At 43.6% G+C, this 57,671-nt stretch carries 48 protein-coding genes (1 of these 48 running past the window's edge); 23 read left to right on the top strand and 25 right to left on the bottom strand.

All coding sequences use genetic code 11. The features are described 5' to 3' along the window. A protein-coding gene (locus IJJ71_RS10440; RefSeq protein WP_296846857.1) for a glycoside hydrolase family 27 protein crosses the window boundary here: on the bottom strand, positions 1 to 1,061 show its 5' portion. Its footprint begins 262 nt before the window's first position; 1,061 of the gene's 1,323 nt are visible here — the first part of the coding sequence; it begins with the start codon at positions 1,059 to 1,061; its stop codon lies off the left edge, out of view. 159 nt (positions 1,062 to 1,220) lie between these two features. Between IJJ71_RS10440 and IJJ71_RS10435 the strand changes: the two genes are divergently transcribed. The 5 genes from IJJ71_RS10435 to araD are packed head-to-tail and all read left to right on the top strand — an operon-like array spanning position 1,221 to position 8,192. Then, positions 1,221 to 2,777: an alpha-N-arabinofuranosidase gene (locus IJJ71_RS10435; RefSeq protein WP_296846855.1), complete on the top strand. Its 1,557-nt coding sequence runs from the start codon at positions 1,221 to 1,223 to the stop codon at positions 2,775 to 2,777. A 9-nt stretch (positions 2,778 to 2,786) separates the two neighbouring features. Continuing rightward, entirely contained in the window at positions 2,787 to 4,280 is a 1,494-nt protein-coding gene (arfA, locus tag IJJ71_RS10430) for an arabinosylfuranosidase ArfA (protein ID WP_296846854.1), read from the top strand. 19 nt (positions 4,281 to 4,299) lie between these two features. Then, positions 4,300 to 5,901 carry a xylulokinase gene (locus tag IJJ71_RS10425; RefSeq protein ID WP_296846853.1) on the top strand — a complete coding sequence of 534 codons (1,602 nt, stop codon included), beginning with the start codon at positions 4,300 to 4,302 and terminating at the stop codon, positions 5,899 to 5,901. A 27-nt stretch (positions 5,902 to 5,928) separates the two neighbouring features. Continuing rightward, positions 5,929 to 7,461, top strand: a complete 1,533-nt coding sequence (gene araA / locus IJJ71_RS10420; protein WP_296846852.1) for an L-arabinose isomerase — start codon at positions 5,929 to 5,931, stop codon at positions 7,459 to 7,461. An 11-nt stretch (positions 7,462 to 7,472) separates the two neighbouring features. Further along, positions 7,473 to 8,192, top strand: a complete 720-nt coding sequence (gene araD, locus IJJ71_RS10415; RefSeq protein ID WP_296846851.1) for an L-ribulose-5-phosphate 4-epimerase AraD — start codon at positions 7,473 to 7,475, stop codon at positions 8,190 to 8,192. Positions 8,193 to 8,468: 276 nt separating this feature from the next. On the opposite strand, the gene IJJ71_RS10410 is transcribed toward araD, so the two are convergent. Beyond that, positions 8,469 to 9,668: a glycoside hydrolase family 5 protein gene (locus tag IJJ71_RS10410; protein WP_296846850.1), complete on the bottom strand. Its 1,200-nt coding sequence runs from the start codon at positions 9,666 to 9,668 to the stop codon at positions 8,469 to 8,471. 209 nt (positions 9,669 to 9,877) lie between these two features. Between IJJ71_RS10410 and IJJ71_RS10405 the strand changes: the two genes are divergently transcribed. After that, on the top strand, positions 9,878 to 13,219 hold the full coding sequence (locus IJJ71_RS10405) for a hypothetical protein (protein ID WP_296846849.1): 3,342 nt from the start codon (positions 9,878 to 9,880) through the stop codon (positions 13,217 to 13,219). 11 nt (positions 13,220 to 13,230) lie between these two features. Here the strand turns inward: IJJ71_RS10405 and IJJ71_RS10400 are convergent, their stop codons facing one another. Beyond that, complete coding sequence (locus IJJ71_RS10400; RefSeq protein ID WP_296846847.1) at positions 13,231 to 13,989, bottom strand: helix-turn-helix transcriptional regulator; 759 nt, start codon at positions 13,987 to 13,989, stop codon at positions 13,231 to 13,233. Between the two features lie 220 nt (positions 13,990 to 14,209). Between IJJ71_RS10400 and IJJ71_RS10395 the strand changes: the two genes are divergently transcribed. From IJJ71_RS10395 to IJJ71_RS10380, 4 genes are read left to right on the top strand one after another with little or no spacing between them, the layout of a single operon-like run. After that, positions 14,210 to 15,544 carry a carbohydrate ABC transporter substrate-binding protein gene (locus IJJ71_RS10395; RefSeq protein ID WP_296846846.1) on the top strand — a complete coding sequence of 445 codons (1,335 nt, stop codon included), beginning with the start codon at positions 14,210 to 14,212 and terminating at the stop codon, positions 15,542 to 15,544. A 35-nt stretch (positions 15,545 to 15,579) separates the two neighbouring features. After that, complete coding sequence (locus tag IJJ71_RS10390) at positions 15,580 to 16,527, top strand: carbohydrate ABC transporter permease (protein WP_296846845.1); 948 nt, start codon at positions 15,580 to 15,582, stop codon at positions 16,525 to 16,527. A gap of 1 nt (position 16,528) precedes the next feature. Then, on the top strand, positions 16,529 to 17,374 hold the full coding sequence (locus IJJ71_RS10385) for a carbohydrate ABC transporter permease (protein WP_296846844.1): 846 nt from the start codon (positions 16,529 to 16,531) through the stop codon (positions 17,372 to 17,374). Between the two features lie 21 nt (positions 17,375 to 17,395). After that, positions 17,396 to 18,649 carry a hexokinase family protein gene (locus IJJ71_RS10380; RefSeq protein WP_296846842.1) on the top strand — a complete coding sequence of 418 codons (1,254 nt, stop codon included), beginning with the start codon at positions 17,396 to 17,398 and terminating at the stop codon, positions 18,647 to 18,649. A gap of 49 nt (positions 18,650 to 18,698) precedes the next feature. Here IJJ71_RS10380 and IJJ71_RS10375 read toward each other — a convergent pair whose 3' ends face one another. Further along, positions 18,699 to 19,886 carry a glycoside hydrolase family 5 protein gene (locus tag IJJ71_RS10375; RefSeq protein ID WP_296846840.1) on the bottom strand — a complete coding sequence of 396 codons (1,188 nt, stop codon included), beginning with the start codon at positions 19,884 to 19,886 and terminating at the stop codon, positions 18,699 to 18,701. Between the two features lie 167 nt (positions 19,887 to 20,053). Then, a complete protein-coding gene (locus IJJ71_RS10370) occupies positions 20,054 to 22,333 on the bottom strand; it encodes a carbohydrate binding domain-containing protein (RefSeq protein ID WP_296846838.1) in 2,280 nt (759 codons plus the stop codon). Positions 22,334 to 22,674: 341 nt separating this feature from the next. On the opposite strand from IJJ71_RS10370, the gene IJJ71_RS10365 reads away from it, so the two are divergent. Continuing rightward, positions 22,675 to 23,529: a PD-(D/E)XK nuclease family transposase gene (locus tag IJJ71_RS10365; protein ID WP_296846835.1), complete on the top strand. Its 855-nt coding sequence runs from the start codon at positions 22,675 to 22,677 to the stop codon at positions 23,527 to 23,529. 292 nt (positions 23,530 to 23,821) lie between these two features. Here the strand turns inward: IJJ71_RS10365 and IJJ71_RS10360 are convergent, their stop codons facing one another. From IJJ71_RS10360 to IJJ71_RS10320, 9 genes are all read right to left on the bottom strand, one after another. After that, positions 23,822 to 25,498, bottom strand: coding sequence for a hypothetical protein (locus IJJ71_RS10360; protein WP_296846833.1), 1,677 nt, complete (start codon positions 25,496 to 25,498; stop codon positions 23,822 to 23,824). Positions 25,499 to 25,609: 111 nt separating this feature from the next. Next, positions 25,610 to 26,923, bottom strand: a complete 1,314-nt coding sequence (locus tag IJJ71_RS10355; protein ID WP_296846832.1) for a hypothetical protein — start codon at positions 26,921 to 26,923, stop codon at positions 25,610 to 25,612. A gap of 291 nt (positions 26,924 to 27,214) precedes the next feature. Beyond that, positions 27,215 to 27,994, bottom strand: coding sequence for a MetQ/NlpA family ABC transporter substrate-binding protein (locus tag IJJ71_RS10350; protein WP_296846830.1), 780 nt, complete (start codon positions 27,992 to 27,994; stop codon positions 27,215 to 27,217). A gap of 177 nt (positions 27,995 to 28,171) precedes the next feature. After that, a complete protein-coding gene (locus tag IJJ71_RS10345; RefSeq protein WP_296846827.1) occupies positions 28,172 to 28,825 on the bottom strand; it encodes a methionine ABC transporter permease in 654 nt (217 codons plus the stop codon). A gap of 99 nt (positions 28,826 to 28,924) precedes the next feature. Continuing rightward, positions 28,925 to 29,983 (bottom strand): methionine ABC transporter ATP-binding protein, encoded by a 1,059-nt coding sequence (locus IJJ71_RS10340; protein ID WP_296846826.1) that lies wholly within the window; start codon positions 29,981 to 29,983, stop codon positions 28,925 to 28,927. A gap of 117 nt (positions 29,984 to 30,100) precedes the next feature. Continuing rightward, positions 30,101 to 31,375, bottom strand: a complete 1,275-nt coding sequence (locus IJJ71_RS10335; protein WP_296846825.1) for a pectate lyase family protein — start codon at positions 31,373 to 31,375, stop codon at positions 30,101 to 30,103. Between the two features lie 96 nt (positions 31,376 to 31,471). Beyond that, the gene (locus tag IJJ71_RS10330; protein ID WP_296846823.1) at positions 31,472 to 33,217 is read right to left on the bottom strand and encodes a carbon starvation CstA family protein; all 1,746 of its coding nucleotides are present in this window, start codon (positions 33,215 to 33,217) and stop codon (positions 31,472 to 31,474) included. Positions 33,218 to 33,249: 32 nt separating this feature from the next. Beyond that, positions 33,250 to 33,768 carry a DUF8052 family protein gene (locus IJJ71_RS10325; protein WP_296846821.1) on the bottom strand — a complete coding sequence of 173 codons (519 nt, stop codon included), beginning with the start codon at positions 33,766 to 33,768 and terminating at the stop codon, positions 33,250 to 33,252. A 108-nt stretch (positions 33,769 to 33,876) separates the two neighbouring features. Then, positions 33,877 to 35,316 carry a P83/100 family protein gene (locus IJJ71_RS10320; RefSeq protein ID WP_296846819.1) on the bottom strand — a complete coding sequence of 480 codons (1,440 nt, stop codon included), beginning with the start codon at positions 35,314 to 35,316 and terminating at the stop codon, positions 33,877 to 33,879. Between the two features lie 181 nt (positions 35,317 to 35,497). Between IJJ71_RS10320 and IJJ71_RS10315 the strand changes: the two genes are divergently transcribed. Beyond that, positions 35,498 to 38,455 (top strand): HD domain-containing phosphohydrolase, encoded by a 2,958-nt coding sequence (locus IJJ71_RS10315; RefSeq protein ID WP_296846818.1) that lies wholly within the window; start codon positions 35,498 to 35,500, stop codon positions 38,453 to 38,455. Positions 38,456 to 38,511: 56 nt separating this feature from the next. On the opposite strand, the gene IJJ71_RS10310 is transcribed toward IJJ71_RS10315, so the two are convergent. Next, on the bottom strand, positions 38,512 to 39,396 hold the full coding sequence (locus IJJ71_RS10310; RefSeq protein WP_486389624.1) for an SPFH domain-containing protein: 885 nt from the start codon (positions 39,394 to 39,396) through the stop codon (positions 38,512 to 38,514). 18 nt (positions 39,397 to 39,414) lie between these two features. Beyond that, the gene (locus IJJ71_RS10305) at positions 39,415 to 39,876 is read right to left on the bottom strand and encodes an NfeD family protein (RefSeq protein WP_296846817.1); all 462 of its coding nucleotides are present in this window, start codon (positions 39,874 to 39,876) and stop codon (positions 39,415 to 39,417) included. Positions 39,877 to 40,323: 447 nt separating this feature from the next. Here IJJ71_RS10305 and IJJ71_RS10300 point away from each other — a divergent pair, with 447 nt between their 5' ends. The 11 genes from IJJ71_RS10300 (at position 40,324) to feoB (ending at position 50,251) form a co-directional block, all read left to right on the top strand. Continuing rightward, positions 40,324 to 41,076 (top strand): ParA family protein, encoded by a 753-nt coding sequence (locus IJJ71_RS10300; protein ID WP_296846816.1) that lies wholly within the window; start codon positions 40,324 to 40,326, stop codon positions 41,074 to 41,076. Then, complete coding sequence (locus IJJ71_RS10295) at positions 41,076 to 41,561, top strand: hypothetical protein (protein ID WP_296846815.1); 486 nt, start codon at positions 41,076 to 41,078, stop codon at positions 41,559 to 41,561. Before IJJ71_RS10300 ends, IJJ71_RS10295 begins: the two co-directional genes overlap by 1 nt. A gap of 1 nt (position 41,562) precedes the next feature. Continuing rightward, a complete protein-coding gene (locus tag IJJ71_RS10290) occupies positions 41,563 to 42,531 on the top strand; it encodes a replication initiation protein (RefSeq protein WP_296846814.1) in 969 nt (322 codons plus the stop codon). Positions 42,532 to 43,426: 895 nt separating this feature from the next. Further along, on the top strand, positions 43,427 to 43,729 hold the full coding sequence (locus IJJ71_RS10285) for an STAS domain-containing protein (RefSeq protein WP_296846813.1): 303 nt from the start codon (positions 43,427 to 43,429) through the stop codon (positions 43,727 to 43,729). A gap of 38 nt (positions 43,730 to 43,767) precedes the next feature. Continuing rightward, on the top strand, positions 43,768 to 44,061 hold the full coding sequence (locus IJJ71_RS10280; RefSeq protein ID WP_296846812.1) for an STAS domain-containing protein: 294 nt from the start codon (positions 43,768 to 43,770) through the stop codon (positions 44,059 to 44,061). A gap of 10 nt (positions 44,062 to 44,071) precedes the next feature. After that, positions 44,072 to 44,677 (top strand): hypothetical protein, encoded by a 606-nt coding sequence (locus IJJ71_RS10275; RefSeq protein WP_296846811.1) that lies wholly within the window; start codon positions 44,072 to 44,074, stop codon positions 44,675 to 44,677. Between the two features lie 3 nt (positions 44,678 to 44,680). Then, positions 44,681 to 46,075, top strand: coding sequence for a carbon-nitrogen hydrolase family protein (locus IJJ71_RS10270; RefSeq protein ID WP_296846810.1), 1,395 nt, complete (start codon positions 44,681 to 44,683; stop codon positions 46,073 to 46,075). Positions 46,076 to 46,078: 3 nt separating this feature from the next. Then, complete coding sequence (locus IJJ71_RS10265; RefSeq protein ID WP_296846809.1) at positions 46,079 to 46,645, top strand: NUDIX hydrolase; 567 nt, start codon at positions 46,079 to 46,081, stop codon at positions 46,643 to 46,645. Further along, on the top strand, positions 46,645 to 47,022 hold the full coding sequence (locus IJJ71_RS10260; RefSeq protein ID WP_296846808.1) for a biotin/lipoyl-binding protein: 378 nt from the start codon (positions 46,645 to 46,647) through the stop codon (positions 47,020 to 47,022). Before IJJ71_RS10265 ends, IJJ71_RS10260 begins: the two co-directional genes overlap by 1 nt. A 106-nt stretch (positions 47,023 to 47,128) precedes the next feature. Continuing rightward, positions 47,129 to 47,728, top strand: coding sequence for an NHLP bacteriocin system secretion protein (locus IJJ71_RS10255; protein ID WP_296846806.1), 600 nt, complete (start codon positions 47,129 to 47,131; stop codon positions 47,726 to 47,728). Positions 47,729 to 47,818: 90 nt separating this feature from the next. Continuing rightward, on the top strand, positions 47,819 to 50,251 hold the full coding sequence (gene feoB, locus IJJ71_RS10250) for a ferrous iron transport protein B (RefSeq protein ID WP_296846804.1): 2,433 nt from the start codon (positions 47,819 to 47,821) through the stop codon (positions 50,249 to 50,251). 13 nt (positions 50,252 to 50,264) lie between these two features. On the opposite strand, the gene IJJ71_RS10245 is transcribed toward feoB, so the two are convergent. The 9 genes from IJJ71_RS10245 to IJJ71_RS10205 form a co-directional block, all read right to left on the bottom strand. Continuing rightward, positions 50,265 to 51,197 (bottom strand): SH3 domain-containing protein, encoded by a 933-nt coding sequence (locus IJJ71_RS10245; RefSeq protein ID WP_296846802.1) that lies wholly within the window; start codon positions 51,195 to 51,197, stop codon positions 50,265 to 50,267. Between the two features lie 14 nt (positions 51,198 to 51,211). Beyond that, positions 51,212 to 51,568 carry a hypothetical protein gene (locus tag IJJ71_RS10240; RefSeq protein ID WP_296846800.1) on the bottom strand — a complete coding sequence of 119 codons (357 nt, stop codon included), beginning with the start codon at positions 51,566 to 51,568 and terminating at the stop codon, positions 51,212 to 51,214. A 48-nt stretch (positions 51,569 to 51,616) separates the two neighbouring features. Then, on the bottom strand, positions 51,617 to 52,522 hold the full coding sequence (locus IJJ71_RS10235) for an SH3 domain-containing protein (protein ID WP_296846798.1): 906 nt from the start codon (positions 52,520 to 52,522) through the stop codon (positions 51,617 to 51,619). Positions 52,523 to 52,573: 51 nt separating this feature from the next. Further along, entirely contained in the window at positions 52,574 to 52,702 is a 129-nt protein-coding gene (locus IJJ71_RS10230; RefSeq protein ID WP_296846796.1) for a hypothetical protein, read from the bottom strand. A 24-nt stretch (positions 52,703 to 52,726) separates the two neighbouring features. Beyond that, complete coding sequence (locus IJJ71_RS10225; RefSeq protein WP_296846794.1) at positions 52,727 to 53,503, bottom strand: hypothetical protein; 777 nt, start codon at positions 53,501 to 53,503, stop codon at positions 52,727 to 52,729. Between the two features lie 101 nt (positions 53,504 to 53,604). Next, complete coding sequence (locus tag IJJ71_RS10220; RefSeq protein ID WP_296846792.1) at positions 53,605 to 54,816, bottom strand: SH3 domain-containing protein; 1,212 nt, start codon at positions 54,814 to 54,816, stop codon at positions 53,605 to 53,607. Positions 54,817 to 54,937: 121 nt separating this feature from the next. Next, positions 54,938 to 56,293, bottom strand: a complete 1,356-nt coding sequence (locus IJJ71_RS10215) for an ankyrin repeat domain-containing protein (RefSeq protein ID WP_296846790.1) — start codon at positions 56,291 to 56,293, stop codon at positions 54,938 to 54,940. 149 nt (positions 56,294 to 56,442) lie between these two features. Then, on the bottom strand, positions 56,443 to 56,766 hold the full coding sequence (locus IJJ71_RS10210) for a type II toxin-antitoxin system RelE family toxin (protein ID WP_296846788.1): 324 nt from the start codon (positions 56,764 to 56,766) through the stop codon (positions 56,443 to 56,445). A gap of 2 nt (positions 56,767 to 56,768) precedes the next feature. Next, positions 56,769 to 57,041 (bottom strand): type II toxin-antitoxin system Phd/YefM family antitoxin, encoded by a 273-nt coding sequence (locus IJJ71_RS10205; RefSeq protein WP_002706714.1) that lies wholly within the window; start codon positions 57,039 to 57,041, stop codon positions 56,769 to 56,771. Positions 57,042 to 57,671: the final 630 nt, after the last annotated feature.

The following is a 57,671-nucleotide window of genomic DNA, read 5'->3' as shown; positions in this document are numbered from 1 at the left end:
CGGATTTGCTCCGCTTTTCTGCCCCCTTTTAAAACTGACAGCACTTCCTCATTTGTAAGAAGAGATTTCGTCCAATCATCAAGAAGAGTCAGTTCCGCGCCAATCATCAGCGGGCTTTTAAAGATGCACCAGAGCGTCATCATCGTCTTCTGCTCATCTTCAGTGAATCGGGTTTTTCGCTCACAGGCAAAGCCCTTTCCGAGCATACCAACAGGAAGCATGTCGCAGTCAGGCCAGCACCCTTCGCTCACCTGTCGCTGCCACATTTCGCACCGCTCGAACATCGCCTTTAAAAGCCGCCACTCATCCCAAAAATCATCGGTAATCCGCCACATATTCGCGAATTTTCGTAAGTGCCAGGCTTTTTCGATTACGGCAGGCCCCGGACTTAGGCTCAAAACAATGTCTCGCCCGCTTCTCTCAATCGCCTTTGCAATCGCCTCGATTTCTTTTTCGGCTGAATACGGATTTTGCGGATACATGTTCGTGTTGCAGATGTCATCGACCTTCACAAAATCAACGCCCCATTCGGCATAAAGGGCAAAAATGCTGTCATAATATTCCTGCGCACCTTCTTTTGTCATATCCACGCCGTACATATCGCCGTTCCATTTGCTCACGCTGAACGGATTTGCGATTTTGTCTGCGGTGACATTCGTTCCCAAGATTTTCGTGTGGTTGTGAGCGCAAAACCGAGGGATTCCACGCATAATGTGAATTCCGAATTTGAGTCCGAGCGAGTGTACATAATCCGCAAGAGGCTTGAATCCCCTGCCGCCGGAACTTGAAGGAAAGCGGACAGAATCTGGAATCTGCCTTGAATAGCCGTCCAGACAAAGATGTGTGAAAGGCACATACTGCACTTCTGGAACCATGGCAAGCGCATTCGGGTCTGACCACTGGATGTCAACGACAATGTATTCCCAACCATAGGATTTCAAATTTTTCGCCATGTAATCCGCGTTTTTGCGGATTTCTTCCTCAGTCACGCCGGTATTGTAATAATCGTAACTGTTCCAACCCATGGGGGGCGTGCGTGCAAAATCGTTCTTGTTTTTCATGACTCAATTCTAGCACGGGCAAAGTTGATTCGCAATCTTTTTCTATCGGGAATTTCTGATTTTTTTCAACTTTTTTTGATATATTCTCTTGCAAAATCCACAAACCACTTGTATTATGGATTTAGAGAGACAAAAAACGGAGTTTTTAAAAGGAAAATTATGAAAGAATCAATAATTGTTGATACAAAAAACAAAAAATCTGTAATCAGCCGCGACATTTACGGTCATTTTTCGGAACACCTCGGCCGCTGCATTTACGGCGGATTCTGGGTCGGAAAAGATTCTGACATTCCGAACATCCACGGATACAACAAGGCTGTAGTTGAAGCTTTCAAGGAGCTGGACATTCCGAACCTCCGCTGGCCGGGCGGTCTTTTTGCGGACGAATATCACTGGAAAGACGGAATCGGCCCCAAGGAAAACCGAAAGCGCATGGTAAACACAAACTGGGGCGGAGTCACCGAAGACAATTCTTTCGGAACCCACGAATTTTTCGGCCTCTGCGACGAACTCGGCTGCAAGCCTTACATCTGCGGCAATGTCGGAAGCGGAACAGTTCAGGAAATGGATGAATGGATTGAATACATGACTTTCAGCGGTGAAAGCCCGATGTCAAAATTGCGCGAAGCAAACGGCCGAAAAGAGCCGTGGAAACTGGATTACTTCGGTGTCGGAAACGAAAACTGGGGCGGCGGCGGAAACATGAGGCCCGAATTTTATGCAGACCAATATCGCCGCTATCAAACTTTTGTCCGTCAGTACGGCGAAAATAAAATCTTCAAGATTGCGGGCGGTGCAAATGTCGATGATTACAACTGGACGAAAGTTCTCATGGAAAATGCCCATTGGCTCATGGACGGTCTTTCCCTCCACTATTACACTTATGAATATCGCTGGGAAGAAAAGAAGTCTGCCACAGGTTTCACAAAAGAAGGCTGGTACCGCATCATGCGCAATGCTTTCCGAATGGATGAACTTATCCGTCGTCACAGCGAAATCATGGACAAATATGATCCTGCAAAACGGGTCGCCATGGTCGTTGATGAATGGGGCAACTGGTTCGCTCCCAAAGAAGGCACAAATCCCGGATTTTTGGAACAGGACAATTCTGTTTGTGATGCTCTTGTGGCCGGAATCACGCTCAATATCTTCAATAATCACTCTGACCGCGTGCGCGTGGCAAATCTTGCTCAGGCCGTCAATGTCCTGCAGTCACCGGTTCTTACTCAGGGAGACAAAATCGTCCTCACACCGACATGGCATGTCCTTCATCAGTACAAAGGTCATCAGGGCGCGACATTGCTCGGAACAAGCGCAGCATATTCTTACTGCGGTGTAAATGATGTTCCTGACTACAACGCAAGTCTTCGCGGAGTCAGTGCAAAAGAAGATGTAATTGTCCCAGGTCTTAGCGTTTCGGCCTCAGAAAAGGATGCTGATTCAAAATCTGGAGCCAAAAAGCAATATCTCGTTACAGTTGCAAATGTTGACGCAGAAACCTCAAAAGAAATCGAAATCAGTTTTGCTCATCTTGAAGGTGCAATCAAATCGGCAACGGCAACAGTCGTCACTGGCGAAAAAATGGACACAATCAACAGCTTTGAAAACGGAGATGCTGTAACAGAAAAATCACTTTCCGTAAAAATAATTGACAAACAAACCGTTTCAATCAATCTTGGGGCATATTCAGTTGCAGCAATCACGGTGCTTGCATAGGGGTATTTTATGAACACAAAAGTTACAATCGTAAAGGAATTTACAAATGGTCAGGTCGATGACAAACTTTTCAGCTCGTTCATTGAGCATTTGGGTCGTGCCGTTTACACAGGAATTTATGAACCAGGGCACAAAACTGCTGATGAGCAGGGATTCCGAAAAGATGTAATCGAGCTTGTCAAAGATTTGCGCGTAGGCTTGGTTCGCTATCCGGGCGGCAACTTTCTTTCGGGCTACAACTGGAAGGACGGAATCGGGCCACGAGAAAGCCGGCCAGTCCGACTTGACCGGGCATGGCACACAATCGAAACAAATCAGATTGGAATCGATGAATTCGCTGACTGGGCAAAAAAAGCCGGTACAGAAGTAATGGCCGCCGTCAACATGGGAACAGGAACCCCGCAGGATGCCGCCGACATGGTTGAATACTGCAATTATCCGAGCGGAACGGCATGGAGCGACCTCAGAATCAAAAACGGACACAAAGAGCCGCATGACATCAAATATTGGTGCATCGGAAACGAAATGGACGGACCGTGGCAAATCTGTCATCTCGATGCAGTTGATTACGGCAAAAAAGCCCGCGAGACAATCAAACTGATGAAATGGACTGACGAGCGGATTCAGACAATCGTGTGCGGAAGCGCATCAACTTCAATGCCGACATACCCGGAATGGGACAGAATCGTTCTTGAGCACACTTACGACCTCGCTGATTATATTTCGATTCACCGGTATTTTGAAAACCGCGGAAATGATGATGACTTCCTCGCCTCTTTCTATGACATGGAACAGTTCATCAAAACAAGTGTCGCAACCTGTGACTATGTAAAAGCACTCAAACGAAGCAAAAAAGAGATGATGCTTTCCTTTGACGAATGGAACATCTGGTATCAGAGCAAGATGGAGCCTCATCCGTGGACACAAGCCCCAAGAATCCTTGAAGACCACTACTCTCTTCTTGATGCGCTCGCATTCAGCGGCATGGCAATCACACTTCTCAATCACGCAGACCGAGTGAAAGTCGCTTGCCTTGCTCAGCTTGTAAATGTCATCGCACCTGTCTTCACCGAGCCGGGAAAAGGCGCATACAAGCAGTCAATTTACTTTCCGTTCCGGGATATTTCTGTTTATGGCCGCGGAACTGTCCTCATGCCGATAGTCCGAACCGAAAACAAAATAACCGAAGCTTATGGAGAAGTTCCGGCTGCAATTTTCAGCACTATATATAATGAAGAAAATGATGAAGTGACCGTTTTTGCACTCAATACAAACAAGAATGAATCTTCTGAAACTGAAATCGACCTTTCTTCATTCGGAAAAACAGAGATGATTTTGAGAACAGAATTGAGCGGAAGTGATTTGAACGCAAAAAATTCGCTTGAATCACCAGATGCTGTAAAAACAGTTGCAATTTCGCCAATTCAGAGTGAAAATAGTATCTATGCTGTGACTTTAAAATCCGCATCTTGGAATGTACTTAGATTTAAAGTCAAAAAATAAAAAAAAGGAGATTAAAAAATTGACAACGGAAGAAGTCAAAAAACTCATCGAATCCGGTAACGCTATTGTCGGTATCGAATTCGGCTCAACGCGAATCAAGGCTGTTCTTATTGATTCGACCAACGCACCTGCTGCTCAGGGAAGCCACACTTGGGAAAACTCCCTCATCGATGGCATCTGGACTTATTCACAGGAAGAAATCATCACAGGCCTTCAATCGGCTTATGCAGATTTAAAGCGCGATGTAAAAGAAAAATACGGAATTGCGCTCAAAAAAATTCGTGCTCTCGGCTTCTCAGCTATGATGCACGGCTATCTTGCTTTTGACAAAAACGGCAATCTTCTGGTTCCGTTCAGAACATGGCGAAACACAATCACAGGAGCCGCTTCAGAAAAACTTTCTGCACTTTTCGGCTACCCGATTCCAGAACGATGGAGCATTTCACATCTTTATCAGGCAATTTTGAACAACGAGCCGCATGTAAAAGATGTTGCATTCTTCACAACCCTCGCAGGTTTCATTCACTGGAAGCTCACAGGCCAGAAAGTGCTTGGAATTGGTGATGCCAGCGGAATGTTCCCGATTGACACAGCCACAAAGAACTACAACAAAGATTTCATCGCAAAATTCGACAATCTCATCGCAGATAAAAAATTCTCCTGGAAACTCGAAGAAATTCTTCCGAAAGTGCTTCTTGCCGGTGAAGATGCAGGAACTTTGACCGCCGAAGGAGCAAAAATCCTCGACCCGACAGGCGAGCTTGAATCAGGCACTCGTCTTGCCCCGCCAGAAGGTGACGCGGGAACTGGAATGATTGCCACAAACGCTGTCGCAAAACGCACTGGCAATGTCTCGGCAGGAACTTCGGTCTTTGCAATGGTCGTTCTCGAAAAAGACTTGAGCAAAGCTTACAACGGACTCATTGATTTGGTCACAACCCCGGATGGTGCTCTCGTTGCAATGGCTCACGCAAACAACTGCATGGGAGAATTTGATCATTGGGTAAATCTGTTCGATGAAGTTATCAAGGCAACCGGTTGCCAGGTTGATAAAGGCAAGCTTTACGGCACATTGCTCAAATCAGCTCTCACTGGCGACAAAGACTGCGGCGGATTGCTTCCGTTCAACTATCTTTCTGGCGAAAGCATCACAGGCCTCACGGAAGGCCGTCCGCTTTTCGTCCGCACTCAGCACGCAAATTTCACCATGGCAAATTTCATCCGCGCACAGCTTTTCACGGCTCTTGGTGCGCTCCGATGCGGCATGGACATCCTTTTTGACAAAGAAAATGTCAAAATCGACAGTCTCACAGGTCACGGCGGATTCTTTAAGACAGCCGAAACAGGCCTCACAATCATGTCAGCCGCACTGCACACACCAGTTTCTGCTCTTGAGACAGCAGGTGAAGGCGGTCCATGGGGAATGGCAGTTCTTGCAAGCTATCTCGTAAACGCAAACGGAAAGCCACTCGATGTTTGGCTCAACGAAAGTGTATTCAAGACAAGCAAAAAAACAACGGTCGAAGCAAAAAAGGAAGATGTTGACGGATTCAACGAATTCTTCGCGCGCTACACAAAAGGCCTTGCAATCGAAAAAGCTGCAATCGAAAATATCGAGTAAAAAACGCACATACATAAGGAGACAAAAATGAACGCATTGGAAAAATCTTTATCAGGATATGAATTTTGGTTCTTAACAGGTAGTCAGGATTTGTACGGCGAAGAAACTTTAAAGCAGGTTGCCGCAAATTCAAAAAAAATCGTTGAGGAATTGAACGCAAAGGCAGGATTCCCATGCCAGCTGGTATGGAAGCCGACCCTCCTCACTCCTTCTTCAATTCACCAGACTTTGGAAGAAGCAAATGCTTGCGACAAATGTGCCGGCGTAATCGTATGGTGCCACACTTTCAGCCCGGCAAAAATGTGGATTGCAGGCCTCAACGCATACAAAAAGCCACTCTTGCAGCTCAACACTCAGTTCAATGTCGAAATCCCTTACGCAACAATGGACATGGACTTCATGAACTTGAACCAGAGCGCACACGGAGACCGAGAATTTGGCTTCATCACAAGCCGCATGGATTTACCACGCAAAGTAATCGTCGGACACTGGGCAGACCCAGACACACAGAAACGAATTTCTGACTGGATGCGAGTTGCCCGTGCCGTTGCAGACGGAAAAACATTGCGCGTGCTCCGTTTTGGCGACAACATGCGAGAAGTTGCTGTAACAGACGGCGACAAAGTTGAGGCAATGATAAAATTCGGCTGGAGCGTTCCATATTACGGAATCGGTGACTTGGTTGCTTACATGAACGAAGTCAAACAGGGTGATGTTGACGCTCTCTTCGACGAATACAATCAGAAATACGAAATTGTTTATGACTGCGGAAACGGATTCGACAAAGATTTCGTAATCGGTCAGATTAAAGAACAGGCTAAAATTGAAATCGCACTCCGCCGCTTCCTCGAAGACAATGACGGAAAGGCACTTTGTACAAACTTCCAGGACTTGCACGGAATGAAGCAGCTTCCAGGCTTGGCAATCCAGAGATTGCTTGCTGACGGTTACGGATTCGGTGCAGAAGGTGACTGGAAGACCTCGGCTCTCGTCCGCACATTCAAGGCAATGACAGCAGGCCAGGTTGTCGAAGGCAAAAAAGGCAATGCTTTCATGGAAGATTACACATACAATCTCGTTAAAGGCAAAGAAGCGAACATGGGAAGCCACATGCTTGAGGTTGACCCGGAAATCGCTGTTTCTAAGCCAAAAATCGAAGTTCATCACCTCGGTATCGGTGACAAAGAGCCACCAGCACGAATGGTATTCAACACTCTCGAAGGTGAAGGCCTGGTTGCTGCCGTCGTTGACATGGGCAACCGTTTCCGCTGTGTAGTGAACGAAATCAATGTAATTCCACCGGAAGCTCCACTTCCAAAACTCCCTGTAGCACGAATGCTCTGGAAACCATATCCAAGCCTCGCGACAAGTGCCGAAGCATGGATTTTGGCTGGCGGCGGACACCACACTGCATTTAGTAACATTATTTCAACGGAACAGCTCCGCGACTGGGCTGAAATGGTCGGAATCGAGTGCGTTGCGATCGACAAGAACACGACAATTCCTCAAATCCGCAATGAGCTTCGCTGGAACGCAGCTTATTGGAACGCAAAACGCTAAGGAGACAAAAAATGAGCATGTTTCAGACAATAAAAGAACAGGCTTACGAAGCCAACATGCAGATTCCTGCACAAAAACTCGCGATTTACACCTGGGGCAATGTTTCGGCATTCGACCCGGATGCCGGTGTTTTCGCAATCAAGCCGTCTGGAGTCGCATATCCTGAGCTTACTGTTGACAGCATGGTAGTTGTTGATTTGGATGGAAAAGTTGTTGAAGGAGAATTGAATCCATCGAGCGATACGAACACGCATCTCGTTCTCTACAAAGAATGGGCTGTAAAAGGCGGGGCAAAAATCGGCGGAATCGTTCACACTCACTCGACTTACGCGGTCGGTTGGGCACAGGCTCAGCGGCCAATCCCGCTTTTCGGAACGACACACGCTGACCACATTCAGTCGGTAGTTCCATGCACGCCTTACATCACAAAAGACGCGCTCACACGCAACTACGAGCTTGAAACCGGCAACCTGATTGTAAAACACTTTGCCGACGAAGGCTTGCATCCGGCTGAAACGACGATGGTTCTGGTCGCAGGTCACGGGCCTTTCACATGGGGTGCGACACCTGACAAAGCCGTTTACAATGCGGCAGTCCTTGAAGAAGTCGCAAAAATGGCGACAATCACGCTTCAAGTGAACCCGGCGGCAACACAGCTTCCGGCATACATCATCGACAAGCACTATCAGCGAAAGCACGGTCCGAACGCATATTACGGACAAAAGAAATAGTTTTACAATTAACTAGATAAAACAAAAACAAGCTCCCGGCGGGAACATGGCATTAGAATCCACCTACGCAGCACAGCTGCTTCGGAGACTCGCTAAAAACTTGCCTCGCAAGTTTTCTTGACGCTCGCTAGGTTGTGCGAAATCGGAAATTAGACTCGCTTCGCTCGCACAAAGTGGATTCATGCCATAACCAAACAAGCACAACAACGCCAGTGCTTGCCGCCTACGCTTGTTTTTGCTTTTCTTTTCCAAATATAAACCTTTTTCTTTTGGCGTTTATTCCCCGGAATTCTTTACAATCGCTTCGATAATTTCTGGGAAGAACCATGTTCTTTCCTTTCTGTTGAAGAATCCGAATTTTTCCTCGAAAGTGTTTTTTGCGTTCGGGTCGCCGTTATCCCAAAGACAGCAGACCATTTTGTACTTGTGAGATTCACCAACGAAATATTCAAACCATTTTACGCGCTCTTCAAGATTGTTTTTGTTGGTCGCGCCAAATTCTCCGATAATCACAGGAATTCCCTTTGAGACAAAACGATCATTCAGCCAAGAAAAATTATACGCAAGTTCATTCTGATGTTTTTCCATAAAAACCGTTTCGCCAGGATTTTCCATCGCAAAAGAATACGGTGAATACAGGTGAACAGAAATCAAAAGCTTTCCATTAGCAGAATCCTCCGGCAGCTTCCAAGATTCATCCGCTTGGTAAGAATTTATTGATGCCGCAAGACCTGTCACCATCACAAATCGTTTTGCATTGTTCTTGCCCGAAGCACGGATTGTATTGAGCGCAAGCTGATTGAGCTTGTTAAGATTTTTTGCGCCATCCTTGCAGACCGTGCAGCCCTGATTGTACCACCACTCATGGTCATGCCCGCGAAGACGAGGCTCATTCAAAACCTCAAAAATAAGATGCTCGTCGTAGCCCTTGTTGAATGCCACGCAAATCTGAGCCCAGACATTCCTTACAAAAAACATCGATTCGTTGTAGTTCAAAGAGCTTGGATAATAGCCCTTCCCTTTCGGCATCAGCCCTTCCCTCTCGTAATTGTCATGATGGTCATTCAAAATAACATAAAGTCCGTCCGAAACAGCCCAGTCAACAATCTGCTTAACGCGGGCCATCCATGCCGGATCAATAGTATAATTCGAATCAACAAGATGGTTCGCCCAGCTTGTAGGAATTCGAATCGTCTTGAATCCGGCAGCAGCAATTGCATCAATCATTTCTTTTGTCGTCTCAGGCTGTCCCCAGCTCTGCTCAGAAGCAAGCCCTGTTTTGCCGTTTGCATCCAGAGTGTTGCCCAAATTCCAACCGCACTTCATTTTTTCAGCAAGTTCCAGAGCAGTACATTCATTGAACTGAACAGATTTTTTATCCTTTACGGCACCCTTTGAGCTGAAATTATACTTTTCGCCCGCAAACGCCGAGAGTGATAATATAGAAAGAAAAACAAGAATCAAACATTTTTTCATAAAAATGCCCCCTTTTAAAAACACATTTATTTCATTTATACAATCGTTCCCGCCATAACCATAGCAAAAATTTTGAAAAAATATCTTTTTTTTGCGATTTATTAAAAATTGAATTAGAATAATTCTTTGATATAATTTTAATATTTTTGATAGTTTTTTTCAAAATTTCAAGGCAATAATTTACAAAAGTAAGTGGCACGGAGGATAAAATGAAAAAAAGTGTTTCCGGAACTCCAGTTTTTCTGGACGGTGAAGAATTTTACAAAATCGAAAACTTTGATGCGATGGAAGATTTTTTCATGACCATCACAAGTTCCAGCGATGTATGGAATTTCTGCTGGGCGCAGGGAGGAATTACAGCAGGACGAAAAAACTGTGACCACCCGATTTTCCCATATTACACATGCGACAAAATTCAGGACATAAAAGGCACGACCGGCTCCATCACGATAATCAAAATCAAAAGCGAAGGAAAAAGAGGCATTATCTGGCAGCCGTTTGAAAATCTTTTCAGCACAGGAATCGGCCGGTACAACGAAGAAATCGGCATTCAGCGGAACCTTTACAAAAATCTCAACGGAAGCAAAATCTGGTTTGAGGAAATCAATCTTCTCGCAGGAATTTCCTTCCGATACGGCTGGACTTCAAGCGCAAAATTCGGACTCGTAAAATGCTGCCGAATCGAAAATCTCACTGACAAAAGAATCACGCTGAAAATTCTTGACGGATGCCGCAACATCCTGCCGTCATCATGCGACAGCAACATCCAGAACAACAAAAGCGTTCTTCTCGACGCATACAAAAAGACTGAAATCGAGCCAGTCTCAAACACAGCCCTTTTCACGCTCTCATCAATCGTAACTGACAAGGCCGAGCCGAGCGAATCTTTAAAAACAAATGTCTGCTGGTTCACCACGAACGACCCGATCATTCTTTCCGAGGACTCAATCGAAATGTTCCTCTCAGGCAAATCGGATTTCCTTCAGGCACAAAAAAAGGAACTCAACGGAAAGCGCGGGCAATGCTTCATCATCCACCAGAGCGAGCTTCACGGAAAAAGCGCGGAATGTTGGGAGCAGGTTTTTGATGTTGATTACGATGTTTCAAAGCTCATGGAACTCAAATCCCAAATTGAAAACCGCGAAAACGCATGGAAACTTCTCGCCGAGGATATAAAAGCGACTGACTTGGCACTCAATGAAAAAATTGCTGAGGCGGACGGCGTTCAGACATCAGGAAATGCGATTTCCGACCTTCACCACCGCACAAACGTCATGTTCAACATCATGCGAGGCGGAATTTTCGCAGACGAAGGCAAAATCAGGCTGAGCGACTTCGTAAATTTCGCAAAAAACCGCAACAAGGAAGCAGGGGCACAAATCGAATCGCTCATAAACGGCTCAAACCTCGCTTCAAAAGATTCTGTCAGCCGAAACGAGCTTAAAGAACTTGTTTTTAGCAACGGCGACACTCAGCTCAAACGAATGTTCCTCGAATATCTCCCGCTCACATTCTCACGCAGGCACGGAGACCCAAGCCGACCGTGGAACCGCTTCAACATCGACCTGATTGCACAGGACGGCTCAGAAAAAATCAGCTACGAGGGCAACTGGCGCGACATTTTCCAGAACTGGGAAGCACTTCTCTGGTCTTATCCGGAATATGCCGTAAATGTATGCTCAGTCTTCCTCAACACAATGACCATCGAAGGCTACAATCCGTACCGAATCAGCCGCGAAGGTTTGGACTGGGAAGTTCCGGAAGAAGGAAACCCGTGGGCGCAGTTCGGATTCTGGGGCGACCATCAGGTAATTTACCTCCAGAAAATCCTTGAATTCCTCGCAAAATACAACAAGAAGGAACTTCTCTCGCTGATGAACGAAAAAGTCTTCTCAACGGCGAACATTCCTTACAGAATCAAGAGCTACGAAGAGATTCTCAAAGATCCGCGGAATTCAATCAGATTTGACTACGATTTGGACAAAAAACTCCGCGAAAAAGAAATAAATTTCGGAACTGACGCACGCTGCCTGCTCGGAAAGGACTCAAAGCTTCTCCTCACGACAATGGCGACAAAAATCACGCAGCTCATCCTCGCAAAAATGCTCAACCACATCCCGGAAGCAGGAATCTGGATGAACATGCAGCGTCCAGAGTGGAATGATGCGAACAACGCGCTTGCAGGCTGGGGAACTTCCGTCGTAACGATGTGTTACCTCGCCCGAATGATTTCCTTCCTCATCAAACTTTTTGAAGATTCAGACGGAACTTTTGAAATCAACAAAACCGTAGCGAAAACCCTTCAAAAAACGGTTGAAATTTACAAGAATTTTAGCTCAAGAACCAGCGAAGGAATCACAAACAAAGAAAGAAAAATTTTCACTGACGAAATCGGACTGCTTTTCGAAAAAGAACGCACGAGCCTCTACAAAAACGGCTTCTCTGAGGATTACGAGCAGCTTTCTGCCCGAAAAATCATACAAAGCCTCAAAGTTTTTGAAGAAGCCCTTAAAAAATCAATTGAAGCAAACAAACGCTCTGACGGACTCTTCCATTCATACAACTCAGTCGTTGTCTCAGAAGAAGAAATCAACATCGTCAACCTCAAGCTCATGCTCGAAGGCCAGGTTGCCGCACTCAGCTGCGCGGTTCTCAACAAAAACGAGAAAAAGCTGGTCCTGGAAAAAATGCACGGAAGCGACCTGTTCGAGGAAAACCAACATTCTTACATGCTCTACCCTAACACTCCTCTTCCGACATTCATGGAGAAAAACGCATTCAAAACGACAGATTTGCGCGGCCTTGAGGACTTCTTAAAACGAACAGGAAATTCAATCATTCTCCGGGATTTGGGCGGAACATACCACTTCAACGCGGAATTCCGAAACGCCGAATGTCTCGAAAAGGCAATTGATTCACTTTCCGATGAGAAAAAGCCTAACAAATATGAAAAAGAAGCACTGCTCAAGCTCTACGAAAAGATTTTCAATCACCAGAGCTTCACCGGCCGTTCAGGAACTTTCTACGCTTACGAAGGACTTGGCTGCATTTACTGGCACATGGTCTCAAAACTCCTGCTCGCCGTTCAGGAAAACATCGTAAATTCCAAAGATCCGTTCATCTCATTCTACAAGGATGTCAAAAAAGGTCTTGGAAGCAGCAAAACGCCACAGGAATACGGAGCATTCCCGTTCGACCCATACTCGCACACGCCTTTCAAACAGGGCGCAAGACAGCCGGGCATGACAGGACAAGTAAAAGAAGAAATCATCTGCCGCTGGCGTGAACTCGGACTCGACATCGATGACGGAAAAGCCGTGTTCAACCCGACATATCTTGAAAAAAAGGATTTCACCGACAGCAATCAGATTCACTTTACCTGGTGCGGAACAAAAATTACCTACACTCAGGGCAAGGAGAAAAATCTGACTGTAATCATGAAGGACGGAAAAACGCTCAGTTTTAAAGGCAGCATCCTTCCAGAAGAAGAAAGCCGCCTCCTGTTCTCAAGAAGCGGAGAAATTTCTGAAATTCAGGCGACCGTAAGCTGATTCAAGGCTTTCTAGTCGTCTTTTGGGCTTGCGCTTTTGGATAATTTCGAGCGGAAGTGAACTTCCCGGAATTTCTTGGGCGTAACCCCGCAGAACTTACGGAAAACGCTGATAAAATAGCTTTCCGTGCTGAACTGCATGTAGTTTGAAATATCAGTGATGGAATAATCAGTGAACAACAGAAGATTTTTCGCAGCCTCGATCTTCTTTTTCTGGATGTACTGGGCGATTGTAATTCCTACCTCAGAATGAAAAAGTTTTGATATGTAGGAACTGCTGACCCCGGAAACTTCGGCAAGATCCTCAAGGGAAATCTTCTCATGGAGATTGTCATAAATGTAATCAATACACTGGGAAACCGGCTTTGAGTACAACCGACGCCTTTTGCAGGCCTGCATTCGCTTGACATAAGCCTCGCAAAGCTCCTCATGGATTTTACGGATGCTGTCCTCGTCACCGCATACATCGATTTTTCTGATGTAAATGTCGCTGAGATTATAGGCAGCCTCCATTTCAAGTCCGGCCTCGATTACATACCGCGTAATCATGGCCACCGTAATTATAAGATGATACTTTAAATTGCGGAGAGGATTTTCGCTCAGTTTTCCAAAGCCCTCGACATTGAACGGTATGAAAAGGCGTTTCATCTCCTCCATATCGCCATTGCCGATGCTTTGATAAAAAGCCATTTCCCGATCATAAGAAATATGCTTTATGAGATATTCGCGATTCTTGAATTCAACCTTTGCGAGTTCGTCCTGTATTCCCATTTATGACATCCCCAGAAAATTGATATCTTATTATATAATAAGATTACCCTGTTGAATACTGAAAAAATCCCAAAATATTGATATTTTTTACAAAATTTTTATATTTTTATACCCGATTGACCCTTAGACTTTATCACGAAAAGGTTGTAGTATAAGAGTATCAGGGTTATAATAAAATATATTATATAACGAAAAGTCATACTAAAAGGAGGAAAAAAGTATGAAAAAAATCGTTGTTGCCGCAATGGCACTCGCTTCTCTCGTTGCTCTCAACGGATGTAAAGAGAAAAAGGCAGAAGCACCAGCAGCTGCACCAAAAGCTGGAAAAGTTTTGAACATTTATGTTTGGAACGAAGAATTCCAGGAGCGTTTTAACAACTACTACGCTAAAAAACTTCCTGCTGATGTAAAAGTCAACTGGGTCATGACACCAAACCAGGGCAGTGCTTATCAGGACAAGCTTGATGAAGCACTCATGCGCCAGGATTCTGTTCCAACAGACGAGAAAATCGACTTGTTCCTTGTTGAGGCTGACTACGCACTCAAATATGTTGACACAGACTTCACTCTCGATGTAATCAACGACATCGGCCTCTCACAGCAGGACATCAAAAATCAGTACAAATATACAAAAGACATCATGACTGATTCAAAAGGCAACCTCAAAGGTCTTACTTGGCAGGCTTGTCCGGGCGGATTCATCTATCGCCGCTCAATCGCAAAAGATGTTCTCGGCACAGATGATCCAGTAAAAGTAGGCGAGGCTCTCGCAGACTGGAGCAAATTCAACGCTGTTGCAGCAGATGCAAAAAAGAAGGGCTACTTCATGCTTTCTGGCTATGATGATGCATTCCGCGTATTCAGCGACAACATGAAACAGCCATGGGTTGTAAACAACAAAATCGTTATTGATCCACAGATCAACGCTTGGATCGAGCAGACAAAGAACTTCACATCAAACGGCTACAACAACAAAGCCTCACTTTGGTCACCAGAAAGCTCACAGGGCATGGGTGCAAAAGGAAAAGTATTCGGATACTTCGGACCAGCATGGTTCATCGACTTCGTTATGGCTCCAAGCTCTTTGAACGATGCAAACGCACCTAAAGAACTCGGTAACGGTTCTTACGGTGACTGGGCATTCTGTAAAGGTCCACAGGGTTTCTCTTGGGGTGGCACTTGGATTTGTGGTGCTAAAGGCTCAGACAACATCGAAATCATCCGTGATGTCCTCAAAACTCTTACATGTGACTCAACTGTAATGACAGCAATCGCAAAAGAAAAGGGTGACTTCACAAACAATGTTCCAGCTATGGAAGCAGTTGCAACAAGCGACTACAAGAACCCATTCCTCGGCGGACAGAACCACATCAAATTCTTCCTTGATTCTGCTACAAGCATCGATAAGAGCTGCATCACACAGTACGATCAGGGTATGTCAGAGAAGATTCAGGCTTCAATGAAAGACTACTTCGACGGAAAGGTAACTCTCGACCAGGCATGGGATAACTTCTATCGCTCAGTCATCGAGATGTACCCTAACTTGAGCAAATAATTAATCTGAAATCAGAGAGGATTAAGAGGATTACTATGAACGACACAACAAAAACTAAAGCCGAAAAAAAAGGCAAAGGTTATGATTTTAACAGATGGGGATATTTTTTCATTGCGCCATTCTTTATCGTTTTTACGATATTCTCGCTAATCCCTCTGATTTCAACTTTTGCGAACAGCTTTTTTGAAAACTATCGCGTAGGTTTGCAGCAGATTGGTCCTAAATTCATCGGTCTTAAAAACTTCGTCGAGGTTTTCAAAAGCGATATGCCTCGCTACATTGGAAACACATTCATTCTTTGGATCGTAGGATTCATTCCGCAGATTGGTGTATCACTTCTTCTTTCAGTATGGTTCACCAGCACGGATTTAAGAATCAAAGGACAGCAGTTCTTCAAAACAGTCATCTACATGCCTAACTTGATCATGGCATCTGCTTTCGCAATGTTGTTCTTCACAATTTTCTCGGACAACGGTCCGGCAAACAGCATTTTAATCAAACTGGGATTCGCAGAGGAGAACATCCGCTTCCTTAGCTCACAGAGCTGGACACGCGGCCTTGTCGCTACGATGAACTTCCTTATGTGGTACGGAAATACAACCATCATGCTCATGGCGGGCATCATGGGAATCGACGACAGCATCTTTGAGGCAGCAAAAATCGACGGTGCTAATCCGGTTCAGGTATTCTTCCGAATTACAATGCCGATGCTCATGCCAATCTTCATTTATGTTTTGATTACAAGCCTTATCGGCGGTATTCAGATGTTCGATGTACCGCAGATTTTGACAAACGGCGAAGGTAATCCTAACCGAACAAGCATGACCCTCATCATGTACCTCAACAAACATTTGTTCAGCAAAAACTACGGTATGGCAGGTGCGGTTTCTGTAATCACATTCTTCCTTACAAGTATCTTCAGCTTCAGCATTTACTCTATGACAATGAAAAAATACAAGAACATGACCGGAGGACGAAAATAAAATGGTTACTACAAAATCAACATTTTTAAAACGAAACCTTTGCTATATTTTCCTTGTCGCATTGACCATTGCATCTTTGTTCCCGTTCTTCATTCTTTTGGTCAACTCAACACGAAATCACGCGCAGATTCAGCGAGGATTCTCTGCCCTCTTCGGCACATCTTTCTTCGCGAATCTCTCAAATCTTCTTAAAAATGAAAACACACCGGTTGTCCGAGCACTGTTCAACAGCGTTTATGTATCGTTCATGTCTGCTCTTCTCACTACATACTTCTCGGCAATGACTGCTTATGGCATCTATATGTACAATTTCAAGGGAAAGGCTTCTGCATTCAAGCTTATCCTTGCAATCATGATGATTCCGACACAGGTTTCATCACTTGGTTTCATCCAGTTGCTCATCAAAATCAAGATGATTGATACTCTCCCTGCCCTCTTCATTCCGTCAATCGCAGCTCCAGTCGTATTCTTCTACATGTATCAGGCAATGACAGCAACCCTCTCTTACTCAATCGTAGAGGCTGCCCGAATCGACGGATGCCCGGAATTCCGAATCTTCAACACAATCGTTATTCCGCTCATGAAGCCGGCAATCGCAGTTCAGGCAATCTTCGCTTTCGTAAGCTCATGGAACAACTACTTCATCCCTGCTTTGGTAATCAACAGCAAGCTCAAAAAGACAATTCCGATTCTTATCGCACAGCTCCGAAGCGCGGACTACCAGAAGTTCGATATGGGTCAGGTATACATGGTTATTTGTCTGGCAATCATTCCGCTTGTAATCGTATACATGTTCCTTTCACGAAATATTATCCGTGGCGTATCTGTGGGTGCTGTAAAAGAATAAAAAGTGTGATACATTATGAGCATGGAAGTAAAAAATTTTTTTGAAAAACACGGATTTTATACCGATTTGGACTTATCATCGCTCACAAAAGATTTCTTGCAGGACATGGACAATGGTCTTTCCGGCAAGAAGTCTTTCCAGGACATGATAAAAACTTATATTGACCCGTCTTCAATCGCGATGCGTGAAAAATCAGTAATCGTAATTGATGCGGGCGGAACAAATTTCCGTTCTTCACTTGTCACATTCGCAAACGACGGCTCTTTCACAGTGTCTCAGTTTGAAAAGACAAGAATGCCAGGAACCGAAGGCGAACTCAGCAAAAAAGATTTCTTTGCTAAAATCGCAAGCAACATCAGCCGATTCAAGGACTGCTGTGACGAAATCTGTTTCTGCTTCTCTTACGCCATGACAATCACCGAGGACAAAGACGGCATTCTCGACAACTTCTCAAAAGAAGTAAAAGCTCCAGAGGTCGTCGGAAGCCACATCGGTGCCGAACTTAAAAATGCCCTCAAAGAACAGGGCTGGACAAAAATCCCTCAGGTCATCTTGCTCAACGACACAGCTTCTGCCCTTCTTGCAGGAACAGGCAGCACGAGCAAAAAATACTCTTCTTACATCGGATTCATCCTCGGAACAGGCCTCAACGCAGCATTCGTTCAGCCTGCAAAAGCCGAGTACAACACAACAAAGAATCAGATTATCGTTTGTGAGAGCGCAAAATTCGGTGGATTCAAAAACTCAGAATTCGACATCAACCTCGACAAAAAAAGCGTGGCTCCAGGTGTTGCGCCTTACGAAAAACTCTGCTCTGGAGCATATCTCGGCCCACTCGCGCTCGAAACAATCCAGATTGCAGCAAAAGAAGGCTTATTCTCTACCGAGCTTTCCGAAGAAATCGCTTCAAAAGAGGCACTTTCTTTGATTGAGGTCAATGACTTCCTTTCAAACGGCAAGGCTTTGTTCTCAAAAGCCACAAAAGAAGATTCAGAAGTTCTCTTTGAGATTTTCGACACTCTCGTAGACCGCATGGCAAAACTTGCGGCAGTAATTCTCGCAGCCTGCATCACTCAATGTGAGGGTGGCAAAGAAGAAAGCAGCCCGATTTGCGTAGCTTGCAACGGAACTACATTCTTCAAGACTTACAAAGTCATCGAGCGAACAAAAGCATACCTTGCAAAAATCCTCGAAGGCAAAAAAGTCTACTACGATATGCTTCCAGAAGAAGTTGACATCACTCGCGGAACAGCAATGGCAGCATTCACAAACTAAAACAAAATCCTTACAAAAAAACGGTGGTTTACAAAGCCACCGTTTTTTTTTATCTAACCATCAAATCAACTAATTCAGGATAATACCAGGTCAAATCTTTTCTGTTGAACCAGCCGTGGCGTTCTCCGGCATCATCTCCGTTCGGCCACACGACCATGTTATCCCAAAGAATCACTGGAATACCCAAAGCTTTGGCTTTTGCATAATAGTATTCAACCCATTTTTTGCGCTCTGCGGTGTTGTTTTTGTCGCTTGCGCTCGCCTCCCCCATCACTACAGGGATTCCTTTTGAGACATAATCTGTTCCAAGCGAGCTGAAAAGGTAATCGATTGAACCTTTGTGAGATGAATTGAAAACCGTAACGCTCATGTCTTTCATGCAGAATTCATAAGGATTGTAGGCATGAACAGAAACAATCAGCTTTCCGCTCGCAGAATCAGAAGGCAAAGACCAGCCGTTTCTCATGTCAGGATTTGCGGCATAAGGCGGAACCATCACATAACGGCTCGCATTTTTGCCGCCAGTCGCTCGGATTGTGTCCAGCGCAGCCTTTTCATACTCCATAATGATTTTGTTTGCGGCCGCGACCTTTGAGTCGTATCCGTTTGTACTCCATTCGTAAGATTTTCCGATACAGCGAGGCTCATTCAGCACTTCAAAAACCAGATTTTCATCATAATTTTTGAAATACGAAGCGACTTGATTCCACACGGCTTTTATATATGAAATCGACCGAGTTTTGAGCGGGGAATTTGCATCTTCCGGCACACAGAATCCGTAAGTCGACGACATCTGCGCCTCGCTCAAATTATCATGGTGAATGTTGATGATTACAGTCAGACCAGAATTAATCGACCAGTCAACGACCTTCTTGACGCGAGCCAGCCATTCACTGTCAATCGTATAATTCAAGTCCGTGATATGATTATGCCAGCTCACAGGTATCCGGATTGTCTTGAATCCTTTTGCACTGATAGCCTTAATCATCACCTGAGTGGTCCCCGGCATTCCCCAGCTTGTTTCCGTCGAAAGCCCCAAATTGTTTTTGGTTTCATTAGTATAGGCATCCAGCGTGTTACCTAAATTCCAGCCGTTACCCAATTTCAGTTTTTTAACAATCTCAGTTTCCATAAACACCCCGGAAGCATTTTCTTCTTTCTTTTCAAAATCACCGCTGCAAGAAACAAAAAGAAGCCCAATCATAGCAAAAAACAGGATTCTCGCCAATTTCTTCATAACCAAATCCTATAAGTTTATAAGTCAAAAAATCCCTGCACGGATGCAGGGAAACAGCAAAGAGAGAAAATTCAAACGGCAAACTTAACGATATTTGCCGTGTTTGCCGTTAGGTGAACAGAATTTTCTCGTAGAACCAAAAATTACAGGAGGTAATTTTTGGTTCATTACTTCTTCTTTTGGATTTCCTCGACAACAATCGAGTCAATCGTTACAGTGTGCGGCTGCGTAATCACTTTGTTAGAAACCGCGCCCATCGAAATCGTGAAGATTACATTCGGGTCAGTGTCCATACCCATCGTGAACTGCCAGCTGTAATCCTTGTATTCCTTTCCGACATTGAATTTGAGCGTATTTGAATACGGATACCAGTTGTCATCCTTTGAACCATCGCGCTGCATTGCAAGCATGATTGTTCGGTCAAGATCAGATTTTGCGCGCAAGCTGATTTTGTACATCTTGCCCTTCTCAAGAAGACATCCGTTCTGTTTGAGCTGAATCATCCAGTCCAAGCTTCCAGTATTGTCAATCTTTACGCGGGCTTCTTTCTCAACAACCTCACATTTTGCGCTTGCAGCTTCGTTTGCGTACAATTCCCAGCCGCTCATTCCAGTGTCAAAACCGCCGTTGATTACAACGCAGTTTTCTTTGACATAAACATTGTCTACGAAAACAGTCGCGCCGTCCGTACCCAAAAGAAGCTCGAAATCAATTTCCTTATCAGAAGTCGGTGTGTAAACCCACTCAAAATGTCCCGGAATCAGAGCCTTTGTCTTTGAATCAGTTTTTGCAGCCATAACACGGATTTTCTGCTCAACTTCTCCGTATTTCACGATGATGTTAGTTGTTTTTGAAGAATAAGCATCGAATTTCACAACATAGTTTGTGCCCTTGTCGAGCTGAATTCCAGTCTGTTTGAGAACGACATCCTCAGCCTTTGCCTTTTTCGGCGAAACAACCTTGAGCATTCTCGCGCGGTCTTTTGTAACGCTGATTTCAGCATTTGCCTTGTTGTCAATCTGCCAGCTGCCCAAACGAGCCTTTCCTTCCTGGAACTGGCCGTTCAAGATGTAGTTTCCGTCAGGCAAGCATTTTTTTCCGAAGCTCAAATCAACTTCACCGATTTTTTCAAGACGGATATTAGTGATGTAAACATTTGCAGTCGAGCCTTGCGCACCACAGTTGTATTCAAGACGACATTCCGGGTCAGAATCAGCAATCATGTTGAACTCGTAGCTGAAATGCTGTTTCTGAGTGGTCAATTTGACTTTCTCATCGCCAAATCTTCGCTCGTAGCTGTTATTCGGAGCCGTGATACCAGTGATAATCGTGCGGTTCTCGTCAGCCCAAGCATCGAATGAATATCGGTAGCGGAATCCCTGATTGAGCGGAACTTTTGCCTGAACATACTGAACAGAATATTCAAGAGAACCAGCGTTCGTTGACTTGATTGTGTGCATTTTTCCGTCAGTATCAACAGAACCAGCACCGCCGCCAGCAGTCATGAATTCCCACGCGCTTTTCTGAGTAGAAACCATGTTTCCAGAAGAGTCAGTCTTTGCGACGACAGGAGCCTTAGCCGGCTTCTCGACATTCTCGTTGTATTCTTTTTTTTGATAAACCTTCACATAATCGACGAACATTTTTGCATCGTCTTTTTTCGGATCAAAATCAGTAGTGTCATCAGGATAGCCGACCCAAGAACCGCCGACAGCGACATTGAAAATGATATAGAAAGGCTGGTCAAAAGGAGCCGGGAAAGTCTGTTCGCCAAAACCAGGCTTTTTTGTGAACCAGTCATTTGCGGTCTTGTAGTTTACGCCGTCACAGTACCAGCGGATTTCACCAGGCTCCCACTCAACAGCAAAAGTGTGGAATTCATCGGCAAAATTACCGTTATCAAGAATTTTCGTGCCCTGAACCATACCATGCGGCTCACCAAAGTGAAGAGTTCCGTAAAGCTTGTTAGTTTCCTGCCCCATGACTTCCATGATGTCAATCTCACCACATTTCGGCCACTGACCATAGAAGCTTTCGTCATCAGGCATCATCCAGAATGCCGGCAAGAATCCCATGCCCTTCGTAACCTTAAGGCGAGCCTCAAAACGGCCGTAAGTGTAAGCATGTTTTCCCTGAGTGTTGATTCGTCCAGAAGTATATGTCACGGTGCCGTCTTTTTTCTCAGTCTTAATCGCCTGAATTACAAGGCAGCCGTCTTTAAGATAAGTATTCTTTTTTGAGTCGTCATAAGACTGCAATTCCGCGTTTACCCAGCCCGGCTCATGGAATTCAAAATTCCAGTCCTTCATGTTGAGTTTTTTTCCATTAAAATCATCCTGCCACACCAAGTCCTTTTCGGTGTAAGCAGAAGGCTTTCCCTGACCAAAACCGGCCGCAGCACAAGCAAGAAGCGCAGCAGAAGTCAATAAGATTTTTGAAACTTTCATATTTTTCCTCCAAAACTAATTCTAAAGCCAATTCGTCAAAAAAATATCGATATTATGCCGGAAATGTTAAAATCGGGCACAAAAAGCTTCGAAAATTTTATAGGGGCAATCAACTTGCTGCGGCTGTTCCGCGGCTCAGTCACCCTCGGCCGCTTCCCTCGCTAACGCTCAGTCCAGTGGCTGGCTCCGCCACCGCTCCATAGCCGTGCCCGACTCTCCGTGATACAAACATTTTTCTTGCACTTTTCTGACTTTTTTCAATTTATGCTGCCAAAAATCGAATTTCTCCTGCTATTAATATATGCAGGCCAAGGCTGGAAGCTTGCAAGGAGAAAAACTCGATGACAAATTCTTTCGATACAATTGATCCCAAGATGCTTGCAAGAATTCAAGCATTGCGACTCATGGACGATGATTTTATGAGTGTGGTATTTGAGGAAGACATCAAACTTACTGAATTTTTGCTGAGGATTCTGCTGAGACGCAACGACCTGCATGTTGACAGCGTTATGACTCAAAAAGAAAAGCGCAACATCTACGGCCGCTCCGTAAAGCTGGACATTCTCGCCAAGGACACCAGCGGCAAAGTCTACAATGTCGAGATTCAGCGTGCTGACAAGGGAGCCTCGCCGAAAAGGGTGCGCTACAACCTCGCCATGCTCGACAACCATATACTGCAAAAAAGGGATGATTTTGACAAACTGCCGGAAACATACATAATCTTCATCACTGAAAATGATTATTATGGTTTCGGACAGCCATTCTATGAAATCAGAAAGACAGTACATCTGCCTTCAGCGAACAGCATGTATTTGCCTTTCGAAGACGGGTGCAATATAATCTATGTAAATGGGGCTTATCGAGGAAACGATGCTATAGGCCGACTAATGCATGATTTTTGCACACCAAATGCCGACGACATGAATTACAGCGAGCTTGCAGAAAAGGTTCGCTACCACAAACAAGAAACTAAAGGAGTTACGACTATGTGCAGGATTGTTGAAGAATACGGAGATGAAAGAGCTGCGGAAGGAAGAGCAGAAGGTGCTAAACAAACCGCAATCGAGAATGCAAAGAATTTGCTTAAAGAGGGGGATTCCCCTGAGAAAATCGCCCGCTGTTGCTCTCTTCCGCTGGAGCAAGTGCTTGCACTCAAGGAAGAACTTGCCCGCGAGCTGACAACCGCAAGCAAGTAGCAATTAGCAACATTCAAAGATAACACTGAAAAATCCTCTATCGGATTTATTCAGTGTTTCCTTAGCAAATAAAAATCCCCCGCGGATGTGAAGTTCATTTTGATTTCACAAGCCTTTGGGGATGGAGGTTTATTTCTCAAGCCGATTTTTTGTCGGTTTGGATTTGTTTAACATGGTCCAATGAATATCAGACCATGTTTTTTGTTTGGTTATAGATGTTGCCTTTGTAATTTTGTTATTTTGCCTTGCTGATTCCTTTGAGAATTACAGAACCTGTACCACGCAATGAAAACTAGACTTTTGTCGCCTCAGAAAGGAAATCACAGCTAGCCAACGGAATCTCTGCAATTCCATTAGAGAACAAAGATGTCGCATTTATAACTTTAGTTTTTGAATCGTCAGCATTTGCAACTTTCAATTCAATTGCAGCGTAATCAGCACTATCACCAAAACTGAAGTTTGCAGCATCCATTTCAAGAACGATGTGTGTGAATCCTGTCAAATCACCTGCTGTAAAGCAGACTGGAATTGCGGCAATATTGCCACCCCAGCCACCTTCACCAGCTCCGGCAGCAACTACAGTGTATGTTCCATTAGCGTTTGCAGTTGTCTTTGTACCGCTACCCCAAACATCATCACCAGCTTCGATTCCTGAAATGATAGAAGTTTTTGTAAGTGCCTGAGCAGTCGCACCTTCTGCAAATGCTGGAAGCCAAATATCCTGAGTATCACCAGATTCGGTTCCAAGCATACCATAACTACCGCTATCTTCCTGCAAAGCGAAGATAATTGACGGTGCTTTTGTACTGTTGCTTACAGTTGCTGAAAGAACCTGAACTGTGATTTCTGTTCCCTGTGAGAGATTTCCTTCAAGCCCAAGTCGTTTACGATTGTCTGTTTTTCCATACGCAGGATTTGCATATTGATTCGGTACAAGATTAAAGTCTGCGAAAGTCTTTTCTACAGCAGCTCCATTACCAACTTTTACAGAAAGCTTGAGATTTGAAATATCAATCTTCAATCCGTTCGCATCTTTTGTTCCATCGTTGTCAATCTGAAGGACATAACCGATGCTTGAGGCATCAGAAATGTCTTTTGTCAATTTGACAGTGTAAGCCTTGCGAGCCGTGCTATAAGTAACTGGTGTCACAGTTGCCGCACCACTATTTCCGCCATTTCCACCTGGCTGCTGACCGCCTGTGCCGGTTCCGTCTGTTGGCTGCTGCGGAGTGCCTGTGCCGCCTCCACCCTGCTGATTGTTTTCCTCTTTCTTAGCTGCCTCAAAAATCGAAGTATATTCACCATCTTTGCATAATTCATTGTAATAACTGTCTGCTTTTCCGCCAGCATTCTGGTTTTTATCAATCAACGCAATCTGAATTTTAGTTGGGTCAGCTCCAATTGCTTCCAAACCAGAACCTTCAGCAACAAATCTGGTAAAAGAGACTTCAACTTTATCACCTTTTTTTACAGTCTTACCAATCGAAAGTTTGTCTTTGTATTCTTTCTGATTTGCGCTATTTTTAATCGGATTTTTGTCAGAATCGTCAAAACTTGCACCATATTCATCAAGAGCAAAGTTAATTTTGTCAAATGTCTTTATTACTGTACCATTCAATTTAACCGTTAGGTCAGTATTTGTTACTTTGATAAGTTCATCTGCTCCTGCGGCACTTCTGTCATATTTAATCAAAAGAACAGTGTCTTCGTCATTTGTCGAATCTTCTGTTACATCAAAAGTAATTTTAGCAGCCTTATAACCAGGAAGGATTTCCCCTGCTCCCTGCACTCCCAGATTTCCATTATCTCCGCCGCCGTTTCCTGCACCACCATTTCCACCTGCAGAATTTGCATTTGTTGAAGTAGTTGCGAATGGGTCCTCTGCATCTGAGTCAGCACAAGAAGCGAGAGAGCCAACGAGTGCCGTAGCAGCAATTACAGCGAACAAGTTTCGTACCAATTTTTTCATAGTTTGCCTCCTATTTCTATTTCTTTCTATTTTCCTTTTTTAGATGCCGGGCATTTTGTGCCCGACATCAGCAGCATTTTTTTGCAGTTTGATTACCCAACCAGCCTTTACTTAGAAATTCTTGAATTTTACGCTGAACGGGATTGCGATTCCGTAAGCGAAATCTGTCTTTTCGCGTGCGTATTTTGAGCGTTCCTCATACTGCAAGCCGAGGTCAAGTTCTGCTCCAGAAATATTGCAGCTTACGCCGAGCTTGTATGTAAGGTTGAGCGTATTCTTGAAGTGCTTTCCGAAACACCATGCACGGTATTCAATTCCGTAGCTTTCGTTCTGGCTTGAGCAGAGCTGAATGTACGGCTTAACATCGTCAAGGTTTCCGTGTGAGCCAGTGTTGTACTCAGCCTTGAAGTTCATCTCCATGTAGTTCAAGTCATCGTCATCGCTTGTGCGGCGGATTGTGACTGGTGCATGAAGGTAGAATTTGAACGAACCAATCTGTTTTTCGCCGTAAAGGTCGATACAATATCCGTGCATCTTCCATTTGTCATCAGATTTGTCGAGGTCAAAGCCAAGAATCGGCTGAACGAAAGCGAAAGTTGTCGCATCAGTATAGCCTGCTCCGAATCGGAGAACACGCCATGTTCCGAAGCGATTGTTTGCTGTTGCACGGCCGCCACCGTCTCGGAAAGAAGCCTGCAATTCGATATGCTCGCCGAGCCAGTATCGTGCACCGATTCCCCATGGAGCAATCTTGCTGTGCTTGAAATTTGTTTCGTCTTTGTTGTAAATTCCTGATTTCTCTTCCGTGCTAGCCTGCTTTGTTCCAGAGCCGCTACCAGTCTCGTTCTCAAATCCGCCTTTTGCCCCCGGAGTGATTCCTGCGTTCAAAAGAAGCTGCTCGATTGGGCGAACTTCTACACCGAAGCCCCAGCCTTCGACATCGTTACAGTTAATATACATCGGGTGTTTGCTCCAGTCGCGTTCTTTGAGTGCGAACGGGCTTCCTACTTTGTATTCGTCAATCTTTTCTTTAAAATGACCGTCATATCCGACATAACCGAGTCTTACTTTAAGCATGTCCACAGGCTTAACCCAGACATAAGTTCTGCGGAAATAAGCCTGCCAGTCGTCTGTCTCATTGTTGTCAGCACCGCTGTTCTCGGCAGTCTTGTACCACATCGCAAGGTGTGCGCCAGCGTTTCCGTTGTCCACCTCAAGAATGATACCGTCGTCATCCTTCTGATTTCGCGGTTCGTTATTTAACCATGACCATTCCTTGTCACCTGTTGATTTTTGTTTTTCGACACGCATGACATCTCCGCTCATTTTGATGTTTGCTTTGATGTCCACTGCAAAAGCGGCTGTTCCCAAGCCCGCCATAACGCATACAGCTGAAAGATCTTTGAAGATTTTTCTGATAGCCATAAGTACCTCCTTTTTTCTTATGACTTCATTATTTATTAGAAATATGCAGAAAAATATCAAATTCTTGTACTAAATTCTAAGTTTTTATCGGAAAAATAATAAAGTCAGTTATTTTTGTAATATTCTGTGATTTTATGAAGAAAATTTTATTTTATGCGGTGGGAAGAAGGTGGGATAAATAAAAAAGCCCGCACGGATGCGGGAAAAAACAGAGAGAGAAAATTCTGTTTGCTAAAAGTGAACAGAATTTTCTCGTTGGAATCCAAAAATCCACGGATGGATTTTTGGTTCCTAATAAACTGCTACAACTTCACCGTTCGGATATCGTTCGGCGATGTATTTTTTTACTTTTTCGCTTTTTACGGCCTCAATCAAAGCCTTAATTTCTTCTTTGCCCTCGTTGCCAGCTTTTACGGCGATTACATTAACATAAGGAGAAGAAGAACCTTCTACGAAAAGACCGTCTTTTTTTGCAGAAAGACCAGCTGGAATTGCATAGTTTCCGTTGATTACAGCACCGTCAACATCGCCCAAAACTCGTGGAAGAGATGCAGCCTCGATTTCCTTGAACTTAAGCTTTTTCGGATTCTTTTTGATGTCGAGAGGTGTCGCTGTGATTCCAACGCCCTCTTTCAAAGTGATAAGACCAGCTTCCTGCAAGAGAAGAAGCGCGCGGCCTTCGTTTGTCGGGTCGTTCGGGATTGCGATTGTAGCCTTTTTCTTCAAATCGGCAAGTTTTTTGATTTTGCTTGAATAGAAAGCAACCGGCTCAACATGAACGCCAGCAGCGTTTACAAGATGATAGCCCTTTTCCTTGTTGAAAGACTCAAGGTAAGGAATGTGCTGGAAGTAGTTCGCATCGATGTCACCAGCCTCAACAGCATCGTTCGGCGTTACATAGTCAGTGAACTCAACGACCTGCAAGTCGATTCCCTTGGCAGCCAAATCCTCTTTTACGAGGTTGAGAATTTCAGCATGTGGCTCTGGTGTTGCGCCAACTTTGAGGACTTTCTGTGCGAAAACAGAAGAAGCAAGAAGTGCGATTCCTGCAAAAGCAATAATTTTTTTCATTTTTAGCTCCTAATTTTGGATTCTAAATCACTATTAACCTAGCGAGTTAGTATGTTTTTTGTTATACAGCTTATTTAAATTTATGTCAAGCAGGGCGGTACCGTGCTTCGCACGGTCGCGCTTTTCGCCCTTCCGCTTTCGCTCCATTGCCTTCGGCAACTGGCGGGGCTACAATCGCTACCGTTTGGCTAACATATAATTGGTGAGCTTAGTGCCGACAAACTGGATAACCGCGACCATCACGATAATCACCACAACCGAAGCAATCATCACATCAGTGCGGAAACGCTGGTAGCCGTATCGGATTGCCAAGTCACCCAAACCGCCGCCACCCAAAGTGCCGGCCATAGCAGAATAGCTCACAAGGTTTATGACCGTGAGCGTGATTCCAGAAACGACAGAAGGCATTGCCTCCGGCACGAGGACTTTGTAGATAATCTGCCAGTTTGTTGACCCCATCGCTCGCGCCGCCTGCACTACTCCAGGATCGACTTCATTCAAAGCAGTCTCCGTGATTCGGGCAACAAAAGGAGCCGCAGCAATCGAAAGCGGGATAATCGTAGCCGCAGTTCCGATTGCCGTTCCCAAAATAAGGCGGGTGAGCGGCAAAAGCACAATCATCAAAATTACGAACGGAAATGAACGCAAAATATCGATGATTCGGCTCAAAACCAAATTGAATCCGGCTTTTGGCATGATTCCGTATTTATTCGTGATGTTCAAAAGAACGCCGAGCGGGAAACCAATCAAAATCGCAAACAGCGTAGAAAAGAAAACCATCAAAAGCGTTTCAAGTGTCGAAGTTCCGACCAATTCCAAAATCTGATCCATACAATAGCTCCATAGAAAATCATACAAATGCACCACACGGATGTGGTGATAAAGCAAAGAGAGAATTTTCTGAAAGGAAATTCTCGCACGAATCAAAAATTACATGGATGTAATTTTTGTTCGCTGTACCCGAACATTGTTCTGCGTGAGCCAGCCAACTGCTTTTTCGACGGCCGCATCATCGCCCGAAATATCACATTCCATGTAACCGACATCTTCATCAGGTAAATGGCTGATTCCGGCCGCAAGAATATTGAAGCTTACATCAAATTCCTTCGCCATTTTGCACAAAATCGGCTCGCCCGTGGCATTGCCCACAAAATGCAAAAGATAGCTGCCAGCCTTTTCGGTCCATTTTACGATTTCGCCGTCTTTGCCGGAGTTTCGACCTGAACTTTCGGCACTTGTCGCAATATTCTTGATAAAATCCCGCGTAGTCTGAGTCTTTGGGTTCGTGAAAATTTCCTTGACTTTGCCGCTTTCAACCACCTGGCCGTTCTCGATAACGGCGACGCTCTCACAGGCATCACGCACAACTTCCATCTGGTGCGTAATCATAACGACAGTGAGGTTCATTTTCTTCTGGATTTCTTTGATCAATGAAAGGATTTGTCTTGTCGTGTTCGGATCAAGCGCGCTGGTTGCCTCGTCACAGAAAAGAATGCTCGGCTCAGTGGCAAGTGCCCGCGCAATGGCGACACGCTGCTTTTGACCGCCGCTCAAAGTGCTGATTGGAGCATCCTCACGGTCGCCAAGTCCGACAAGCTCCAGCATTTCCTTAACCTTTGCACGGATTTTTTCTTTTGGAGCACCAGCAATTTCAAGCGGATAAGCAACATTTTTGCCCGCCGAGCGTGAAGAAAAAAGATTAAAATTCTGGAAAATCATGCCGATTTTTCGGCGTTCCCGAATCAGCTTGCTTTTTGAAAGATTATCAACCCTCTTTTCGCCATAATAAATCGCGCCCTCGTCAGGCTTTTCGAGCATACTCACGAGGCGAACAAGCGAAGATTTGCCCGCACCGCTCTTTCCGATAATTCCAAAAATCGTATTCTCAGGAATGTCGAGCGAAACATCATTTACAGCACAAATCTTCGTTGTTTCATATTTCTGCTTTGATTCATAAGTCTTTTTCAAATGTTCGAGTTTTATTCGCATGGAATAATAATGCTATTTATAGAAGATTTTTGCAAGGTGTAAAATCTCCAACACGAACATTAAAATCAGGCTTATTAGTCACCCATTTCTGCTTCAAAAAGCCCAGCAAATTTTCTTTTATTTTACAACACTCCAAACGCCAGCACCGGAATTGGACTTCACATATTCCGGAACCTCTTCGGCAGTAACGGCTTCATATTTGTACGGAATGGCGAACGGTGCTTCTTTTGCTACCTTGAATTCACCGGTCTTTTTCTTGTTTTTTGACTTATCGAGCTCGCCGGAAGAATAAATCGTGCCATGCTTCTTAGAGTTGCCCGCATAAGAATTTGAAATTCCTGAGCCGTAGTAATTGTTTTCGGCATGAATCAAAGAATTGTAGCGGACTCCGAGCGCATAAGAATTTTTATAAAGCCCCTTTGAGTCACCATCATAATAGTTGTTGTAAACATGAATCGTTGTCAGGCGAACCATCGGCAAGCGAGAAGCGCAGTTATAAAAATAATTGTGATGAAGCGTGACATGCCTTTCTTTTGCATCGATTTTCTCAGAATCGCTGGATCCAATCAGCATCGTCTTAGAATGATTCATGAATTTGCAATACGAGACCGTAACATTGTCGCTTCTTTTGGTGATGTCGCAAAGTCCGTCATAAGTCTGCCATTTTTCTGAGATTTTTCCGCCTGTTTTTACGGAAATACAATCTTTTGTGTCCATGACAGTGCAGTGGTCAATCCAGACATTTTTCGAGTCAACGACAGAAATTCCATCATGCTGGGCATTGTAGCCGTCATTTGCCTCGTGATGCGGGAACGGATCGTAAACATCCTTAATCAGAAGGTTCCGAAGAATCACATTTGATACACCGCTTATGCTTATCGTTCCGCCTGAGAATCCAGACTCGCCGCCAAGTCCGATAATCGTTGTGTCAGACGAGACTGGAACACTAATAACTCTTTTATAAGCAGTGTTCAAAGAATACATCGTCTCGTAAAGGCTGCTTTTTGCTGAGCTTTTTAAAGAATCTTCCGTTGATGTTGAGCAGACTGCGGCATACGCATCACGATACTCTATATAGGAAGAAAATTTGCTGTTATTTTTTACGAATTCGTCAAGGGCAGGACTTGAACCGCCCCCCTCCCCCGGAAGCATTCCATCAGACATATCAATCATTCCGTCGATGAAAATCACACCACCGCGTTTCAGTGCAGAAAGCAAGTCCTTTTTATTGCTCACCGTGACAGGAGATGCAACACTTATCTTTTTAAAGCCTTCTCCAGCAAAGCCGTCCGGCAAATCCGAAGCAGAAATTGTTCCGACAGCGAAAAGATTGGAAAACGCGAACAAAGAAAAAGCCAGAACCGACAAAAAAATCCTGATGCACTTCTTCATAAAATCTCCTACAAAATATGAAAACTTCATGAATTATACATCAGGACTCAAATAAAAATAAGTTGACTATTATGAAAATTAAGTTATCGAATCAACTTATGCTTTCTTGCACTGACGAGAGAATGTTCTGACACCCTCAACAACGAGAACAACAGCAAGAATAGCCATTGCACCAGCGAAGAAGAGCTGGAACCAGTTGCCCCAGTGGAAAGCAGCAGCGGCAGTTTCAGCAGTTGCCTTTGCCATTTTATCAACGATATCCACAATCTTGAGAACAAGGAATGTCAAAGTTGCGGCAAGCATGAACACAGTCGGTATGATGAACATCTTGTTGTTCTTTCCGACTTCGCCGAGCCAAGCTGCGACAGCCATCAATGCGATACCTGCCAAAAGCTGGTTTGCAGCACCGAACAATCCCCAAATCTGAGAAAGTGAAAGACCACCCAAGATACAGCCGACTACAACCATGAATGTAGTTCCAACAAACGGATTTGCAAGGATTTTGCGGACAGGTGATTTTGCATCTTTCCATGTAGCCTCATCATCTTTCAAGAAAAGCTCAGAGAACATGAAGCGGCTCAATCGTGTAGCAGAGTCAAGTGATGTCAAAGCAAAAACTGAAACTGCGAGAGTAAGGAGCGCGCTGATTGTGTTGTAAACCGGAGTGCCTTTCTCACCGAACAAAGTTGCAATACCTGCACCGAAAGCTGCTGAAGGAGAACCGAACTCTTTTTTGCCCCATGCTTCCCAAACAACGCCGACAGCGATGAGCGAGATGATACCAAGAGCAGACTCGATGAGCATTGAGCCGTAACCGATTGCCTTTGCGTGTTTTTCGTTATCAAGCTGTTTTGAAGAAGTACCAGAAGCAATGAGCGAGTGAAAGCCTGAGCAGGCACCACAGGCAACAGTGATGAACAATGTCGGGAACATATAGCTGCTTCCAACTTTCCATCCGGCGAATGCAGGAATTGAGAATGTTACATTTCCACGGAAAGCAGAAACAACGATACCAACAAGGGCAATCAGCATCATTGCATAGAGCAGATATGATGAAAGATAATCGCGCGGCTGGAGCATAATCCAGACCGGGATAAGAGAAGCGATTGCGATATAAAGACCGATGATAACAATCCATGCGTTTCGTCCGAGAGCAAAACCTACATTAAGACCAAGAACGATGATTGCCGCGATTGCGATGATTCCGATGATTGTAGCCGGCAAAGTTCTGACGCCAAAACGATTTGTAAGAATACCGTAAGCGATAGCAAGGAAAATGAACAGAACGGAAATGATAGCCGTTGTCTGGTTGTTTGTAAGTCCCTGAGCCTTTGTTACGAATCCAGTTACGAGATTTCCTGCAGCATCCGGTTTTGTGAGGAATGTACCTGCAACGACATTTACGAATGAAGCGATAACAAGAATCAATACGAGCAAGGCGAAAATAATGAACAATTTTTTTGAAGTCTTGCCCATTGAAGCCTTGATGATTTCACCGACTGATTTTCCGTCATTTCGGGCAGAAGCGAAGAGAGAACCAAAATCCTGCAAACCGCCGAAGAAAATACCACCAATTATACACCACAAGAAAACAGGAACCCAGCCGAAAACAGCAGCCTGAATCGGGCCGTTAATCGGGCCAGCACCCGCGATTGAAGAAAAGTGATGTCCCATCAAAACAGCTGGTTTTGCGGTAACATAATCAACACCATCTGCCTTTTCTACAGCAGGCGTTTTTCGTGCAGGGTCGATGCCCCACTGCTTTGCCAACCATGAGCCATAGAAAACATAGCCACAGAAAAGCAAGGCGATTGCAGCAAGAATGATTAACAATGCTGTCATTTTTACATTTTCCCCCTATTCGGAAACTTTTTTTATAGCGAAGCCACGAGCTTTTTCAAGTCTACACCACGGCGATTCGTCACGGCACGACCTGTCGAAGTCTCATAAGCTAATGCCCGAAAACCACTCCAGCCATAAAGACCGAATTTATATGATTTGTAAAGATTTAACTTCTTGATTTTTTTGAAAGATTCCTCATCGATTTTGTCAGCGAGGACAATCAGTGTGACATCAGAATTGCGATGACCATAATAAGGATTGATTCTTGAAAGCCCTCTCTTCCAGGCGGCATCCGCGATTTGAGAAAGTTTTTCGGCAGAAAGAGAGACATCTGAAACCGAACTTTCCGAGCCGCCATCATTCTCAAAAAAGTAAACGAAATCGTTGGAGTCAATGTCCGCAAGCTTAGCGGCCTTTACCAGAAAATACTGCTCATTGTGGGATTTAAAAACGGCTTCGGCGGAAAAAGGAGACTCTATGTTCTCGGTTGAAATATTGTAATACCTTTCGAATGAATGTAATAATTTCCCCAATACGCCGTTGCTATTCATAGTAACTGTATTGTAAGAATATTTTATGTTTCGGTCAATAGAAACAAAAAAAGAAAACACCACAGAAAAACATCCGTGGTGTTCAGGAATTTTCGCCTTTATAGCAGCTTATTTCGCATCAGAAAAAGATGAAGAGCCTGTCTTCCAAGCCTGAGTCAGATTCGGCACTGAAAGAAGCACAGGATTTCCGCGCGTATCAGTCACAAGGAGTCCCTCGCTGTAAAGATTGAGCGGACTTGCTCCGTTCACGGCGACATCGCTCTTTGATTTTAAAGAAAGGCTCTTGTCATAAGAAGCGATGTAATTTGAGCCGCCCTCGCTAACAATCACATAAAACCTGTCTCCGCTCTGAACAAGTGGCGAATTCTCAGAAAGAATCTCATTGCTTTCCTTTTTGATTTCAAGCGTAGCTTCGTCCACAAGGCATAGCTTGACCGCGGAATGTTTGTCGTTCACGCCGCACACAGCCACCAGTCCGTCAGCAACCGGGAAAACCGTCTTTTCGCGGATTTGCTTGACGGAAGAGCGTTTTACGACCTGTCCGTTGTTCGGATTCACGGTCATAAGAGAATAAAGTTTGTTTTTTTCATCAACAACAAAAAGGCTCGTAAGATATTTGACATTCTGGGTTTCCGCAGCTTTTGCGGCCTCCTCTTTTTTGACCTCAGCCTTGTCCTTTGAAATCTGCTCGCGTTCGGTCTTTACCTCTTCGGTCTTTTTGTCGGCAAGTTTCTGCTGCTTTTCTGATTCTTTTGCAGACTTCTCAGACTCGGCCTTTTTTCCTTCCTTCTTTTCTTGAGCGGCCTCTTTCTGCGCTGTCTTTGCCTTTTCGCTCGCATCCCCTGCTTCTTTTTCCTTTATGTTTGCAAGTTTTTCGCGGGTCTCAACGCTCTTGTCATCTTCGGCACGCAAGGCCTCAATTACCTTGTCATCGCTGATTTCAGAAGTTTCGATAGTAGCAGTTCCTTCTATAATGCTTCCAAGCGGAATTACAATCTGAGTTTTGCCGGCCCATTCTTCCCAGTTCGTGCTCAGACCAACAGACTCCTCGGTAAGATAAGCGAGAACCGCACTTTTGTACTTGCCGCTGAATTTTGAGAGGTCTCCGCGATAAACCGCATTGTAAACCGTGACAAAAACAGCCAGCGTCTCAGAATCCTCACGGGAATAACCGTAAGCCGCCATGAGGTAGCCGGTGATAATGCGGCGCAAGTTGTTGATATGGTCAACTCCGGCATTCGCGTTCAAAAGAAGAATGTCGGCATCAAGTCCGTTTTCATCTTCTCCGCCAACGACATGATATATAGAATATTTTGATAAAGGCTCCACTGTCAGAGGATTCTCGACATCCTGCGCAACCTGACGACCGAGATTCGTTCCGATTCCCATAATCGCACTGGCACTCTCAATCACGGCATGGGGTCCGCCATAATTCTCGAACTGAACCGCATCGCTCTGAGCCGATTCAAGCTCGCCTTTATTGACATCAACGGCAAAACCAGCCGCACAAATTAAAAATCCTGCAAAAATTCCGAAAATTTTTTTCATATCTATATTATAAACCGTTTTTTTGCATTTAGAAAGTTTTTTATAAAAAAATAACGCTCTTTCAAAAACCTGTCAAAAATCAAAAATCTATCTTTGACCTGTATCAAAAACCGTGGTATCATTAAAGATAATTTCAACACTACCGCTCAGGATTTTTCAACGGTTCAAGGAGATTTATTTGATGAAAAAACACATTCTCCTATTTGCAGCTGCTCTTTTTCCGATTTCGCTTTTCGCCCAAAAAATCGAAAAAATGCCGGCAGACAAGACCTTCTTCGAGAACTATGTCACAAAAATATGGACAACCGAGGAAGGGCTTCCGGGAATGACAGTAAATGCCGTCGTGCAGGACAAAAAAGGCTACCTTTATGCCGCCACTTACGACGGTCTTGCACGCTACGACGGCGTTGAGTTCACAATTTTCAGCCGTTCATACAACGAAAAATACGACTTCGCATCAGCTCACGCCCTTTTAATCGACTCCAAAGAAAATATCTGGATCGGGCACAATGACGAAGGAGTTTCATGCTTCAAGACAAACGGTGAAATCATAAAATTCACCAAAGAAAACGGCCTCGTGAACAACAAGGTAAACGCCCTGTGCGAGGACAAAAAAGGTAACATCTGGGTCGGCACCGCAATCGGCCTCTGCTGCATCACCCCGGAAATGCAGGCAATCAGCCCTTCCTTCCTCGCCGAAGCAAAGCATGAAAATCTCATAGTCGGAGAGCTAAGCTGCGACAGCACGGGCAGAGTCTGGGCGATAACTGGCCGCGAGAACAATCTTTTCGTAATCAATCCTGAGCAGACAAAAATCGAACGATTTGACGGCCTAAAAAGCATCAAGAACACGATAATCACGATGGTCTGCGAAGACAAGCACGAAGCACTCTGGTTCTGCACCGGCAAAAATTATGCAATCCGGCTCAAAGACGGAGTAGAAACGATTTTCGATGTGTCGCATGACCATAAAAACAATACCCAGCTCGCAAAAGTCATTCAGGATTCCCAGAACAACTACTGGTTTGCAACGGAAGCAGGAATCACAGTCCTTCACAACGGCAAATTCTCTTATTTCGACAAAAGGAACGGACTGAATGACGACGGAATAACGGACATAATCGAAGACCGCGAAGGCAACATCTGGATTGCGCTCAACAGGGGCGGCCTGCAAAAACTCAGCAAAAGCAAATTCCACACGATAAACATGAACATCACCGTAAACGCAATCTGCTACGATTATCTGCGGGATGTAACATGGCTCGCCACTGATGACGGAGTTTACTGTCAGAAAGGCGATGAATTCATCGAAAATGACCTTACCCGCCTCACAAAAGGCTCGCGAATCCGGCATGTGGCCATGACATACAACAAGGAGCTTCTTGTATCGCTTTTTTCCTACGACATTCCGCAAATCTCTCTTTTTGAGGACGGAAGAATCAAGACATACTCTGTCGCTGACGGAATAGCGGGCTTCAAGTCGCGGGTATCAATCAAAACAGCTTCCGGGGATTATTATGTCGGAACATCAATGGGACTAAGCATAATCCACACAGACGGAAAAATCCGCACGCTAAAAAAGGCAGACGGTTTCATAAATGATTTTATCATGTGGCTTTACGAAGACTCAAAGAATCAGGTTTGGGTCGGCACGAATGGGGGCGGAGTCTACATCCTTAAAGACGAAAAAATTGTCCGCCATTATACAACGGACGACGGACTTGCAGGCAATGTAATCTTCAAAATCTCAAATATAAACGACACCATCTGGATTGGAACAGGAACAGGCCTCTCTAAGTACAACGAGGAAACAGATTCTTTCGCCTCGGTAAATTCAAAGAACGGACTTGGAACGGACAGCGTTTTCCAGCTCATAGTTGACAGGAACGGAACTGCATGGATTACGACGAACAAAGGCGTTCTTTCCGTTCCGATGTCAGAGCTTGAAGATGTAATCGCGGGCAAAAAATCAAAGTTCACTGTCCAGCTCTACGGAAAATCAGAAGGACTTTCCACAAGCGGCGTCACTTCCACATCATTCTCACACAAGGACTTGCAGGGGCGCATCTATTTTGCACTGGTTGACGGATATGCGACTTATGATCCGAAGAGTCTTTTCAAAAACCAGCTGCCGCCGAACATCGAGATTCAGCAGTATGCAATCGACAACGAGATTTATGATTATCACGGGCAAAAAATCATAATTCCGCCTTTCGCAAAACGACTTTCAATCAAATACACAGGCCTGAGTTTCACCGCCCCAGAAAAAGTCAGGTTCAGCCTGAAACTTTCGGGCTTTGACAACACTTATTCGGAATGGGAAAACCTGCGCCTCGCATCATACACGAACCTCAAGCCGGGCAAATATGAATTCCGGGCAATCGCACAGAACAACGACGGAGTTCAGAGCGAGCCGTCGGAGCCGGTTTACATCGAAAAGAAGCCTTACCTCTGGCAGACAGTCTGGTTCTGGGTGCTGCTTTCCATCATCGTGCTTCTGACTACAATTCAGGCACTCTATGTCAAATTTCACGCCATGCAGCTCAAAGCCCAGAAGGAAAAAGAATTCACGAACGCAATCATAGAGGCATTCGCGAACTGCATTGACGGCAAGGACGAATACACCAACGGCCACGCACACCGGGTCGCAAAATACACGAGAATGCTCGCGGAACAGCTCGGTGAGCCAAAAGAGACCATCGAAAAATTCTACAACATCGCCCTGCTCCACGACATCGGAAAAATTGCCGTTCCGGACGAAATTCTCAAAAAACCGGGCAAACTCACGGACGAAGAATTCGCAATCATGAAAAGCCATGCACAAAGAGGCTACGAAATCCTAAAAGATGTGCAGATTCAGGAAGATTTGGCACAGGGAGCAAGGTTCCATCACGAACGGTTTGACGGAAAAGGATATCCGACAGGGCTTTCAGGCGACTCAATTCCTTGGGTAGCCCGAATAATCGCGGTAGCCGACACATTCGACGCCATGAGCTCAACCCGCCCTTACCGAAAAAAGCTTCCGCTTGACTTCATCGTAGGCGAAATCGAGCGGTGCTCAAACAGCCAGTTCGACCCAAAAGTAGTCGAGGCTTTCATGGCTCTAAATAAAGAAGAAAAATTTTCAGATTTGAAGTGAAATTAATCAGAGACTAAAAAGGGCTGCCCAAAATGCTCAGGGCAGCCCTCATTTTTTTATTTAATCAGTTCCTTTGCGCTTGCAAGAAATCCCGCCATGTTCTGAATATCAGACGGAATGATGATTTTTGTTGACTCACCCTTGCTGACAGCCTCAAATGTCTCAAGGCTCTTGAGCTTGATAACAGAATCATCTGCCCCGGCCTCACGAATCATCTTGATACCCTGAGCCGTTGCCTGCTGAACCTCAAGGATTGCCTGAGCCTCACCTTTTGCCTTCTGTACGGCAGCCTCTTTCTGAGCCTCTGCCTCAAGAATCAACGCCTGTTTTTTACCCTCAGCCTCAAGAATCGCGCTCTGCTTGTGACCTTCAGCAATCAGAATCTGCTCTCGCCTTTCTCGCTCGGCACGCATCTGTTTTTCCATCGCTTCCTGAATTGCCTTCGGCGGATCGATGTTCTTGACCTCAACGCGGGTTACCTTGATTCCCCACGGGTCAGTCGCCTCGTCAAGGATGCTCCTCATCTTGGTATTGATTACATCACGGCTTGTCAAAGTCTCGTCAAGCTCCAGCTCACCGATGATGTTTCGGATTGTCGTTGAAGTAAGGTTCTCCAAAGCAAAGTTCGGATTCTCAACGCCGTAAGTATAAAGTTTAGGGTCAGTAATCTGGCAATAAACTACGGTGTCAATCTGAATCGTAACATTATCCTTCGTGATAACCGGCTGCGGAGGGAAATCCATGACACGCTCTTTGAGAGACATTGCGTTTGCAATGCGGTCAATAAAAGGCATCTTAACATGGAAGCCAACCTGCCAGGTCGAGCAATATGCTCCGAGCCGCTCAATGACATACGCACGAGACTGCGGAACAACACGGACATTCGCGACAATCATCACGAACACAACGAAAAGAATCGCAACCAAAACTGGAATCATCATTTTTACAAATCTCCTTATTTATTTTTCTTTGACTAAAAGCGTATTTCCTTCGACACGAACCACGACACAGACCGTGCCTTTCGGAATCTCCTCAATCTCACTCCCCTCGCCCAGTGCCGTCCATACGACTCCGTTTGAGGCCTTGACCTCGCCCTTTTCAAAACGGGTGATTTTTTTTACCACCAGAACTTCCTGACCGTCAAGCGAATTGACATTGGTTGCCACACGACCGAGCCTGAGTTTTTTGACGGCGAAAGGCCGCGTGAAAATCATGAGGACAATCGTGATAAGGAAGAAAATCAAAAGCTGCCAGCGAAGGGGCAGCCCCGTGCGGGAAAAGAAAATCATGACAAGCGCAGAAATCGCAGCCCAGCCAGTGGTAAGCGTAAAAGTGACCGCCTCGAAAATAAGGCAGAGCACCATCACGCCAACCCAGAACCACGGAAGATGAGAAAGTATCAAATCCAAAACTTCATTCATTCCTCCATTATAAATCAATTTTAATTTTTTATAAAGAAATTTTTCTTGGAGCGACTCAACTTCCTCCGGGTGTTCCAGCCTTATCCAACAAATGCCCGCATGGACGCGGGAAAAAGCAGGATGCTCTGCAAGAATTTTGCAAGGCAAAATTCTTGTCACGACAGGATGTCGAAACCCTAGCCCGAAATTATTTAAAAACGGCCGTTTTCGCTTCGGTGATGAAATTACTTGGATTAATTATTTTGAATTCGTTAAATTCAATTTTTGTGCTATATTTATATAAATATATATCTTTTTATATATCTATATCTTTTTTCATAGTTTTTTCACTATTATTTATACTATTCTATTTTATATTTTCATAGTTGATTTAATATGCAAAATGATATATAAATATAAATATATAATTTTGATGAATTTTCAAAATTTCAAAAAGGTGGAAAATTTATGAAATCATTCGTTTTTTTAAATCGCAAGGGCGGAACAGGAAAAACAAGCATTTCCGTAACCTGCGCAATAGAGTTGGCTCGCCGCGGCTTCAAAACCGTTCTGGCCGACTGTGACCCTCAGGGCAATTCCTCATCATGGCTCTCAAAGGATTTTCAGTACGAGCTTTCCGATGTCCTTAACGGAAAAATCAAAGTAGAAGACTGTCTGGTTCAGACACATTTCCAAAATCTTTTCCTGCTGCCGACATTCGCAATCAACGGAGGTTTGCAGAGTTTCGCTTCCAGCACCAGAAATTACTATGCTTTCGAGGACACAGTTTTTCCGGCTCTCAAAGATTTCGATTTCCTCATTTTTGACACCTCACCGGCTTTCGGCGACTTTGAGAAAGGAATCGCAAACTGTGCCGATGTAATCGTTCCTGTCCTCAAGCTCGACCAGTTCTCAGCCGACGGATTCCAGACTCTCATCGAAAACCTTATCACCACGACAAAAGAAATCCGCTGCAAGGATCTTCTCGAAAAAATCTCTTTCGTCATCCTCAACCAGCAGGACAAACGAATGAAGTTCCAGTCTCTCTTCGCAGAGAATTTCATGAAGAATTTCGACGACACTCAGTTCCTCACGATTCCGACCGACACTTCTTTCGTAAAGGCACAAATCCTCAAGAACTGCATTCAGGACAAGGCTATCACAGCCCGAAAAGAAACAACTGACGCAATCGACTCAATTATCAAGGAGATGACAAAATAATGAAACCACCAACAAATTTCACTGCAAGCGCAACAAAAAAAGTAAATCCCCTTGAGGCTGCAATCGCAAACAATTTTGCAGGCGCACACTCAGCAGAATCAGGGCAGGGAAGGGCAGTCTCTCAAATAACAGAAGCAAAGTCACAAATTCTCAACGCTGATTCTTCAAGCACAAATCAAGCCCAGGCAGTCACTTCTCAGCCCGTGGCAGCTGCTCAGGTCTCAGTTCAGAGAGAATCTGCTTCAGAAACCGCAGCAAACATTTCCTCAACAGAACCAGCAAAAGCACCTTCACGCCGCGAGGTAAAAGAAAAATTCCTCGTATCAATGTCAAAAGGGGAGAGGAGCATCTTCAAGTCATTCTGCGCACTCAAAGGCGTCTCTATGAACCATTTCGTCATGTGCGCGATGGACTACTTCAAGGAAGATTTGGAGAACGGCAAAGTCTCAATCAGCTCTCACTCTTACAAGCGAAAGGAAGGCTAAGATGTCGGAAGAAGAAAACAAATACCTGCAGGAACTTTTTCCGATTGAGGAAACCACAACCGAAATCATAAAAAAGTACCGCAGCTATATCGCAAGTCCTTTCATCGCGGCGGCATTACCGCTAAAAGATGTAAAAAAGAATGTATTCGAGCGAAAGTACAACAACATCAATTTCAAGCTCACGAGCGACATCAAAGTTCCTTACGGAAAGAACGGCCGTCTCCTTCTCACGATTATGACCACCCACGCAGTCCTCGACAAAGAGGCAAGCCCGGAAAAGCCTGTAATCCTTCAGTATTCGTCATTGCAGCAGCTTCTGGACGAACTTCAGCTCCCGAAACAGCGAGGCAAGGAAGTCAAGGAGCAGCTTGAGTGTTTCTCTGGAGCATCATTCGTATTCCGTGAGAAAAGAGTCCAGAAAACCCAGAAATATCTTTTCAAAGAATTTTTCAGCGAGGACGAGAAACTTGACGGCGAAGTCACGGCTACATGGCATACAAGCGGAGTAGTGCCTTTCTTCGAGTCAATGAGCTATGTTGACATCGACGAGAACGGAAAGGAAAAAAAGAGTATCGGTCTCACAATCGTTCTATCTGACAAATTCACCAAGCTTTCAAAGGAGCACTCAGTTCCGATTGATTACACGGTCTACAAGGAGATTTCAAGCGTCGTCGGAAAGGATTTGTATGCATGGTTCGTTTACAGGAACAACAGCATCACCGAGCCGATTTTCATCTCGCGTGAGTCACTTATAAACCAGTTCTTGCCAATCAAGGAAAAGAGCTATGAGTCCGAGGAAAGGGTAAACTGGAACACATTGAAGGAGCAGATAAACCTTATCAAAAAGAAGTATTATCCTGAACTCAATGTATCGATTGCGAATGATAATTCTGGAATCACATTGGCAAAAAGCAAGCCTGTGATTCTTCCGAATGATAAGCACTATGTTCTTGTTACGGCGAATTTGTAGTCACAGAAAAACAACGGTTATAAACATATTAACGGATTTTACTATTTGTTTTAAATTTTAAAATCTATTTGAATTCTATTTGTTTATATAGAAGAAGTTGTGAATTTGTGACGAATTCGTTGAGATGGTGTGACCGCGGAATTCGGAAAGGTTTGATAAGTCTTTGTAAAATAAGGATTTAAGTGCCTTTCCTTTCCGTTGAGAAACTGTGACTTTTATAGAGCTTTTCCACATTATTTTGTTTGAAAGCGTTGGAAAAGCGTTACTTTTTGCAGATTTCTTCTATTAAATTGTTGTATTTCGTTGAGAAAATGTTACTTTTTTAGGCTTTTTGTTTCTTCCCGAAGAATTATTTTGATGGAAAATCGTTGAAAATTTGTTACTGAGTTGTTTTTGATTCTGATCCTTGTAAAAGCCGCGTTGAAAATTTGTGACTTTCCTTGGTGCCTTTTCTGATTTCTTTTGCATAGAAACAAAGTTTCCGATATTTTGGCCTTTCCTGCCTTTTTTTCCTGGATTCCGTTGAAAATCTGTTACCAAAAAAGCCTTTTCGTTGGGAATTTGTTACTACCGTTCGGTAAATTCCTTGAAATTCAGACTGCGTTGAAAATTTGTTACCTTATTAAAATCTTTTATTACAATGAAATAGGGTAGGGGAAAGGAATGATGAGAAGGTCTTTCTGAGATACTGACTAACGAGCGTTATTGTGGTTTTCCGTTGAGTTTTTGTTACCATACTGTATGAATTTGTAGACGCTTTTGGAAGGTTCATGGCTCGGATGACTGCGTTGAAAATTTGTTACTAAAAAAAAATCAAAGTGAATTCTTAATTAAATATGAAAAAAAAATTCTCTTTTCGTTGTTTTTGTGTTATAATTTTTTAAAGGAGTTTTATATGCAAATTACGGAAGAACGAACTGACCATACTGTAACGCTTATTGTTTCGGGCAGGATAGATGTGAATTCTTCGGCTACATTGGAGGCTGAGGTAATGAAATGGGTTCCGTCTCCTGTTGTCTGGAGGCTTGTGCTCGACTTTGCTGGAGTTGAGTATATTTCAAGTGCGGGGGTGCGGGTTTTGCTTGCAGCCCAAAAAAAGAAGAAGGAAGATCATGAGCTGATTATCAGAAATCCGAGCCAGTTCTGCAGGCAGGTTTTTGAGGTAACTGGCGCTGACATTTTCTTGAACATCGCATAGAAATCAATTTTAATCTTTTACTTTTCATGGGGGAAAAAATGGAAATTCAGAAAATTATCGAAGGCGATAAAGCTACGCTTGTTTTGGACACGCGCCTGGACACAATTACTGCTCCAGATTTGGAAAAGGTAATCCAGACTGTTACTGATGCCAATTCACTTGTAATCGACTGCTCTAAGCTTGAGTATATTTCTTCAGCAGGTTTGCGTGTGCTTCTTTCTGCTCACAAGGCTTTTGCTTCGAAGGGTGGCATGACTGTTACAAATGTCTGCGACATGGTTCTCGATATTTTTGAGGTAACAGGATTCAAGGAAATCCTTAACATAGACTAGGCGGCAATATATGAAATCAGATATATGTAAGCTTCCTTGTGGAGAGAAGGACACAGATTTCCTCAAAAACATTCTCTATCAGACTCAGAAAACAGGTCTTTTTGCCTCTCTTGATAAAAAAGAAAACGGCCGGCTCCGCCTGCTTGCCGAAGAACTGGTCGGAATGCTGCCTGAGCTTTTGGAATTTTCTGACGGTGAATTTTGGATTGATTGCAACGGAAAATCTTTTGAGCTGCACACCGTCCTGAATCCTAATGCCTCTCTTACTGATGAAATTCGGGAGAAGCTGCTTCAGGTCTCGTCATCAGGAAAAAATGCTGCGGCCGTCGGAATAATGGCAAAAATCAAGCTGGCTGTAGAATTCATGCTGATTGACTATGAAAAGAATATCAATCAGCTTCCGTTGGACTATGAATTTTATCATGACGGAATGGGAACTGTGCCATATTTTTCAAGTGCCTCATGGTCGCTTGGTGCTTATCGGGCAAAAACGAGCGGCGAGGAGGGTGAAAAGTGGGACGAGCTGGAAAAATCCATAATCGCGAACATTGCCGATGATGTGCTCGTGGGCATTCAGGGCAAGAAGGTCGAGATTATCGTAAAGAAAGCGTTTTAAACTATGAATATCTACAACACGGTCGCAGAACTTTGCTCTCTGGTAATCAATTCCTGCACGGAAGAATTTTTTGTGCATTACAGCTGCATTTCAAATGCCGAGAAATTCCGCATAAACGAGCTTGTTTATGAGAAAATTCCGGTTCTTTTTGAGACGGACACAAAACGGCTTAGGATTTTTGAAGTCCATCAGCTTGTGGAAGAAGATTTAACGGAGGAGCTTTTTGAGAGTCTTAAGGAACTTTCGGACAGATTTTTCAAGAATAAATACTATTTTGCGATCGTGGGGTTGATTCAGATTCTGGACGAGGCTGTTGAGACTTTATTAAAGAAGAAAATAGCCGAGTTCCAGGATGATGATTTTTCCGTCGTACTGAACACAAACCGAGAGTCCACTGGAATAGGACTTCTGCCGCGCACTTCCTGCGTGTGGGAGCGAAAGCACAGGCTCAGCCACAGCTATAACCGCATGGACAATTTTTTGTTCAACATGCTCCTCATGGAAAATACGATTTTGGGCGAGCTGATTGACAAGCATTTCTTCCTTAAAAATGATTTGTTCCCAAAATTCGCAGAAACGGGCACCTTAAAAATTGCCGCCACGCCACTCAGATTGGAAAGGCGTTTTGATGTCGTTCCTTATTCCGAGGACAAAGTTCAGTTCTTTAAAATCGCTTACGATGAATCCGACTACGAGGCCGAAAACAGCCTTATCTGGGAAAAGATTGTCACGGCGGCAAAGAACGAGAGCGACATCATTGTGTTCCCGGAGATGCTCGGAAACCCTGAGATGACAAATTTTATCACCGAAAAGCTCAAGGCTCTTTCTGACGAGGAACGGGAATATATTCCTTCGCTCATAATTTTGCCGTCATTCTGGGAAAAGAAGGGCAACACGGTCACGATTCTTGATAAATTCGGGAAAATCGTATGCCGCCAGAGCAAGCAGAATCCTTTCCGTGCGGATTTGAACGGAACAGGCTATCTTGAGGGAATCCTTTCGAGCCTTGTGGTGAATATCTTCCATTATGAGGGAATCGGCCGTATCGCCATTCTTATATGTAAGGACTTCCTCACCACAAAATACATGGAACAGCTCATGCGGTGCTTCAAGCTCACGCTTATCATTGTTCCTTCATTCTCGACAGGTTCTTATGATTTTAGGCAGTCGTCGGATTTGTGCGCCCATGATGATTGCAATGTTGTCTGGATTAACACCTGTGCGGCTCTCGAAAAGGGCAAGGAGCTTAATTTCGAGAACATCGGTTATGTCCGGAAGAGAATCAGCCGTACCGATGACGAGGCGCAGATGCTTTGCAAGATGCCGATTTGTGAGGGGGCTTTTAAAGGTCAGTGCGCTCACAACTGCATTTACTATGAGACAATAAGCGGTGTGTAGCCTATGAAATTCAAATCAATCAATAAAATCCATCAGGGAAAATTCATTACCCGATACAATATTGACTATGAGACTGTGAGCGGCAAAAACAAGACTTACGAGATGATTAGCCGCAACCCGAAAATCACGAATGAAGATGAATTGAAAGGCGGGCGAGTTGATGCTGTCGTCATGATTCTTCATGATGAGAAAAGGGAGCAGATTCTTCTTTCGCGTGAATTCCGAATGGCGACTGGTGAGTGGGTCTACAATTTTCCGGCGGGGCTTATCGACAGCGGAGAGGATGCGGCTTCGGCTGCGGAGCGAGAGCTTCGAGAGGAAACAGGCCTGAAACTCACCCATATAGATGAAATCTGGTTTGAGTGTTATTCGGCGGTCGGCTTCTCTAACGAAAAAAATATCGTGATTGAAGGAACTGCGAGCGGCGAAATCAAGCCGAGTGATTCCGAGATGGAGGAAATCGAAGCCTATTGGTACACAAAGGCTGAAATCCGGGCTTTGCTGAAAGTCGCTCGTTTTGCTGCCAGAACTCAGGCATATTGCGTACTTTGGAGCAGGGAGCAAAAATAATGAAACGCGCAATCTTCAGAAAATCTGCATTGGATAGAATCGCTTCTCTTGATCAGCTTGAACAGACTATGACTGTCGTAAAGCCGTCTAGTGTGCTTGCATTGATCTCGGTGGCCATTATTCTCGGTGTGGCAATCTTGTGGGGAGTTTTCGGTTCGGTGCCTGATACAGTGAGCGGAACAGGCGTTTTGGTGAACAGCGACCATATTACGAGCGTAAAATATGCGAATCAGGGCGCGGTAAAAAATATTTTTGTCAATCACGGCGATACGGTTCATAACGGTCAGATTATTGCCCGAATTGAGCGGCAGGATATTCTCGACCAAATCAAGGTGAATGAAAAAAACTCGAAGGTTATCTCAAGATGCAGAGTGTGATTCGTTCTGCAAGCAAGGGCGGGAACGCAAAGCAGGGGATGATGAAGAGCCTTTTTGATCAGGGACTCATCACCGAGCAGGAATATTTAAATTCCCGCAGACGGAGATGAACATTGAGCAGCAGATTCTTGTGCTGAATGAGAATTATCAGACGGCGACTCAGGTTGTGGCTACTGCGAGCGGGCGTATTATGGAAATTCCTGTGCGCCGCGGTGATTATGTTCAGCCGGGCAGCACGATTGCGGTTATTGAGTCTGGTTCTGACGAGGCAACAATCGGTGCGCTTGTTTATTTTTCGGCTATCGAGGGCAAGAAAATCCAGCCTGGCATGAAAATCGGGCTTGCACCGACGACGGTAAAACAGGAAGAGTACGGATACATTCAGGGATTGATTACCGATGTTTCCGAATTTCCTGTCAGTGACAATTATCTTGTGTCAATTTTGCAGAATGTGAGCCTGGCGAACACTTTCCACCAGATTCAGAATCCAATCGAAGTGAAGGTAAGCATTATTCCGGATCCAACGACTTTTTCTGGCTATAAATGGTCTTCATCAAAAGGCCCGGCTCAAAAAATCGGTTCCGGCTACATCTGCTCGGCGAAAGTCACCACGGATTCCAAACGGCCGATTTCGCTTATAATTCCAACTTTGAAGAAAAAATTGCTTGGCATCGGGGAGACTTTTACGGTCGAAAAACAACAATGAATGGACAGAGACTTCTATTTAAATATAATTGACAAGCTGGTAAATCTTTGTAAAATTTAAGGAGAGAGAAATTGTGCGGAAAAGTGATATATGAATCTTAGTCAGGTGAAAATCGGGGATAGTGTTTGTGTAAAAAAGCTGGGCGGAAACGGAGCGTTGCGCCAGCACTTTTTGGATATGGGAATTATTCCGGGGGCGGAAATTACTCTTGTAAAATATGCGCCGCTTGGGGACCCGATGGAATTTCAGCTGCACGGATATGAACTTACGCTCAGGGTAGCTGATGCTGAGAAGATTGAAGTGACCGCGTTAGGGATTGTAGGGCCGGACGCCGAAGGCGGCCGTTCCGAAGAGAGCGGAGCGAACGAAGGAATGGAGCGCGAAGACGCGGAAGCCCGAAAAGCCCGACCTGCCGACAGGCAGGGAACGCCCGAATTAATCGATGACATTACAATTGGCTCGCATCCTGGACTTGGTGAGGGCGGAAAATTTCACAATAAAAAGGAAGAAAATCCTCTGCCGGACGGAACTGTGCTTTCTTTTGCCCTGGTGGGAAATCAGAACTGCGGAAAAACGACGCTTTTTAACAAGCTGACCGGCTCGAATCAGCACGTGGGAAACTTTCCTGGCGTTACTGTAGACAGAAAATCGGGCGAGATTAAGGGGCACCCGGACACTCTTATAACTGACCTTCCGGGCATTTATTCGATGTCGCCTTACACGAGCGAGGAACTGATTTCGCGCGATTTTGTTCTGCAGGAAAAGCCTCACGCCATCATTAATATTGTGGATGCTACTAACATTGAGCGAAATCTTTATCTGACCATGCAGCTTCTGGAGCTGAATATTCCTCTGGTAATTGCCCTGAATATGATGGACGAGTTGACTGCAAACGGCGGTTCCATTGACGTAAACAAGATGGAGCACGTGCTTGGTGTGCCTGTTGTTCCGATTTCTGCAAAAAAGGGGCAGGGTATTGAAGAGTTGATTTCTCATGCTGTGCACGTGGCAAAGTTTCAGGAAAAGCCTCTTCGTCAGGATTTTTGCGGTAAGGAAGATAATGGCGGTGCGGTTCACAGAGCCCTGCACGGAACCATTCATTTGATTGAAGACCATGCGGAAAAGGCCGGGGTTCCTGTTCGTTTTGCAGCGACTAAGCTTCTGGAAGATGATAAGCGGATTCTTCACAAGCTTGATCTTGATGTAAACGAAAAAGAGATGCTTGAACATATCATTATGCAGATGGAAAAGGAGCGCGGGCTTGACCGAAGTGCTTCTATTGCGGATATGCGTTTTAGTTTTATTTACCGTCTTTGCGATTTGTGTGTAAAAAAGCCTCATGAAAGCCGTGAGCGGGCAAGAAGTGAGAAAATTGACCGAGTTTTGACCGGTCGCTGGAGTGCAATTCCATGTTTTTTTGCAATTATGGCGGGAGTTTTCTATCTGACTTTTAATGTGATTGGCGCATGGCTGCAGGGCTTGCTGGAGGCAGGGATTGACGGGCTTACGGTGGTCTGTGATTCTGGCCTTTCTGCAATCGGTGTGAATGAAGTGCTTCACGGGCTTATTATTGACGGTATTTTTGCAGGCGTTGGAAGCGTGCTTTCCTTCCTTCCGATTATCGTTACGCTCTTTTTCTTCCTTTCTATGCTGGAGGATTCTGGCTATATTGCCCGTGTTGCTTTCTTTATGGATAAGCTTTTGCGAAAAATCGGTCTTTCGGGACGCAGCATTGTGCCTCTTTTAATCGGTTTTGGCTGTTCGGTTCCTGCGGTTATGTCTACAAGAACGCTTCCTAGTGAGCGCGACAGAAAAATGACAATTCTACTCACTCCTTTTATGAGCTGTACTGCAAAGCTTCCGATTTATGCATTCTTTGTAAATGCCTTCTTCCCTTCTCGCGGCGGTTTAATTATGACCGGGCTTTACTTTCTGGGAATTTTTGTTGGAATCCTTGTTGCCCTGATATATAAAAGAACGATTTTTAAGGGCGAGGCTGTGCCTTTTGTAATGGAGCTGCCGAATTACAGAATGCCGGGGCTTCGTAACACCGTTCAGCTTTTGTGGGAAAAGGCAAAGGACTTTTTGCAGCGCGCCTTTACCGTAATTTTTATCGCGACAATTGTTGTATGGTTCCTGCAGAGCTTTAACTGGAAAATGCAGCTTGTTGATGATGCCGAACTTAGTATTCTTGCTTCGATTGCGCGTTTAATTTCGCCGTTGATGAAGCCTATTGGACTTGGCGACTGGCAGATTTCTGTTGCCCTTGTAAGCGGCTTTATTGCAAAAGAAAGCGTTGTTTCTACCCTGGAGATTTTGTTTGCGGACGGAGTTCAGACAATTCTTTCTTCTGCGAGCGCGGCGAGCCTGCTTGTCTTCAGCCTTTTGTACACTCCTTGCGTTGCGGCAATTGCTTCTATAAAACGCGAGCTTGGCGCAAAATGGGCAGCCGGCCTTGTCATCTGGCAGTGTGCTTTGGCCTGGATTTGCGCATTTATTTGCGGTTTAGCTTGTAGCCTGTAGCTGAGAAGTCGTACTACATTTTATCGGCTTTTTTCTGGTGCTCCGCCATGATTGGATTCCAGTAGTCGTGGTATGATTTTATATAATCTTCGTTCAGGGAATTGTAAACTCCGAATCTGATGAACGAATCTTTCAGCCATGAAGCTTTTTCGCGGTATATTGAATCAAAAATGCTTTCGGAAGAATAGAAGACGAACATAAATCCTCTGATACTTGTATTAAACTGAGAACCGGTTTTATCAAAGTCTTTGAAATTTTCTTCATTACCCAATACTCCACAGCGGCAATCAGAAATATATCGCTGGCCGTTTATTGAAATAGAAAACTCTTCGATATTTTCAATCTTGAAAGTCTCTGTGTTATATGCTGGCGTATTATCATCGTCTCCCGCCATTACAAATGAAGACCTTGCGGTTACAGACTTGTTTTTAAAATCTGGCTTCCATGTTCCGAATCCACCGGCTCCCATTTCTTCAATATGCCTTTTAAAATCACCGCTTTCCTCAAAACAAAGAATTTCCCGATGTGAAGAATCACTGTCCTCAATCCAATTACATTTTGACAAAAAACATCGGAAATCACTTCCTGTCCATTGTTTTGGCAAAAATGCAGGCTTTTTGTTTGAAAGATAGCCGCCGAACACCCAGCCGAACTCATGGTTATAGCCGTGCCATTCGTAGCGAGGGATTAGAATTTCTACCCACGGAGCTGTGATTCCGTCAATCGTTTCTTCATTTCCGATGGCCACAACTTTGACGGAAAGCCTGTGCGGAAGTCCGCAAAGCCTGTTTGACTTGAGCGATGGAAAATCCCGAACGCGCAAGCCTTCCTTAGAATCGACATACAGCGTATCGATTACCTTGCCGTTTTCGTAAAATCGGGATTTGTCTGCAAACAGTCTTACGGTTAAGAATAATATAGTTAAGAATATTATTTTCTTTTTCACTTTTTTCTCCAAATTTACATGTTTTCAAAGTATGAAAAAAATCCGGGTATACATATTATTAAAAATACAATAAATAAAATTAAGAATTTTTTATATGCTTCTTTCTGCTTAATTTTTAGAATAAGTACAATTATACTGGCAAAAACACATATTGCAAATAATATTTCTGGAATGAAACATTCGTGTATTGTATAAACAATGAAATATGGAACCAGAAGTATTATAAGAAAAAGCCCTTCAACATCATCGATTCCTCCTATAAAATCGCTGAACACGGTTGAGAAAAAAAACGGATACATCAGGAAAATTTCACAGATCAATAAAAATGAGACAATTTTGCTGAAAACATTTGTTTTGCAATCATTTTTCATAAATTTTTTCTGCTAAGCTTTTTATGTGTTTTTTTAAGATGGGCAATGTTAATCATTCCATCTGACATTCCAATATTTATCGTATGATATTTTCTCTGTGTCCTGATTAAAATAGAATGCATGTAAAAGCCCGTCACCACCACATTCTTCGTCAACATTTATTCTTAAGACACTAGGGTCTTCCTTAAAATGAAACATAACATAATTCATTTCTTCACAATACTTTTCGATTTTTGCAACAAGCCGCTGTGTTTTTATTTCATATATATTTATATAGCGAGTGCTGTCTGGCTCCCACTTATCTTTATTTGAATAAGTGTAAATCAGATATTTTTTATTTGGCGTAACAGTTGCATATTGAGCAAGGTTATTTACTTTCACAGTAGGAATAATAGTGCCTTCTTCTACATTGAATACATACAAAATTTTGTTTGTTTTGTTTACGAAGCAAACATAAGGATACCACTCATAAGCATACCCAGTTTCAGTGGCTAAATAACAATTCTCAAAGCTGCAATATATTTCATTTGAATCGTAATTATATAAATAAAATGATTTTCCATTATCTGTTTCCTCGGAACTAATAATTGGACCGCCCATAAATATTCTGGGGGAAATTATTTTTGGTGATGAAACATACCCGCCGAAGCACCAGCCTTCAATTTTATCATTTTTGACCTTTATCCAGTTTGATTTTATGTTGTCGATTTCGTCTTGTTTACCAATTTCAGTAATTTTTACTTTTTCTCCTGAAACCAAAAGCCCGATTTTTGAGGATTTTAAATCTGGGGAATCTCTTAACCGAAGACTACATTCTGCATAAACTGTCGAATCTTTGGTGAGTTTTGTATCAGTATTATGAATTTCTCCAGCTTGCAAAACAAAATGAGTTTCTTGAGCGAAAAGCAAAAAATTAAAAAACATCAAAAGAATTGTTAAAATATTTTTTTTCATACTTTTATTCCTTAAATGCAACTGCATCAATCTGGAACTTTATTCCTTCTCTTATAAATTTTGTTTCATAGGCTTCCCTTCATTTTTCATACAATAACTTGTATATACAAAGTTACCGGCTTCAATAACAGTTGAGTCAGCCCAGAAATCATCAGTTTCAATTCTGTTTATTTTACTCATAGAAAACTCCCGTTTTTTATTTCATCAGATTAATTGATAAGCAATAAAATGTTCATAATTCTGCAACGATAAAATATCTGAAAAGTTTTTTATTTTAGATAAAAACAAATCTTTAATATCCTGCCATGCTGAACCAAAATTCTTTTCTCCAAATTCTTCTGCAACTGGCCAAAACTCATCCTGTTTTATTTTATTATGCTCTCTTGCAGCCCTGAGTCTTGCAAAATATGAGCAGGCGATCAAATAATTAAATCCATTCTTTAAGGCAAGGGGCGCATTTGGAGGAAAAATAGAAGAATCGACAGATCCATCCATCATGTTTTTTAAATCAACATCCGGATATGAATCCATATAGCTAAAAAACGCTTTGTATTCTGAAATATATGTAAGAGTTGTCTTTATTAATAAACTTCGTGCAAAAGGTTCTTCTGACAGCACTTCATTTTTAAATGCCAGATAATAATAGATATAAACAATTGAATATGTCAGTCCTATAATAAGAATTGGCTCATCTTCATTTATAAAATCCTGCCTTGCAACAATAAAAGGCGTTACATCTTTATTTGAGGAAACGGTCGGAGATGCAAAATTATTAAACACAGGATTGTACAGCATAGCTTGTCCGTTACAACGATTTCGAATCTGAGTTAATTCACTTATAGATCCATCATGTGTTACAAATTCAATTTTCAATAAATCCGAAACCCTGTCATAATTATTAATTTTAAATGCTATATCGATTGCTTTTTTTATGTTTTGGTTGCCATTAATATACAGATTTTCTAAAGTTGTGACTGTCATTTTTTTATCCTTTTTTACCTATAAAACAAGCCGTTGCAACGAACTGAACGGAAATGTTCATTTCATTGCCTCTGCTTTGAAGATGTCGTTATTTGCCATACTCATTTAAGATATCCGCCAAAACACCAGTAGGATTTTTTTCCGTCAAAAGCTTTTCCGTCTTTATCCGTTACAGCGGGGGCAAATTCAACCTGAACCCATCTGCTGTAAATATTGTCGATGATTTCGTAGCGACCGCATTTTACGACCTTAGCCTTAGTTCCTTCTACAGCCGTGGTCAATTTTTCATCAGAAAGATTTGGTCCTGAGCGCATCTTAAGATTGTCTTCAAGAACATAGCTCTTTCCTTCCTCAAGTTCTGTTCTATCGATAAGTTCAGGCAAAGTGCGTGATAATGCGAGATATGGATCTTTCATTGGATTACCTGTATATAATGATTCTATCTGCTGTTCAGTAGTGTGAGAAAGTCCAAGTCTTCTTGCTTCTGCAAAAAAGGAATCTTCAAAATCCAGGATATGATAAGGTCCATCCCATTCATCAAATTTTCCAAAATCCTTTCTGACTTTTACTTTCACCGTATCGGGAACAAAGAACCATGCGCTTCGTTTCCATTGGGATTCCTCAAAAATAGCGCCATAATACCATGTGCCTTTTTCGCCCTTTATATTTTTTGAATTTGGAATCTCTGCACGGACAGGAATCATTGCGCCAGGAAGGATTCTTGAACAATTGACATCGATATAACTTTCTCCTTCCTTTTTGTTGTAGATGATGGTTCGGGGAAAAAGCTCACCATTTTCATCAGGAAATCTGTATGTATTACACAAGGCATTGACTGCAAGAATTTTATCCGCCTTTACCGCCTCAATTTTTCCTATGAGGATTTTGTCTCCGACTTTTATTTCTCCGCCTTTATACACACCAGCAAGTTTATATCGGCAATCCTCAAAGCCAATGTCAGGCTCAATTCCTTCAATCTCCAATTCTCTGGCACCTTCCCAGCCCACAGCATTTTTGTCATCGCCGAAAAACCATTCCGCCCCTTCAGAGCACCACTTGTAGTAAATAAGAACTTTTTTTCCTTTTATTTCAGCTTCTCCACCAAGAGTGTAGCCTCCAACTTCAGTGGAGCTTTCTTTTTCCCACAGAAGTTTCCCATTTTCTTCACTGAAAGAATATGTATCAAAATCATATATGCCAGATGCTGTGAAAGTGTTTTTCAGGAGAACCTTCCTGATTTTCTGTTCAAGGCTCTGGCTCCATGCAGAACAAAGCGATATAGACAGAATGATAAAACTTAATAATTTCTTCATATAAATTCTCTCAAATAAATTAATTTTCTTGCGCCCCAGTGCGGGCGTGTGTGTAACAATGAGTTAAACCGCACGCGGGGGTGAGTCTGGGGCGGCTAGAAAGACATCCAAATGCATTATTTTACCAGTCGTCGCTCATATCTTCAAGCGGAAGGTGAATCGCAATCTGCACTTTCTCAGAGCTTTCGGTTTCATTAACGCTGTTGCCTCTTTCTGTTACGGATGCCTTTGAGCCTGTGACTGACTTTGATTCGGTGTCTGGCGTGAGCAGGCGTTCGATTTCGTCATACAGAGAAAGTTCTGTTTCTTTGAGTTTTTCTTTGCGGCATGAGTGGTGAAAGTAGTCCAGGGCGGTCAATCCTTCTTCGTCGCGTAAAGTTTTGTCCGCTCCGTATGAGACAAAAAGCCGGATCCACTTTTCTCTGTTTGACAGCTCATCATCTGACCACGGAATTTTTGCCAAAAACATCAGTGCAGTTTTGCCGTCAGCGTTTTGAATGTTCACATCTGCACCAGCGTCCAAGAGCATTTTTGCCAAAGGCATTTTTTTCATCGGCGCAGAATAATCAGCAAGAAGAATGAGCGCGGAGTCTTTTCTGTGGTCAGGTGTCAGAGCGTTCACATCAAGCCCTTTTTCCAGAAGAATCTTGAACAAGCGGCAGAGGTCAGCGATTTTCTTTTTCTCAAGACTCAGCCTTTTTTTCTTATGTTCCGCAGTTTCATCTAAATCAGGGCTTGGAAAAATCCTTTCTTGCATGATATACAAAAAAGGCGTGTAGTCCCTTTTGCAAAATCCAAAGTCGTAGCGTCCGCAGGGAATTGCGCCAAGTTCAAGGAGAAGACAGGCTTCCGCATAGCAGCCCTCCATCATCGCGAATTCGGCAATGCCGTTTCCATTTCCGTCTTCCGTTAAAAAAGCGTAGCCGTGGGAGCAGAGAAGCCTGATTGCGTCCTGCCGTTTTGACACGACAGCGTTTTTCATCGCATCGTTTTCAAACTCTATTTTTTTGTTCGGGTCTGCCCCAGCGTTGAGCAGAAGAGCCGTTATTCTGTCTGCCTTTAATTCTTTATCATACGCCTTGCAGGATTCGCTCAAGGGAGTGCGTCTTACATCTTCAGAAAAAGCGTTTGGGTCAGCTCCTTTTTTGAGCAGTTTTTCGACTTTTTTATAATCCTGAATTTTAACTGCACGGATAAGAGGCGTATCCTCCTTCCATTCCTGATGAGCCAAATCTACATAATTTCCACCCTCTCCCATGAATATGGGCGCACCGACTATGCCGATGACAAGGGGAGAAAAGAAGACAGCCGCAGCGACAGCCGCCACTTTAAGAGCAATCGCACTTTTTGTCGCCGTTGCCGCAATGAGCGAAACTATAGCCGTTCCACCCGCCGCAAGAATCAGAGGCCACGCCACGGCACAAACGGCAAAAGTAAGTACTATCCAGCCCGGAATATCAAACTGTATACCACCCATGGATAAAAATACTCCTATCTTATGCAAGCAAAAAAAAATTTTTGAATTTTTCTAAAAAAAGCGCCCCAGTGCGGGCGTCCACATAACATTGTTTTAAACCGCAGGCAGCTTGACCGCTTGTCGGATTTGAAAACAGTGTTATGTGATTTTTACTTCACCTCTTCTTTTCTTTCCCCAACAGTTTTATATATCTGTAAATTTTCTCTTTTTCCAATACCCCAGATTTCTACAATTTCTATTTTTTCTGGTGTCAAAAGGCGATATACAATTCTTATGCTAGTCCCACAGGCGTACAATTTATAAAATCCTGTTAAATCTACGTTGTCTTTATTTCCTAAAGGAAGTCCACACAATGGGTTCTGTGAAAGTTTATCAATTTTTTTATTTACATCTTTTTTCACGCTTCCATCAAGTTTTTTATAGTCTTCAACAGCCTCAGGAATAAATTTTATTTCATACTTTTTGTCTTCCATAACTATTCTTCCCGAATTGAATCCCAACTTACTGATTTAGAAGCATCATAATTTTTCATTCTGTTTTTTACTGTTTCTGATATTTCCATCCTTTCAAAAATATTTTCAAGAGTGGAAAGATATTCGTATTTTTCAAAAGGAATCATTACCGCTTCCATTGCATTATTTTTTAGAATAAAAACAGTTTCTTTATTTTCTGAAATGTTTCGTACAGTCTGAGTTAATGATTTCTGAAGCTTTGTAATTGGCATCATCTGACTTGTTTCTACTAACATATTATCACCTCGCGTATATATTATAATATATAGTTTTATATATAGTCAAATATATAATTTAAAGTAAGAAAAAAGCACAGCTTGATTCGAAGTTTTCATCATCGGCTAATTAAAATAAGCTAATATGCAGATTGCAAAAAAGATATTAATCAGGAACAAGAACACACTTAGGATACAAGTGCTTCCATTTATAATATAAAATTTTTTAACACCATAGAAATGCATGAACACTTTCAACAAAAAACAAACCAGTGAAGACACAAATGTGTAGATGCATATGCCCCCAAACACAAGGCATACTAAAGCAAACCAACTTTCCACATAGCGGCTACCAGAACAACGATCCAAAATAAAAAGAAATACATCAAAGGTAAGAATTGAAAATAGAATGTAAAGATTAATCTTTAAGAATCGCATAACAGCCCCTTAATAATAACTGACATCATTTTTCATACTTTTTTTACCTTTCGTTGCCACTGGCAATCCACATAACATACAATATGGTGAGCCTCGCGATGTTAAAAACCGCGGATTTACGGCAAACTTAGATAAAAGACAAGCGGCCGAGTTACCGCAAACAAAGGAGACCCACCAATGGAAAGTATAATTTATGTCGGAATCGATGTCCAC

Source organism: Treponema sp., assembly GCF_017430385.1.
GTDB lineage: Bacteria > Spirochaetota > Spirochaetia > Treponematales > Treponemataceae > Treponema_D.
The sequence above is the reverse complement of the archived record's forward strand: the minus strand, read 5'-3'. Positions and strand labels throughout refer to the sequence as shown.

What these genes read in the sequence shown, in the direction of transcription:
- IJJ71_RS10230 (WP_296846796.1), bottom strand. Translation starts at nt 52,702, where the DNA reads ATGAGTAAAATAAACAGAATTGAAACTGATGATTTCTGGGCTGACTCA.
- IJJ71_RS10295 (WP_296846815.1), top strand. Translation starts at nt 41,076, where the DNA reads ATGAAACCACCAACAAATTTCACTGCAAGCGCAACAAAAAAAGTAAAT.
- IJJ71_RS10410 (WP_296846850.1), bottom strand. Translation starts at nt 9,668, where the DNA reads ATGAAAAAATGTTTGATTCTTGTTTTTCTTTCTATATTATCACTCTCG.
- IJJ71_RS10255 (WP_296846806.1), top strand. Translation starts at nt 47,129, where the DNA reads ATGAACATTGAGCAGCAGATTCTTGTGCTGAATGAGAATTATCAGACG.
- IJJ71_RS10315 (WP_296846818.1), top strand. Translation starts at nt 35,498, where the DNA reads ATGAAAAAACACATTCTCCTATTTGCAGCTGCTCTTTTTCCGATTTCG.
- IJJ71_RS10270 (WP_296846810.1), top strand. Translation starts at nt 44,681, where the DNA reads ATGAATATCTACAACACGGTCGCAGAACTTTGCTCTCTGGTAATCAAT.
- IJJ71_RS10235 (WP_296846798.1), bottom strand. Translation starts at nt 52,522, where the DNA reads ATGAAAAAAAATATTTTAACAATTCTTTTGATGTTTTTTAATTTTTTG.
- IJJ71_RS10350 (WP_296846830.1), bottom strand. Translation starts at nt 27,994, where the DNA reads ATGAAAAAAATTATTGCTTTTGCAGGAATCGCACTTCTTGCTTCTTCT.
- IJJ71_RS10335 (WP_296846825.1), bottom strand. Translation starts at nt 31,375, where the DNA reads ATGAAGAAGTGCATCAGGATTTTTTTGTCGGTTCTGGCTTTTTCTTTG.
- araA (WP_296846852.1), top strand. Translation starts at nt 5,929, where the DNA reads ATGAACGCATTGGAAAAATCTTTATCAGGATATGAATTTTGGTTCTTA.
- IJJ71_RS10260 (WP_296846808.1), top strand. Translation starts at nt 46,645, where the DNA reads ATGAAACGCGCAATCTTCAGAAAATCTGCATTGGATAGAATCGCTTCT.
- IJJ71_RS10320 (WP_296846819.1), bottom strand. Translation starts at nt 35,316, where the DNA reads ATGAAAAAAATTTTCGGAATTTTTGCAGGATTTTTAATTTGTGCGGCT.
- IJJ71_RS10310 (WP_486389624.1), bottom strand. Translation starts at nt 39,396, where the DNA reads ATGATGATTCCAGTTTTGGTTGCGATTCTTTTCGTTGTGTTCGTGATG.
- IJJ71_RS10210 (WP_296846788.1), bottom strand. Translation starts at nt 56,766, where the DNA reads ATGGAAGACAAAAAGTATGAAATAAAATTTATTCCTGAGGCTGTTGAA.
- IJJ71_RS10265 (WP_296846809.1), top strand. Translation starts at nt 46,079, where the DNA reads ATGAAATTCAAATCAATCAATAAAATCCATCAGGGAAAATTCATTACC.
- IJJ71_RS10325 (WP_296846821.1), bottom strand. Translation starts at nt 33,768, where the DNA reads ATGAATAGCAACGGCGTATTGGGGAAATTATTACATTCATTCGAAAGG.
- IJJ71_RS10300 (WP_296846816.1), top strand. Translation starts at nt 40,324, where the DNA reads ATGAAATCATTCGTTTTTTTAAATCGCAAGGGCGGAACAGGAAAAACA.
- IJJ71_RS10360 (WP_296846833.1), bottom strand. Translation starts at nt 25,498, where the DNA reads ATGAAAAAATTGGTACGAAACTTGTTCGCTGTAATTGCTGCTACGGCA.
- IJJ71_RS10395 (WP_296846846.1), top strand. Translation starts at nt 14,210, where the DNA reads ATGAAAAAAATCGTTGTTGCCGCAATGGCACTCGCTTCTCTCGTTGCT.
- IJJ71_RS10375 (WP_296846840.1), bottom strand. Translation starts at nt 19,886, where the DNA reads ATGAAGAAATTGGCGAGAATCCTGTTTTTTGCTATGATTGGGCTTCTT.
- arfA (WP_296846854.1), top strand. Translation starts at nt 2,787, where the DNA reads ATGAACACAAAAGTTACAATCGTAAAGGAATTTACAAATGGTCAGGTC.
- IJJ71_RS10355 (WP_296846832.1), bottom strand. Translation starts at nt 26,923, where the DNA reads ATGGCTATCAGAAAAATCTTCAAAGATCTTTCAGCTGTATGCGTTATG.
- IJJ71_RS10240 (WP_296846800.1), bottom strand. Translation starts at nt 51,568, where the DNA reads ATGAAAAATGATTGCAAAACAAATGTTTTCAGCAAAATTGTCTCATTT.
- IJJ71_RS10400 (WP_296846847.1), bottom strand. Translation starts at nt 13,989, where the DNA reads ATGGGAATACAGGACGAACTCGCAAAGGTTGAATTCAAGAATCGCGAA.
- IJJ71_RS10365 (WP_296846835.1), top strand. Translation starts at nt 22,675, where the DNA reads ATGACAAATTCTTTCGATACAATTGATCCCAAGATGCTTGCAAGAATT.
- araD (WP_296846851.1), top strand. Translation starts at nt 7,473, where the DNA reads ATGAGCATGTTTCAGACAATAAAAGAACAGGCTTACGAAGCCAACATG.
- IJJ71_RS10290 (WP_296846814.1), top strand. Translation starts at nt 41,563, where the DNA reads ATGTCGGAAGAAGAAAACAAATACCTGCAGGAACTTTTTCCGATTGAG.
- IJJ71_RS10275 (WP_296846811.1), top strand. Translation starts at nt 44,072, where the DNA reads ATGAAATCAGATATATGTAAGCTTCCTTGTGGAGAGAAGGACACAGAT.
- IJJ71_RS10340 (WP_296846826.1), bottom strand. Translation starts at nt 29,983, where the DNA reads ATGCGAATAAAACTCGAACATTTGAAAAAGACTTATGAATCAAAGCAG.
- IJJ71_RS10345 (WP_296846827.1), bottom strand. Translation starts at nt 28,825, where the DNA reads ATGGATCAGATTTTGGAATTGGTCGGAACTTCGACACTTGAAACGCTT.
- IJJ71_RS10435 (WP_296846855.1), top strand. Translation starts at nt 1,221, where the DNA reads ATGAAAGAATCAATAATTGTTGATACAAAAAACAAAAAATCTGTAATC.
- IJJ71_RS10370 (WP_296846838.1), bottom strand. Translation starts at nt 22,333, where the DNA reads ATGAAAGTTTCAAAAATCTTATTGACTTCTGCTGCGCTTCTTGCTTGT.
- IJJ71_RS10385 (WP_296846844.1), top strand. Translation starts at nt 16,529, where the DNA reads ATGGTTACTACAAAATCAACATTTTTAAAACGAAACCTTTGCTATATT.
- IJJ71_RS10380 (WP_296846842.1), top strand. Translation starts at nt 17,396, where the DNA reads ATGGAAGTAAAAAATTTTTTTGAAAAACACGGATTTTATACCGATTTG.
- IJJ71_RS10405 (WP_296846849.1), top strand. Translation starts at nt 9,878, where the DNA reads ATGAAAAAAAGTGTTTCCGGAACTCCAGTTTTTCTGGACGGTGAAGAA.
- feoB (WP_296846804.1), top strand. Translation starts at nt 47,819, where the DNA reads ATGAATCTTAGTCAGGTGAAAATCGGGGATAGTGTTTGTGTAAAAAAG.
- IJJ71_RS10305 (WP_296846817.1), bottom strand. Translation starts at nt 39,876, where the DNA reads ATGAATGAAGTTTTGGATTTGATACTTTCTCATCTTCCGTGGTTCTGG.
- IJJ71_RS10220 (WP_296846792.1), bottom strand. Translation starts at nt 54,816, where the DNA reads ATGAAGAAATTATTAAGTTTTATCATTCTGTCTATATCGCTTTGTTCT.
- IJJ71_RS10225 (WP_296846794.1), bottom strand. Translation starts at nt 53,503, where the DNA reads ATGACAGTCACAACTTTAGAAAATCTGTATATTAATGGCAACCAAAAC.
- IJJ71_RS10205 (WP_002706714.1), bottom strand. Translation starts at nt 57,041, where the DNA reads ATGTTAGTAGAAACAAGTCAGATGATGCCAATTACAAAGCTTCAGAAA.
- IJJ71_RS10390 (WP_296846845.1), top strand. Translation starts at nt 15,580, where the DNA reads ATGAACGACACAACAAAAACTAAAGCCGAAAAAAAAGGCAAAGGTTAT.
- IJJ71_RS10280 (WP_296846812.1), top strand. Translation starts at nt 43,768, where the DNA reads ATGGAAATTCAGAAAATTATCGAAGGCGATAAAGCTACGCTTGTTTTG.
- IJJ71_RS10215 (WP_296846790.1), bottom strand. Translation starts at nt 56,293, where the DNA reads ATGGGTGGTATACAGTTTGATATTCCGGGCTGGATAGTACTTACTTTT.
- IJJ71_RS10330 (WP_296846823.1), bottom strand. Translation starts at nt 33,217, where the DNA reads ATGACAGCATTGTTAATCATTCTTGCTGCAATCGCCTTGCTTTTCTGT.
- IJJ71_RS10285 (WP_296846813.1), top strand. Translation starts at nt 43,427, where the DNA reads ATGCAAATTACGGAAGAACGAACTGACCATACTGTAACGCTTATTGTT.